41 protein-coding genes, 1 tRNA gene and 1 CRISPR repeat array (2 of these 43 running past the window's edge) are annotated in these 57,671 nt (G+C 70.8%); of the genes, 25 read left to right on the forward strand and 17 right to left on the reverse strand.

Annotated elements, in window-relative coordinates; translation table 11 throughout:
- A protein-coding gene (locus tag ACSRUE_RS45400; protein WP_441288998.1) for a hypothetical protein crosses the window boundary here: on the forward strand, window positions 1-322 show its 3' portion. It extends 317 nt beyond the left edge of the window; only the last 322 of its 639 coding nucleotides appear in the window; its start codon lies off the left edge, out of view; it ends in the stop codon at window positions 320-322.
- A gap of 100 nt (window positions 323-422) precedes the next feature.
- Here the strand turns inward: ACSRUE_RS45400 and ACSRUE_RS45405 are convergent, their stop codons facing one another.
- The 4 genes from ACSRUE_RS45405 to ACSRUE_RS45420 form a co-directional block, all read right to left on the reverse strand.
- Window positions 423-2,303 (reverse strand): protein kinase domain-containing protein, encoded by a 1,881-nt coding sequence (locus tag ACSRUE_RS45405; protein WP_441288999.1) that lies wholly within the window; start codon window positions 2,301-2,303, stop codon window positions 423-425.
- 97 nt (window positions 2,304-2,400) lie between these two features.
- Window positions 2,401-4,374, reverse strand: a complete 1,974-nt coding sequence (locus ACSRUE_RS45410; protein ID WP_441289000.1) for a globin family protein — start codon at window positions 4,372-4,374, stop codon at window positions 2,401-2,403.
- 784 nt (window positions 4,375-5,158) lie between these two features.
- Window positions 5,159-5,235, reverse strand: a tRNA-Met gene (locus ACSRUE_RS45415).
- Window positions 5,236-5,399: 164 nt separating this feature from the next.
- Entirely contained in the window at window positions 5,400-7,751 is a 2,352-nt protein-coding gene (locus tag ACSRUE_RS45420) for an ATP-binding domain-containing protein (protein ID WP_441289001.1), read from the reverse strand.
- 337 nt (window positions 7,752-8,088) lie between these two features.
- Between ACSRUE_RS45420 and ACSRUE_RS45425 the strand changes: the two genes are divergently transcribed.
- Together ACSRUE_RS45425 and ACSRUE_RS45430 are read left to right on the forward strand one after the other, a co-directional pair.
- On the forward strand, window positions 8,089-8,589 hold the full coding sequence (locus tag ACSRUE_RS45425) for a hypothetical protein (protein WP_437761734.1): 501 nt from the start codon (window positions 8,089-8,091) through the stop codon (window positions 8,587-8,589).
- Window positions 8,590-8,779: 190 nt separating this feature from the next.
- Window positions 8,780-9,874: a GHMP family kinase ATP-binding protein gene (locus ACSRUE_RS45430; protein WP_441289002.1), complete on the forward strand. Its 1,095-nt coding sequence runs from the start codon at window positions 8,780-8,782 to the stop codon at window positions 9,872-9,874.
- A gap of 181 nt (window positions 9,875-10,055) precedes the next feature.
- On the opposite strand, the gene ACSRUE_RS45435 is transcribed toward ACSRUE_RS45430, so the two are convergent.
- Both ACSRUE_RS45435 and ACSRUE_RS45440 read right to left on the reverse strand, forming a co-directional pair.
- Entirely contained in the window at window positions 10,056-11,198 is a 1,143-nt protein-coding gene (locus tag ACSRUE_RS45435) for a D-alanine--D-alanine ligase family protein (RefSeq protein WP_441289003.1), read from the reverse strand.
- Between the two features lie 80 nt (window positions 11,199-11,278).
- A complete protein-coding gene (locus ACSRUE_RS45440) occupies window positions 11,279-11,611 on the reverse strand; it encodes a hypothetical protein (RefSeq protein ID WP_441289004.1) in 333 nt (110 codons plus the stop codon).
- Window positions 11,612-11,894: 283 nt separating this feature from the next.
- Between ACSRUE_RS45440 and ACSRUE_RS45445 the strand changes: the two genes are divergently transcribed.
- Window positions 11,895-12,158, forward strand: coding sequence for a hypothetical protein (locus ACSRUE_RS45445; RefSeq protein ID WP_437761738.1), 264 nt, complete (start codon window positions 11,895-11,897; stop codon window positions 12,156-12,158).
- A 199-nt stretch (window positions 12,159-12,357) separates the two neighbouring features.
- Here ACSRUE_RS45445 and ACSRUE_RS45450 read toward each other — a convergent pair whose 3' ends face one another.
- The 4 genes from ACSRUE_RS45450 to ACSRUE_RS45465 form a co-directional block, all read right to left on the reverse strand.
- Complete coding sequence (locus tag ACSRUE_RS45450) at window positions 12,358-12,948, reverse strand: hypothetical protein (RefSeq protein ID WP_441289005.1); 591 nt, start codon at window positions 12,946-12,948, stop codon at window positions 12,358-12,360.
- Window positions 12,949-13,346: 398 nt separating this feature from the next.
- Complete coding sequence (locus ACSRUE_RS45455) at window positions 13,347-14,294, reverse strand: hypothetical protein (protein ID WP_441289006.1); 948 nt, start codon at window positions 14,292-14,294, stop codon at window positions 13,347-13,349.
- Between the two features lie 486 nt (window positions 14,295-14,780).
- Window positions 14,781-15,032, reverse strand: coding sequence for a hypothetical protein (locus tag ACSRUE_RS45460; RefSeq protein ID WP_441289007.1), 252 nt, complete (start codon window positions 15,030-15,032; stop codon window positions 14,781-14,783).
- Complete coding sequence (locus ACSRUE_RS45465; protein WP_441289008.1) at window positions 15,017-15,157, reverse strand: hypothetical protein; 141 nt, start codon at window positions 15,155-15,157, stop codon at window positions 15,017-15,019. Before ACSRUE_RS45465 ends, ACSRUE_RS45460 begins: the two co-directional genes overlap by 16 nt.
- A gap of 318 nt (window positions 15,158-15,475) precedes the next feature.
- Here ACSRUE_RS45465 and cas3 point away from each other — a divergent pair, with 318 nt between their 5' ends.
- The 9 genes from cas3 (at window position 15,476) to cas2e (ending at window position 24,660) form a co-directional block, all read left to right on the forward strand.
- The gene (cas3, locus tag ACSRUE_RS45470) at window positions 15,476-18,259 is read left to right on the forward strand and encodes a CRISPR-associated helicase Cas3' (protein ID WP_441289009.1); all 2,784 of its coding nucleotides are present in this window, start codon (window positions 15,476-15,478) and stop codon (window positions 18,257-18,259) included.
- 11 nt (window positions 18,260-18,270) lie between these two features.
- The gene (casA, locus tag ACSRUE_RS45475; protein ID WP_441289010.1) at window positions 18,271-19,872 is read left to right on the forward strand and encodes a type I-E CRISPR-associated protein Cse1/CasA; all 1,602 of its coding nucleotides are present in this window, start codon (window positions 18,271-18,273) and stop codon (window positions 19,870-19,872) included.
- The gene (gene casB / locus ACSRUE_RS45480; RefSeq protein ID WP_441289011.1) at window positions 19,869-20,429 is read left to right on the forward strand and encodes a type I-E CRISPR-associated protein Cse2/CasB; all 561 of its coding nucleotides are present in this window, start codon (window positions 19,869-19,871) and stop codon (window positions 20,427-20,429) included. Before casA ends, casB begins: the two co-directional genes overlap by 4 nt.
- Window positions 20,426-21,673, forward strand: a complete 1,248-nt coding sequence (gene cas7e / locus ACSRUE_RS45485) for a type I-E CRISPR-associated protein Cas7/Cse4/CasC (RefSeq protein WP_441289012.1) — start codon at window positions 20,426-20,428, stop codon at window positions 21,671-21,673. Before casB ends, cas7e begins: the two co-directional genes overlap by 4 nt.
- Entirely contained in the window at window positions 21,670-22,401 is a 732-nt protein-coding gene (gene cas5e / locus ACSRUE_RS45490; protein WP_441289013.1) for a type I-E CRISPR-associated protein Cas5/CasD, read from the forward strand. Before cas7e ends, cas5e begins: the two co-directional genes overlap by 4 nt.
- Window positions 22,402-22,419: 18 nt before the next feature.
- The gene (gene cas6e, locus ACSRUE_RS45495; protein WP_441289014.1) at window positions 22,420-23,172 is read left to right on the forward strand and encodes a type I-E CRISPR-associated protein Cas6/Cse3/CasE; all 753 of its coding nucleotides are present in this window, start codon (window positions 22,420-22,422) and stop codon (window positions 23,170-23,172) included.
- A gap of 224 nt (window positions 23,173-23,396) precedes the next feature.
- Window positions 23,397-23,900: a CRISPR-associated endonuclease Cas1 gene (locus tag ACSRUE_RS45500; RefSeq protein ID WP_441289015.1), complete on the forward strand. Its 504-nt coding sequence runs from the start codon at window positions 23,397-23,399 to the stop codon at window positions 23,898-23,900.
- The gene (gene cas1, locus ACSRUE_RS45505; protein WP_441289016.1) at window positions 23,789-24,391 is read left to right on the forward strand and encodes a CRISPR-associated endonuclease Cas1; all 603 of its coding nucleotides are present in this window, start codon (window positions 23,789-23,791) and stop codon (window positions 24,389-24,391) included. Before ACSRUE_RS45500 ends, cas1 begins: the two co-directional genes overlap by 112 nt.
- A 56-nt stretch (window positions 24,392-24,447) precedes the next feature.
- Complete coding sequence (gene cas2e / locus ACSRUE_RS45510) at window positions 24,448-24,660, forward strand: type I-E CRISPR-associated endoribonuclease Cas2e (RefSeq protein WP_441293198.1); 213 nt, start codon at window positions 24,448-24,450, stop codon at window positions 24,658-24,660.
- A gap of 19 nt (window positions 24,661-24,679) precedes the next feature.
- Window positions 24,680-30,358: a CRISPR direct-repeat array (repeat unit 29 nt; unit sequence GTCGTCCCCGCGCACGCGGGGGTGAACCG).
- Window positions 30,359-30,629: 271 nt separating this feature from the next.
- On the opposite strand, the gene ACSRUE_RS45515 is transcribed toward cas2e, so the two are convergent.
- The gene (locus tag ACSRUE_RS45515) at window positions 30,630-30,965 is read right to left on the reverse strand and encodes a ClpX C4-type zinc finger protein (protein ID WP_441289017.1); all 336 of its coding nucleotides are present in this window, start codon (window positions 30,963-30,965) and stop codon (window positions 30,630-30,632) included.
- Between the two features lie 1,165 nt (window positions 30,966-32,130).
- Here ACSRUE_RS45515 and ACSRUE_RS45520 point away from each other — a divergent pair.
- The 3 genes from ACSRUE_RS45520 to ACSRUE_RS45530 all read left to right on the forward strand — a co-directional run bounded on the left by ACSRUE_RS45520 (window position 32,131) and on the right by ACSRUE_RS45530 (window position 34,674).
- Window positions 32,131-32,388, forward strand: a complete 258-nt coding sequence (locus tag ACSRUE_RS45520; protein ID WP_441289018.1) for a peptidoglycan-binding domain-containing protein — start codon at window positions 32,131-32,133, stop codon at window positions 32,386-32,388.
- Between the two features lie 102 nt (window positions 32,389-32,490).
- Window positions 32,491-33,987, forward strand: a complete 1,497-nt coding sequence (locus ACSRUE_RS45525; protein WP_441289019.1) for a hypothetical protein — start codon at window positions 32,491-32,493, stop codon at window positions 33,985-33,987.
- Window positions 33,988-34,338: 351 nt separating this feature from the next.
- Entirely contained in the window at window positions 34,339-34,674 is a 336-nt protein-coding gene (locus ACSRUE_RS45530) for a hypothetical protein (protein ID WP_441289020.1), read from the forward strand.
- Between the two features lie 131 nt (window positions 34,675-34,805).
- Here the strand turns inward: ACSRUE_RS45530 and ACSRUE_RS45535 are convergent, their stop codons facing one another.
- Window positions 34,806-35,819, reverse strand: a complete 1,014-nt coding sequence (locus ACSRUE_RS45535; RefSeq protein ID WP_441289021.1) for a hypothetical protein — start codon at window positions 35,817-35,819, stop codon at window positions 34,806-34,808.
- 209 nt (window positions 35,820-36,028) lie between these two features.
- On the opposite strand from ACSRUE_RS45535, the gene ACSRUE_RS45540 reads away from it, so the two are divergent.
- The 6 genes from ACSRUE_RS45540 to ACSRUE_RS45565 all read left to right on the forward strand — a co-directional run bounded on the left by ACSRUE_RS45540 (window position 36,029) and on the right by ACSRUE_RS45565 (window position 42,468).
- Window positions 36,029-36,574: an RNA polymerase sigma factor gene (locus ACSRUE_RS45540; RefSeq protein ID WP_441289022.1), complete on the forward strand. Its 546-nt coding sequence runs from the start codon at window positions 36,029-36,031 to the stop codon at window positions 36,572-36,574.
- Window positions 36,574-37,332: a tetratricopeptide repeat protein gene (locus ACSRUE_RS45545; RefSeq protein ID WP_441289023.1), complete on the forward strand. Its 759-nt coding sequence runs from the start codon at window positions 36,574-36,576 to the stop codon at window positions 37,330-37,332. Before ACSRUE_RS45540 ends, ACSRUE_RS45545 begins: the two co-directional genes overlap by 1 nt.
- The gene (locus ACSRUE_RS45550) at window positions 37,329-38,036 is read left to right on the forward strand and encodes a hypothetical protein (protein WP_441289024.1); all 708 of its coding nucleotides are present in this window, start codon (window positions 37,329-37,331) and stop codon (window positions 38,034-38,036) included. Before ACSRUE_RS45545 ends, ACSRUE_RS45550 begins: the two co-directional genes overlap by 4 nt.
- 161 nt (window positions 38,037-38,197) lie before the next feature.
- A complete protein-coding gene (locus ACSRUE_RS45555; RefSeq protein ID WP_441289025.1) occupies window positions 38,198-39,940 on the forward strand; it encodes a DUF1592 domain-containing protein in 1,743 nt (580 codons plus the stop codon).
- On the forward strand, window positions 39,937-41,328 hold the full coding sequence (locus ACSRUE_RS45560) for a DUF1552 domain-containing protein (RefSeq protein WP_441289026.1): 1,392 nt from the start codon (window positions 39,937-39,939) through the stop codon (window positions 41,326-41,328). Before ACSRUE_RS45555 ends, ACSRUE_RS45560 begins: the two co-directional genes overlap by 4 nt.
- A 141-nt stretch (window positions 41,329-41,469) precedes the next feature.
- The gene (locus ACSRUE_RS45565; RefSeq protein WP_441289027.1) at window positions 41,470-42,468 is read left to right on the forward strand and encodes an AraC family transcriptional regulator ligand-binding domain-containing protein; all 999 of its coding nucleotides are present in this window, start codon (window positions 41,470-41,472) and stop codon (window positions 42,466-42,468) included.
- A gap of 95 nt (window positions 42,469-42,563) precedes the next feature.
- Here ACSRUE_RS45565 and ACSRUE_RS45570 read toward each other — a convergent pair whose 3' ends face one another.
- Window positions 42,564-44,255, reverse strand: a complete 1,692-nt coding sequence (locus ACSRUE_RS45570; RefSeq protein ID WP_441289028.1) for a VWA domain-containing protein — start codon at window positions 44,253-44,255, stop codon at window positions 42,564-42,566.
- A 210-nt stretch (window positions 44,256-44,465) separates the two neighbouring features.
- Window positions 44,466-50,105, reverse strand: coding sequence for a DNRLRE domain-containing protein (locus ACSRUE_RS45575; RefSeq protein WP_441289029.1), 5,640 nt, complete (start codon window positions 50,103-50,105; stop codon window positions 44,466-44,468).
- A 298-nt stretch (window positions 50,106-50,403) separates the two neighbouring features.
- Between ACSRUE_RS45575 and ACSRUE_RS45580 the strand changes: the two genes are divergently transcribed.
- Entirely contained in the window at window positions 50,404-52,869 is a 2,466-nt protein-coding gene (locus tag ACSRUE_RS45580) for a membrane dipeptidase (protein ID WP_441289030.1), read from the forward strand.
- 475 nt (window positions 52,870-53,344) lie between these two features.
- Window positions 53,345-54,697: a glycosyltransferase gene (locus ACSRUE_RS45585; RefSeq protein ID WP_441289031.1), complete on the forward strand. Its 1,353-nt coding sequence runs from the start codon at window positions 53,345-53,347 to the stop codon at window positions 54,695-54,697.
- Between the two features lie 79 nt (window positions 54,698-54,776).
- Here ACSRUE_RS45585 and ACSRUE_RS45590 read toward each other — a convergent pair whose 3' ends face one another.
- From ACSRUE_RS45590 to ACSRUE_RS45600, 3 genes are read right to left on the reverse strand one after another with little or no spacing between them, the layout of a single operon-like run.
- Window positions 54,777-55,355, reverse strand: coding sequence for a manganese efflux pump MntP (locus tag ACSRUE_RS45590; RefSeq protein ID WP_441289032.1), 579 nt, complete (start codon window positions 55,353-55,355; stop codon window positions 54,777-54,779).
- Complete coding sequence (gene dmeF, locus ACSRUE_RS45595) at window positions 55,352-56,371, reverse strand: CDF family Co(II)/Ni(II) efflux transporter DmeF (protein WP_437761754.1); 1,020 nt, start codon at window positions 56,369-56,371, stop codon at window positions 55,352-55,354. The genes ACSRUE_RS45590 and dmeF overlap by 4 nt, the downstream gene beginning before the upstream one ends.
- Before the next feature lie 11 nt (window positions 56,372-56,382).
- Complete coding sequence (locus tag ACSRUE_RS45600; RefSeq protein ID WP_437943808.1) at window positions 56,383-56,661, reverse strand: metal/formaldehyde-sensitive transcriptional repressor; 279 nt, start codon at window positions 56,659-56,661, stop codon at window positions 56,383-56,385.
- Window positions 56,662-57,003: 342 nt separating this feature from the next.
- Here ACSRUE_RS45600 and ACSRUE_RS45605 point away from each other — a divergent pair, with 342 nt between their 5' ends.
- On the forward strand, window positions 57,004-57,671 hold the 5' portion of the coding sequence (locus ACSRUE_RS45605) for a hypothetical protein (RefSeq protein ID WP_441289033.1). The gene runs 514 nt beyond the window's last position; the window shows 668 of its 1,182 coding nt (coding positions 1-668); it begins with the start codon at window positions 57,004-57,006; its stop codon lies off the right edge, out of view.

The raw sequence follows: 57,671 nt of genomic DNA on the forward strand, positions 1-57,671 counted from the left end.
CGAGGATCTCGTCGGGGATCGAGAGAAATGCTTCCGCGCTGGACTCGCGCTGATCAAGGGATCCTTCGGGGCGTGCCGCAAGCAGGAGCCGCGCGACCGGCTCAGCGCATACACGCGCGGCAGGTGCGTCGACAACGACAAGCATTCGAGGGCGCGCATCGGGCGCGCGCTGAACGTGCCGCGCGCGCCGATAACGGACGCGGCGGTGCTCGCCGCAATGCCCGGGCGCGCCCCCCTCCCCGCGGCGCCGCCGAGCGCGCCGTCCGCGACAGGGGCGGCCAGAACGGTCGCACCAGCCGGAACCGCCGGAAACGACAGCTAACGCGGCGAGGAATGAGGGGGACTGGCCAGCGCGCGAGCGCGTCGCGATCGCCCCGCGCGCGACCGCTCCCGCCGCGCCGGGCGACCCGCTGGAGGCGCGCTCAGCCCCGGATCAGGTTCGTGGCCGCCTCGGCGGTGAGGTAGCTCTTGCTCTTCATTCCCAGGCGGATCGACGACAGGCTCACGTCCGTCTCGCCCTGGAGCGCGGCGATCGTCAGCGCGTTGTGACAGTAGATGTTGATGAGCTTCGGGCTACCACCGCTCCTCGCGTGCAGCAGCTGCTGCGACGCGAGGTCCAGCCGGAGCCCCCGCCTGCTCCCTCCGACCGAGCACATCCTGAAATCGATGTATTCGATCATCTCCTGCAGGGTCATGCCGGGCAAGAGGAGCGACTGAGCGCCGGAGTAGAGCTCGCGCGGCACGCCGTTCGAGGCGAGGGTCGCGGGGAGATCGGGGGCGCCCACCAGGATCATCGAGAGCCTGCCCGCCGGGGCGCAGCGCAGGATGTCATGGAGCTCCATCAGGAGATCGTGATCCTCCGGATCGACGCCGTCGACGACCAGCACCGCTATCGCGTCCGACCCGGCGCGGAGGAGCGCTTGCCCGAGGAACGCGTCGACGAGGAACTGCTGGCTCAGCGTCGGTGTGATGGCCGTCGCCCCCACCTGCCTGCACAGCGACACGAGCGGCCGCGTCCCGAAGAGCAGCTGCGGCTCGACCGAGAAGACCTGGATCCGCGGGACCTTGTTCTTGATCATCTCACAGACGAAGGTCCGGCCGCTCCCCGGCTCGCCCACGAGGATCGCCGGGCGCTGCCCGGCGACGATCTGCGACGCCAGCGTCCTCAAGATCCAGGCATAAGGGCCTGCGTCCCAGAAGAAGCTCGGCTGCCGGATGTCGCTGAACGGATAGCCGGTCAGCCCGAAATGATCCCGGTAGCTGTACTGGCCGGTGAAGTGCCCGACGGCGGTCGAGCTGCTCACCAGGATCGTGCCCGTCGGCGTCGCGAGCGGGCCCCTCGGCGGCGCCGGGAGCTCGCTTATCCTCGTATCGGCGAGATCCATGGGCGCGCCGAGCAGCGCGCTCTTCGCCTCCGGCGCCTCTCGCGACCTGACGCTGCTGCGCCGGAGCATCAGCATGTCCTCGAGGAACGCCACGATGTGCCCGGCCGACGGCCGCTCCTGCGGCCTCTTCGCCATGCAGCGGCGCAAGAGCTCCGCGAGGAGCGGGTCGATGTCCGGCATCGCCAGCTTCGGATCCGGGACGGGCGCGTGGCAGTGCGCCTGGAAGCAGCCAGCGAGATCCCGCGCCGAGAAGGGCGTCCTGCCCACGAGCAGGTGGTAGAACGTGCAGCCGAGGCTGTAGATGTCCGACGGAGGCGCGATGTCCTGCCCGGTCCATTGCTCCGGGCTCATGTAGAAAGGCGTGCCCTCCAGCGTGCGGGCGGCGCTGCTCCCGAGCGGACCGCTCTCCGGATGGGACGCGAGGCCGAAGTCGGCGATCTTGAGCGTCCCCGACGCATTGAGGAGGAGGTTGGCGGGCTTGACGTCGCGGTGGGAGATGCCGTACGACGCCGCGAGCTCGAGCGCCGCCGCGGCCTCGCGCATCTTCTCGATCCCGAACTGCTCCGGCAGGCGGCCGCCGTGCTGCTTGGCCGCCTGCGCCATGGTGAGGCCGTGGACGTACTCCATGGCGATGTAGCGGACGTCCTCGTCCTCGCCGACCTGGAAGATCTGCACCACGTTCGGGTGCAGGAGGCGCGCCGCCGCGCGCGCCTCGCGCAGGAAGCGGTCGCGCCGCTCGGGATCGGTGTCCGCGCTCCCCTTCGCGATCAGCTTCACCGCGACGTCGCGCTGGAGCACGCTGTCCCTGGCCAGGTACACGGCGCCCATCGCGCCGATGCCGAGCAGCTGGATCAGCTGGAACGGTCCCAGCCACTGTCCCGCCAGGTGAGTCAGCGTACTCGCAGGCTCCGCGATCATCGGACTCTCATTCCCATCTTGCCATCAAACCCGTGCGCTCGCCGGGCGAATGCGTCGGCTTCCAGTCCACGACCCGCTCACGACCCGCACGAGGAGCTCACAGCTGCCCCGCGCCGGGCCCCGCGTCGCTCCGCGCCCGACCCCGCCCCAGGATGTGTCCCATCGTGAACGCGGAGAGGACGAGGACCGTGACGATGATCGGCACGGCGTAGGTCGCGAGGGACGCGATGTTGGGCGCGCCGGCCGCGGCGCCCGCGCCGGCCGCAGCCTTGTCGGCGCCGCCCACCGTCATCAGGATGGCCGTGGCCATCGAGGCGGCGATCGAGAGCAGGGCGATCGCGAGCCCCGCGGCGAGGCCGCTCGGGCCAGTCGGCTCCAGCACGACGGGCGCCGCGGCCGCCGGCGACGCAATCCCCGGCGAGGCGACCGGGACCGTCACCAGCGGACCGTCCAGCTTGACGTGGACGTTGACGACCATGTCCTGGCCCGCCCACGGGATGACGAGCCCCTGCGGGCTCGCGCTCGCGACGGCAGGGGGCGCTGCGGATGCCGGGCGCGCCGCCGCCCGGGACTCTTCGTGGTGGATACCGCTGGTCATCATGGCCTCATGGGCAGGGTTGGTCTGGTAGTGCAGCGTGTCGGCGTCCTCGTCGAGCGGGCCCGGGCGCCTCTTCGCCGGCATCACCTCCGTGACGCTCGACGGCGCCGGCGCGCGCTGCTCCGAGAGGGGCGGCCGCTGCGCGGGCGCCCGCTCCCGCGCGGGCGCGGCGTCGGCCTTGCGACCGCCCCCGCTCGCGACGTGATCTGCGGCCGCCTTCTTCATGACGTCCGAGATCACGCCGTAGACCTCTTTCCACGCGGACTCGACGTCGCGCGTGAAGCCGTCGCCCAGCCCTTCGCGCAGCGTCCAGAGCAGCGCCTCGCCCACCACGTCGTAATGCCGATCGACGACCATGTAGCCGTGGTGCCGCACGCCGAGCGCCTGGAGCACCGGCACGAGCCTGCCCAGGTTGTTCAGCCCATCGACGGCCACGGCGAGCGTCTGCATGAGCTTCTTCTTCTGCTCGGCGATGTCGTTCTTGAAGAGCGGCCGCACCGACGGTTCGAGCTCGAAGAGGCGGTCGTAGAAGAGCGCGGCCGCGGCGTCCGAGATGGGCATCACCTTCGCCCACGATCGCTGCACGAGCTCGATGGTGCGCAGGCTGATCGGCGCGCCCGCGGGCGCCGCGGCGGGCGCGGGCGGCGGGTCGCCCTGCCAGGGCGGCACGACCCCGACGAGCGTCCGCGAGGCCTTGGTCGACGAGGGCGGCGGCACCGACTTCGGCAGCTGCACCGACGGTTCCCCGGGCGCCACGCGCTGCGCCGGTTGCTGGGCGCCGATCCGCGGGGCCTCCCTCCCGGCCGGCGCCGGCGAGGGGTGCGCCTGCGCGCCGCCCACGGCCGCGTGGGCCGCGGCGGCCTTCTTCATGACGTCCGAGACCACGCCGTAGACCTCTTTCCACGCGGACTCGACGTCGGCCGAGAAGGAGTCGCCGAGCCCCTCGCGCAGCGTCCAGAGCAGCGCCTCGCCCACCACGTCGTAATGCCGATCGACGACCATATAGCCCTGGTGCCGGACGCCGAGGCCCTGGAGCACCGGCACGAGCTTGGGCAGGTTGTTCAGCCCATCGACGGCCACGGAGAGCGTCTGCATGAGCTTCTTCTTCTGCTCGGCGATATCGTTCTTGAACATCGGCCGCACCGACGGTTCGAGCGTGAACAGCCGCTCATAGAACAGCGCCGCCGCGGCGTCCGAGATGGGCATCACCTTCGCCCAGGACCACTGCACGAGCTCGATGGTGCGCTGGCTCAGGAGCTCCGGCGGCTGCGCGCTGCGCGCCTTGTTGAGGAACTCGGGCGCGCCGTAGGCCCCCGGCCCTCGCTGGGTGGCAGGCCCCGCAGAGGGCAACGCACGCGCCGCGGGCGCGGGCGCGGGCGCGCCCGTGCTGCGTTGCGGCTTGGCCGCATCCCCCGGCGTCGCGGCGCCGCGCGTGTTGGTCGAGGGTGCGAAGGGATCGTTCGGTTTGGCCATCGTGGTTGTCCGCTGGAGGTTACCGGGAATGCGCCGGTGAGGTGCGCGCCGTGGCGCGCGTGTTCAGAGCACAGGAGCCGCCTCTATCGCCATCCTACATCACGGGGCCGGCGCCTGCCTACGGCGCGGCGAGAGGGCTGCGCCGCCGGCGCGAGGGGCCCGTGGAAGCGCGCGCCATGCCCACCAACGCCCCACCAACGCCCCACCAACGCCCCACCAACGCCCCGCCAACGCTCGACCAAGGCGCAACGAACGCACGACGAACGCGCGCAGATCGCGGCGGCCTCGCCGGGGGCGCGGCGGCGCGACGAGCGGACCGAGGCCACGGATGTGGCGCTGGCGAACCGCACCTGTACCGGCCCCGTAGCGCTGCGCACTTCCCGAGCGACACCGTCGACGGACAGGGCATCGGAGCGGCGGCGCGCCGGAGCCGCAGAGAGCGATGGAGTTCGCGCCATCGACGCTCGATGTTCCAGAAGGGGTGAGCGTCTTATCGCCCTTGGGCTCGAGCCGCTCCGTGCCGCCGCGCTCCGGTGGAACGACTGGGCCCCAGGGCGCGCGACGCCGCCGGGACGACCAGGATCTCTCCCGAGAGGCTCACACCAGGCGAGCAGGCAAAGCGAGCGACGAGCAGCGCTCGCCTGAAGGGGCCGGACGGCGGGCTCGCTCAGGCCGCCTCTCCGGCCTCACGCTCGGCGTCTGCGGGCAGACCCTGAAAACGAAAAACGCGAGGTGGCCTTTCCGACCAATCCTCGCGTCCTCTTGCTTCTTGCTACTTGGGTCGTGGTTGCGCGGGCGGGATTTGAACCCACGACCTTCGGGTTATGAGCCCGACGAGCTACCAGGCTGCTCCACCGCGCGAGAGGGAATCTACTCACGGCCTCGCTCCGGTCAAGGATTCTCTCACGGCCCGGTGTCGATTGTGTCCATCTCCCCCTCGGAGGCTTTCCGATGCCTTCCGAGACCTTCCGAGAGCGGCGGCGCAGCTCGGCTGCGCTCGAGCGGTCCCTTCGTCCCCCTGCCCCTCAGCCCAGCCAGTCCGGCACGAGCGGCGACGGCGCCGCCGTCGAGATCACCCAGAGCTGGTGCGCCGCGCGGGTCGCCCCGATGTGGAGCAGGTGCCGCGACTCGTCGTCCGCCGGGTAGGTCGACGCGTTCACGTCGACCAGCACCACGTAGTCGTACTCGAGGCCCTTCACCTGCCGGACCTCGGTCACCTCGACGCCGGGGCGGAACGCGAACTCGTAGGCGCGCACGCGCCGGAGGTTCGGGATCTCCGCCATCCTGAGGGCGTCGTAGTAGACGTCCGCCTGCTCGGGGTGGCGCGCCAGGATCGCCAGCGTGGCGCGGGGCTCGCGCGCGAACAGCGGGCGGATCGCGTCGGCCAGGAACGCGACGGCCGCGCCGGCGCTCGGGAAATGGTGGTGCTCGACCGGCGCCCCGCTGCGCGGGGCGAGGGGCGGCGTCGGATCCGCCAGCGGGCCCAGCACCGCGCGGGCGAACGCGAGCACCTCGCGCGTCGAGCGGTACGCGATGCGCAGCGGCTCGACGTCGACCCGCGACAGGCCGAGGTCGTCGAGCGTCGTCCGCCAGTCGCGGAAGCCGGAGTCCATGAAGAGCCGCTGCGCCGTGTCGCCCGCCAGCGTCACGCTGCGCGGCTCGGCCACGACGCCGAGCAGCACGGCGAGGTCGATCGGCGCGAGATCCTGCGCCTCGTCCACGAAGAGGTGCTCGTAGACGAGCACGTTCTTCCCCTTGCGGAGCTCGCCCCGGAGCAGCTGGTATGCCCGCAGGAGGAGCGCGTCGTCCTCGGGGTCGAGCACCGCGCGGTCGTCGCTCGAGATCTCGCGCCCGTCCCCGCCCCGGTCGTCGTCGTCGTCCGCGGGCTCGTCGGCCATCGCCGCCTTGCGCTCGGCGCGGTCGCCGGGGTCGAGGTCGAGCACGGCGGGGCAGCGGTCCGCGCACCAGCGCCACGCGCGCTTCACCTGTTCCGGGCCGAACTCGGGGTCGCCCGCCGCCTCGAAGGCGGCCATCACCCGGTCGAGATCGGTGAGCACGTCCGCCCAGAAGGCGAGGGTGCCGCGCGAGTCGCGCCGCGCCCGCGCGTCGTCCTTGAGCTCCGCCGCGCGCTGCTCGAGGAGGTGGAGCATCGCCGGGTGGGTCTTGTAGCGGGTCACGACGGAGGGCGTGTTCTCCTCGATCGGCGCCTCGAGCCACGGGAACGCGCGCTTCCGGGCCGCGCGCGCCCACTCGGAGAACGTCTCGACCGCGATGCCGCCCAGGCCGAGCGCGGGGAGCGCCTCGCTGATGTACGCGCGGAGCGCGGGGCTGCCGACGATGACGAGCATCTTGTCGGCGGTGAAGCGGCGGCCTCCGTTGTAGGAGAGGAAGGCGAGCCGGTGGACGCCGATCGTCGTCTTGCCGCTGCCGGCGCCGCCCTGGATGACCACGATGCCGGCGTCCGGCTTCGAGATGAGCTCGAACTGCCGCGGGTCGAGGAGCGCCGCGATCTCCGGGAGGTGCCGGTCCTCGCGGGCGTGGAACGCCGCCCCCGTCCCGAGCCCGCCGCGCGCGCCGCCCGCCGCCGCGCGCGCGATGTCGCGCATGTCCTCGGGGCGCACCGCGCTGCCCTGCCCGCCGGAGAGCTCGGTCGCCCGCGTCGCGATCTCCCGGAAGCCGCCCGAGGGCCCGCGCACGAGCGTCCCCTGCGGCGCCGAGATGCGGTAGAGCTCGCCGTCGTCGATGGTCACGGTGCGCCGCACGAGCACGGTGCCCTCGACGTCGCGCTCGCCGAAGGTCTCCTCGTAGTCCGCGCCCTCCTCGTAGCGGTAGTAGATCTGGCTGACCGGGGCGTGGCGCCAGTCGACGATCCGCACGCCCGCGCTCGCGTCGACGAGCGTCGTGCGCCCGATGAGGACGTCGCGCTCGGGGCGGCCCTTCTCCTGGAGGCGCAGGTGGCCGAAGTAGGGCGACTTCGGATCGACGGGCTCGACGACGTTCTCGTTCCGCCGCGCGGCGATCCCTTGCAGGCGCTCCATCTGCTGCACCAGCGCCGGCACGTCCTCCAGCCGCGCCGCCGCGATCTGATCGCGCAGCGAGAGGAGCTGCTCCTCGTAGTTCTCGGCAGGCGGCGGGCGCGACGGCTTGGTCGCGGCGGCGGCGAGGTACGCGGTGACGCGGGCGAGCAGCGCCTCCTCCTCGCGGACGATCGCCGCGCCGCGCTCGCTCAGCCCGGCGCCGGGCGCGCCGTCGCTGGACGTGGGCGACGTGGGCGGCGCGGGCGGCGCGGGCCGGGCGGACGTCGTGATGGTGGCCGAGGACGGCGCGGTGGACTGCTCTCGGGTGGGCGTGGGGCTCGTAGGACGATTCGCGGTCACGGGGATGCCGATGCGAGGGTGGATGAGGTGACAGGCTGAGCCGGAGCGTCAGCACGCCAGACATCCGTCGCGGCCCGTTGACGCAGGAGGGTCGGACCTATTGACCGATCCGGCACAGCTCCGCAACCGCCGCGTGGGGCCCACCACGCTATCCGCGTTTCGGCGCGTTTCGACGGGCCGGCGCGCGCCTCGACGGGGCGGTTCGCGCCTCGGTGTGCCGCCGCGCGCCACGCGAGCGCCCTCGGTGCGTAACGTGCCCCGCGTCCGAGGGCGGATCCGCCGCGGGCGGTGGCGTTCGGGATTGAGGTCACGTGGGCGGACGCCGTACAAGGCAGCGATGCAAAACTGCGCGACCCGGTCCGACCGGCTCCTCGAGTTGATCCTCTTCTCGCTGCGCGATCGCGGGGCGCTCTGCGCGCTGGTCCTCGCCGCCTACCGGGTCGAGCTGACCAGCCTGCTCGACCGCGTCTCCTCGGGCTCGATCGGGGACGACGATCGGGAGGTCGCGCCGCACGCCCGGGGGGATCGCGCTTCCGGATCCCCGGCGCGCGCCCGCGCCGAGGGGCGCCGTGCGGAGGCCCGGATCAGCGAGGAGGACGCGTTCCTCATCTACGATCTCGCCGGGTGCATCGCCGAGGCGGCGGGCGCGGCCCGCCTCCCGGTCGTCCGCCGCGACGCGCTCGCCCTCCGGGAGAAGGCGGCCGAGGTGCACGCCGGCGGCGAGCGCGCTGAGCGGGACATGTTTGCGGCCGGGCTCAGGGTGATCGACCGGATCCTCGACGCGGCCCGCGCGCAGCCCTCGCCTCGGAGCGAGCCCGCGAGCAAGGACCTGAACTGAGCGGCACCGGGCGGAACTGAGCGGAACTGAGCGGCACCGGGCGGGACCGGGCGGGACCGAGCGAAAGCGTGCACGCCGGGCGCTCCATCGATGGCCTGCTCCCTGCACCGGGTGCCGCCGCGGGGCGCTCCGCCTCGGTCCCTGGGGCGGGCTCGCGTCCCGGCGGGTCGCGCTCGCGCCGAAGGACAGCATGAGCATCCCCTGCGCCGGCTCCCTCTCCGCGCCGCGAACGCTGCGAAGCCCGCTGTGGCGCGCGGCCTCGAGCGCGCCGATGCGCGTCTCCTTCGCCGGGGGTGGCAGCGACCTGCCCGGCATCGCCCGGCAGGACGGCGGGCGCGTCGTGGGCGCCGCGATCGATCTGCGCGTGCGCGTCATCGTGGAGCCGTTCGATCGAGGCTGGGTGCGGCTCGAGCTCGCCTCGCGCGGCGAGGGGCGGGCGGAGCCGCGCCCGACCGAGGGCGCCGGCGGCGCCGGAGGGGCGCGCGTCCTCCTGCGCCGCCGCGCGGATCCTCCGCGCGACGATCTCGCGTTCCGCCTGATCGAGGCGACGCTCTCCGCGGCGGGCGTGGGCGACGGGGTCGCCCTGCGGGTCGAGAGCGAGACGTCGCCCGGGGCCGGCCTGGGCGGCAGCGCGTCGGTGGCGGTGGCGGCGCTGTTCGCGCTGCGCGCCTCGCTGGGAGAGGCCGTGGCGCCGGAGGATCTGGCGCGCGAGGCGGTCGCGATCGAGCGCGAGCGCCTGTGCAACGCGTGCGGCGCGCAGGATCAGGTGTTCGCGGCGTTCGGGGGGCTGCTCGATCTCGCCTTCGACGCCGGCGGCTGCTCCGGGGTGCGGCCGCTCGCGATCGGCTGCCCGGACCTCGTGCCCGCGCTCTCGGCGGGGCTGCTGCTCGTGGACACGGAGGTGCGGCGCGTGTCGGGCGAGGTGCTGGATCGGATGGACGCCGGCTCGGCGTGCGAGGCGAAGGGCGAGCTCGTGGCGGCGGCCGGCGAGGTCGCGCGCGGCTTCGAGCTCGGCTCGCTCTCGCTGGTGCTCTCGGGCATGCGCCGGGGCGCGGCCGCGAAGGTGCGCCTCTCGAGGGCGGCGAGCGCGCTCGCGCTCTCGCTGGAGCGGCGGCTCGACGGCCTCGGGGTCGAGGTCCTCCGGGTGTGCGGCGCAGGCGGCGGCGGGCACATCCTCGTGTGGGCGCCCGCCGAGCGCCACGCGCGCATCCTCGAGGCGCTCGGCCCGTGCCTCGTGCGGCGGCCCGCGCTCGGCGCCCCCGGCGTGCGGCTCGACGGGGGCTGACGCGCGCCGCGCGGCGCTAGAACACCCATCATGTTGAAACCCGGAGAATTTTCACAGGGAGACGGGGAGGCGGGGAGGAAGAAAAAAAATGAATTTCTCCCTCTTGCCGTCTCTCGCTCCCCGCCTCCCCGTCTCCCTCTGAAATTCCTGATTTTCTCGTGGTTTCAACCCGTTTGTCGCTCTAGGCGCTCGTCCTGAGGCGGGCCTTGCGCGCGCCGCGGTCGAGCGCGAGCCCGATGAGGCGCTCGATCAACTCGCGCGCGGGGATTCCGCTCGCCTCCCAGAGCTTCGGGTACATCGAGATCGCCGTGAAGCCGGGGATGGTGTTGATCTCGTTCACGTAGAGCGCGCGATCGGGCGAGAGGAAGAGGTCGACGCGGGCCATCCCCGACGCCTCCAGCGCGCGGAACGCGCGGAGCGCGACCAGCTGCACGGCGTTCGCCTCGGCCGGGGAGAGGTCGGCCGGGATCCGGATCGTGGCCCCGTCGGCGTCGATGTACTTCGCGGCGTAGGAGTAGAAGCCGTCGGCGTGCCCGACCACGATCTCGCCGGGCACGGAGGCGATGGGGTCGTCGTCGCCGAGCACGGCGCACTCGATCTCGCGCACGCCCTCGACGCCCTGCTCGCAGACGATCTTCAGATCGAACTCGAAGGCGTGCTCGACGGCCGCCTCGATCTCGGAGCGCGCCTTGACGCGCCGGACCCCGACGGAGGACCCGAGGTTCGCGGGCTTGACGAAGATCGACCCGAAGCCGGCGCTGCCGGGGGCGGAGAGGGCGGCGATCTGCTCGATGCACGCGCCGCGATCGCGGTCCCAGGCGGCCCGGCGGAGGGTGACGTGGGGCACGATGGGGATCTCCGCCTCGCGGAGCAGGCGCTTCATGACGTCCTTGTCCATCCCCACGGCGGAGCCGAGCACGCCGGAGCCGACGTACGGGACGCCGGCGAGCTCGAGGAGGCCCTGGACGCAGCCGTCTTCCCCGGTGGGCCCGTGCAGGACGGGGAAGACGACGTCGATCGGGGAGCGGGCGCCGCCCGGCACGGTCAGCGTGGCCTCGCCGGCGGGTCCGGGGTGGGCGTCGAGGGCGATCTCCGGCCTCGCCTCGTTCAGCCGGGCGAGGCGGGGGTCGCGCGCCGCGCCGAGGAGTAGCGCCTCTTCCTGGAGCAGCCAGCGGCCGGACTTGTCGATGCCGATGAGCACCGGCTCGAAGCGGTCGCGGTCGAGCGCCTCGACGACGAAGCGGGCGGACAGGAGGGAGATCTCGTGCTCGGCCGAGCGGCCGCCGAAGAGGACGGCGACGCGCACCTTGGCGGGGTTCCGCATGGCGGCACCCTAGCCGCGATCGCGCGCGGGGGTGAAGAAGCCGGCGACTCGAGCGACTCGAGCGACTCGAAGAATGACGGCTACTCGGAGAGGACGCGGAACGACGTGCGGACCGTCGCCATCGCCACGCGCGCGACGTGGCCGTCGGCGAGCTCGACGTCGACGGCGGTGAGCTGGCCCTGGCGCTCGATCAGCCTGGCCACGCTCACCCTGGAGCCCCGGGCGACCTCGGCGCGGGCGACCTTGACGTCCGCGAGCGCCTCCAGCTGAGCGCCGACGGCGATGCCGTTCGCCACCTTTGCCGGCGTCTCCTCGCTCGCGCCCGCCGCTCCGGCGGGGACGACCACGGCCAGCGCCGCGACGACCGCAACGATGAGGCCGCCCGTCGTGCTCCTTCGACTGCAGGTGAGCATCGGGCCCGATTCTACGCGGAAGGAGAGCGATGTCACCTGCGTTGTCACCGGATCGGGTGGTCCGTCCAGAAAGCCATCCGCGACGACATCGAGCGCGCCTGTCGGCACGGAACGCAGGGGTGCATCGTCCACCTGGGGCTGCCCCCTCGGGTGGGCACCCGGACGGGGAGCTCCGCGCGCGCCGGCCGCGGCCGCCCCGGCGAGCTCCGCGACGCGACATCGAGCTCGGCAAAAAGGGTCCCAATCTGCGGACCTCGCTCGTGTCCGAACAAGGCGAGGAGGCATGATGAAGCCGCGATCGCTTATCTCAGTCACAGCCGCGCTGCTGTTTCTCGGCGTCTCGATCCCCGAAGCCGCTGCGGAGGACAGGACACCGACCAAGCAAGAGAATTACAGTTATACGTTCACCGACGATCTGCTGGATGCCTCGAACAGCTCCGCGACCGGCGCCATGCTTCAGGTCCGACAGCCCGGGCGTCGCGACAGGCTGCTCCGGCCGAGACTTCACTTCATTCCGGAGATGCTCAAGTCGGTCGAAACGATGTGATGGGGCGCGGGCAGTGGTCGAATTGCCCGGAGAGAGAGCTCACTGGGAGGCGGGAAGGCGAGAATATCATTAATCTTTTCTTCCCGCCGCCCGCCTTCATGTTCAAGAACGACAACGACCACATTGCCGGGCTCGTGGAGCCTGTGCGCCCGGTCCGTTCCTGGGGCCGTGTCAGCACGCTCCGCTGCCCTCGTCGAGGCTACGCGTCTCCGGAGCTCGGCAGCTCGGCCGGCGTCGGCGTGCGGCTCCGCCTCGCGGCGGCCGCGGCGGCGACGTTCTTCCGCATGAAGTCGACGACCGGCGCGAGCACGTCCATGACCTTCCGGTCGGTCTGCGCGTGCGTCTTGGCGATCCGGTAGGCGGCATAGAGCGACTCGCGGAACTTGATGGCGGTATAGAGCGTCGAGTCGCCGAGCTCGCCGCCCACCGAAGAGAGGCTCGCCGCGACGTCGCTGAAGAGCAGGTGCTTCTCGATCCGCTCGCGGAGCAGCGCCGTCTCGAAGCGGTTCGGGTCCATGCCTTCGTCCTGATCGGCCAGCGACTCGAACAGGGCCGGCTTCATGTCGACCACGTCGAGCACCTTGTGCAGCATCGCGTGCTCGCCGTCACGCAGCCTCGGCGCGGTCTTCCGCTGCTCCTTGGTGAGCGTCACGAGGCCGGGGAAGAGCTCGTCGAGCTTCTCGACGAACTCGGTGGCGAGGGCCTTGGCCTTCCCGGCCCGCACTCGAAACTCGTCGAGCGGCATGTCTTCCCACGTGGTCCACTTCGAATCCTTCTTTCGCGGTGCCATGGGTTCCTCCGTCGGATGATGGGGACAAGCTGGTGGCTTAGTCGCCAGCTGCGAGGTTCGCAAGGCGGGGGACCTGGGGAGCACGATCTCGGCAAAGGCACGGTGTGCGGGCGCGAGACTTTCCCTGGAGCGCGAGCGGGGCCTGCGAGGCGCTCGCCTTGGTCACCCCCACACGCGCCCGGCTCCGACACGCGCGCAGCAGGACCCGCCCGCGATGCGCCCCCCCTCGTGGACCCAGGATCGACAGATCCTCACCGCCGCCGCCAGGCCCGGCCAACCCGGCGGCCAGGGCGCCGGAGGGGGCGGCCGGGTCACCGGCATCGGTGGCCGATGGCGCTAGAACCGGTGGCCGGATCAGGTCGGAACGGGCGGCCGGATCGCGCCGGAATACGTAGTCATCACAAGCGAGCCAGCCGTCCATCTTCGAGCAGCACCCAGGGAGCTGAAGTCGAGTACGCCTCGACCCCAGCCAGGGGCAAACCAGGTGCGTCGGCGAGGACATCGATGCCTTCGCGGAGCTTCAACCCACGTTCGGTAAGCCGATACACTCGCGAGAGCATCGGGTGCGAGTCGGATGACTCTGGGCCTGGCGCACGTTCCACAGCCGCGCCAGCGTCGTGGTCTGCCCAATGCTCTAGCCGGCGTGGCAGGAACAGGTCGCCCGTGCAGGAGAGCGTCCGCCACAAGTCCATTCCAGCCCGCAGGTCGCGCCCAAGCACCGCGAGAGGAGTCTGCCACTCCGCAGACAGGATGGTCAGGAGCAGCTCGTCGAATCGACTGAGACGCAGCGCTCCTTCCGCAGTCCTTCTCGGAAAAAAGGACGAGAGGAGCTCCCACAAGGGCGCGAGCTCTGGAAACCCTTCGACGCCACGTGCGCAATTCCGAGCGAACGGCCTCGGGTCTGCTGCCGTGTACTGGCTCCAGAGGCGGACGGCACGCCGGTAGCGTCCGGGCGGCCAGGGACGCGCTTCACCGAGCCGCTCCGGGATCGTACCCAGCGCGGAGGCGGAGCACCACGTCGGCACGGCAGAGTCGTTGGTGTCCAGCCCTAGGAATGGAGGATCCAGATCGACGATGACGATGTCCTTGCGAGGGATGGCGCGCGTGCGCAGCCTGCTGCAGACTCTCCAGAGCGCGACGCGCTCGCGCAGATTGGTGGACGAAACCCATACAAAAACCACAGGACCTATCTTGCGATCAGCACCGATAGGGTCGTTAAAATCACCCCACCACGCCTGACGCGCAAGAACATGCTCAGACGCACCCACGCGAGACGGTCCAACAAGAACACAGTCGGAGTCGACGACAACGTTGGCGGCACCGAGCGGCGCGATGCGATCCGCCACGCGAGACTCGAAAACCACATGTGTTGCGCTAGCGATATCCACAGCGAAGACACTCACTAGATTCGTACGACTCGCCGCGAAGGCAATAGTCAAGACAGTCGCGACAGAACGTATGACCGCTTGTCGTTATGCGCGTACAAGGCCGTCCTTTGACCTGGCAAGCTTCAAAGTATTCGCTGCACCTGGTGACCGGGGCGCACCCTGCCATCTGCTCAGAGGCACCGCTACCCACGTCGTCACCGTTTCGGTATGCATCTCCTGTAGCCGCTGACGGGATGATGATACCGCCACCTGCGCCGTCCGTTCCCTGGCCCCTGAGATAGCACTCACCCATGTCGAAGTTGCACGCCGTGAGACCGGAAACCAGAACAGCGGCCGCCTTCGTTTTCGACCTGCGTCGCATGCCCCCATCCTCCAGGTCATTCCGGATACACGCGCGGAGATGCGGGCGCAACGGGGATTCGCATCACGGCTCATGTCCTTGCGCTACCGTTCATCAGGCCCCCGCTCCGCGGCCGAGCCCGAGCAGAGCGCAGCGGGCTGCGATTCGTCGCGGACGAACTCAGCGCGGACGCGGAGATCGATGCGCACATCGGCAAACTCGGCGCGGTCATGGCCCACATGCTCGACGAACGCCTCTACACGGGATGCATGAAGCGCGAGTTCGTCGAACTCCTGCTCGGGCTGGATATCGGACTGCGCTATTCGGTCGCAGAAGAGTGTCACGAACGTGCGCACGGTCGCGACGCGTCGCCCGCGAACCGCTCGATCGCTGCCAAGAACGGCTCGATGGCTGCCACGAACCGCTCGATGGCTGCCAAGAACGGCTCGATGGCCGCCACGAACCGCTCGATCGCTGCCACGAGCCGCTCGATGGTCGCCGTGAGCCGTTCCCCTGCCCCGTCTCACCTCGACCCCTCCGGGCGCCGCTCCCGCACGACCGCTGCCAAGCGCCGTGCGCGTGGAGCAGGCCTGGTAGGAGCCACCGTGCGCATCGTAGGAGTGCGAACGCCAGGGCGACGGTGTCCGCCCGCGTGGGGGTGGCAGGCCAGTCGACAGCGGCGGGATGTCAGGCGAGCTCCGCGATGCGCTACCCGACGGGTCGAACAGGCGTGAGATGCGCATTGATTCGTATTGCACGCCTTGTCGATCCATGATGAAAACATTCCAAGGACGCCATCATGATGCGCGCTCATCCCCCTGCCGAGAACGCCCCCCACGCATCGTTCGACCCCCGCGTCTGGCAGCTCTGGGGAAAAGCCGACCCCTCCCGCGCCCGCGAGGGAAGCTCGGATTGGCACCCGCTCCTGTGCCATGTGCTCGACGTCATCGCATGCGCCGAGCGCCTGCTGCTCCACGTGCGCCCCGACCGGCTCGACGCGCTGACCGCAGCCCTCGCGCTGCCACGAGAGGCGGCGCTGCCATGGGTCCTGTTCTTCGTGGCGCTCCACGATCTCGGCAAGGCCACGCCGCCATTCCAATTCAAGGTATCCGCCCGCGTCCAAGCGCTCCTCGCCCTGGGACTCGATTTCCCTGACCGCGACGAGCCCCACGGTAGCCTGTCTACCGTCCTGACGACCAAGGCGCTCACCGAGCACGGCCTGCCTCCCCGGCTCGCTCGCTGGGTCGCACGCTCGGTCGGCGCTCATCACGGAGAGTTCGCCTCGCTCGGGAAGCTGGGCGAGCTGGAGCAGGAAAAGGGCGTTCTGCTCCCGGGTTACGCAGGCAACGAGCCGCTCTGGGCGCTGCTCCGCTCCCACTTGGTCGAGGCGCTCGCAGGCGTGTGCGGTATCAGCCCGTCGACGTCGCGCCCCTCCCTCCCCCAGGGAGCCGCGAACCGACACGCCTTCGCCGCCGATCTGGCCGGGTTGACCACCGTGGCGGACTGGCTCGGCTCGAACGCGGACGTGTTCGCCTACGTGGAGCCGCCTGCGTCCCCCGCCGATTACCTGGCGCTCGCCCGGGAACGCGCCGTCCGCGCGGTCGACGCGGCCGGCTGGCGCCTCCCACCACGCCCTCCCCGCCGGACCTTCCGCGAGCTCTTCGACAAGGACCCATGGCCGCTGCACGAGGCCGTCGAAGAGCTCCTCCCCGCGCTCCTCGGCCCATCGCTCGTCGTCGTCGAGGCCCCGATGGGCGAGGGCAAGACCGAGGCAGCGCTCACGATCTTCGACGCCCTCGCGGCGCGCAGCGCGAGCGGCCTCTACTTCGCCCTTCCGACCCAGGCCACGAGCAACCAGATCTTCGGCCGGGTCGAGCGCTTCCTCCGCGCCACGTTCCCCGGCGAGACACACGGCCTGCACCTCGTCCACGGCGACGCAGGCCTCTCCGAGCGCTACGACGCGCTCAAGGCGCGCGCCTTCGCCATGCGCTCCGTCGATGGGGCCGCCCGGGGAGAGGGCGGCCCCGTCGCCGATGCGTGGTTCGCCCGCAGCAAGCGGGCGCTCCTCGCCCCCCTCGCGGTCGGCACCGTGGACCAGGCGCTCCTCGGCGTCCTCGGCGTCCGCCACGGCTTCCTTCGCCTGCACGGCCTCGCCGGCAAGGTCGTCGTCGTCGACGAGGTCCACGCCTACGACACGTACACGTCCGAGCTGCTCGACCGGCTGCTCTCGTGGCTCGGCGCGCTCGGCGCCACCGTCGTCCTCCTCTCCGCCACCCTCCCCGCGGCGCGCCGGGATGCGCTCGTGCGCGCCTTCGGCGCCGCGCCGTGCCCCCCCGCGGCCTACCCGCGCATCACCATCGCCACCGCGGGCGCCTCCTCCAGCAGCACCTCGTTCCCGGCCCGCCGGGCGCCCGTCCCGGTCTCACTCGTCTGGCAGCCCGCACCGACGCTCCCGGAGCGCCTCGCCCAGGCGCTCTCCGGTGGCGGGTGCGCCGTCTGGATCGTGAACACCGTTCGCCGCGCCCAGCAGACGTACCTCGCCCTGCGCGCCCTCCGCGACCGCGGACTCCTCCCGGCGGACCTCGATCTCGGCCTCCTCCACGCGCGGTTCCCCTTCGATGCCCGCGCGGCGCGCGAGCGGAGCGCCGAGGCGTCCTTCGGCCCCGGCGAGGAGAAGCGCCCGCGCGCGGCGATCCTCGTCGGCACGCAGGTCCTCGAGCAGAGCCTCGACCTCGATTTCGATCTCATGATCACCGAGCTCGCCCCGGTCGACCTCGTGCTCCAGCGCGCCGGCCGCCTCCACCGGCACACGCGCGAGCGACCGCGGCCCCCAGCCGTCCAGCGCCCCACCCTGTGGCTCGTCCGCCCCGAGGACGACGAGCGCCCCGAAGGGCCGGCATTCGGCGCGAGCGCTCTCATCTATGCCCCGTCGGTCCTGCTGCGGAGCTGGCTCGCCCTACGCGATCGCACGGAGGTCGTGCTGCCCACCGACATCGAGCCGCTCATCGAGTCCGTGTATGGAGGCGCGGCGCCGGCGGCCCCGGCCGAGCTGGCCGCGCGCCTCGCCCAGCTGGATCGCGCGAGCAAAGCGCAGGAACGCACCGAAAAAAACAAGGCCCTCATGATCGAGCTCGCCGCGCCGGACGCGGACGATCCGTTCCGCGACCTCGCGCAGATGTTCGAGGACGAAGATCCGAGGATCCACCGATCCCTGCGCGCGAAGACCCGGCTCGGCGAGCCCAGCGTCGAGGTCGTGCCGGTGCTCGACCGCGGCGGGCGGGTCATCCTCGCCGGCGACCCCTACGTGGCGATCGACCTCGATACGAAGAATCCGCCGCCACACCGCACCATCGTGGCTGCCGCGCGGCAGGCCGTCGGCATCGCCGACGGCCGCGTGGTCGCCGCCCTCCTCGATGAGCGCGTGCCCCCGAGCTTCGAGGCCAGCGGGCACCTCCGCTTCCATCGCGTCCTCCGCCTCGACGGCGCTGGCCGCACGACGATGGCCGGCGTCTCCCTGGCGCTGGATCCCGAGCTCGGGCTCGTCGTCGGCTCGCTCGATCTCCCCGACAACGAAGCGCCCTAGGAGACCTCCGTATGCCGCCGCCCGAACGCCCCCGCTTCGATCTGAGCCGAGAGCCCTGGATCCCTTGCGAGACGCTCGCCGGAGCGCGCGTCGAGCTCGGGTTCGAGGAGGTCCTCGTGCGCGCCCACGAGCTCGCCTGCGTCCACGACGAGTCACCGCTCGCGACGGCCGTGATCCATCGGCTCCTGCTCGCGATCGTCCACCGCGCCGTCGATGGTCCGCGCTCGACCGAGGCCTGGGAGGCCCTCTGGAACCAGGCGCATTTCGACCCCGCCCGCCTGCGCGCGTACCTCGACCGCTTCCGTCACCGCTTCGACCTGTTCGACGCCGAGCGGCCGTTCCTGCAGGTGCCGCGGCTCGCGGAGGTGCTCTTCGCCGAGCGGCAGGGAAAGCAGGCCGAGAGGACGCCCGTGCGCCGCCTCGCGCTGGAGCGGTCCGGCTACTCGGGCGCGGCGCAGCTGCTGGAGCACGGCGGGGACGACGCGGGGCTGACCCCCGCCGAGGCCGCCCGCGCGATGCTGGGGTTCCTGGGGTTCGGGCCGGGGGGCCGCATCCTGAACGACTCGGGCTATCCGAGGGCGTGCCCGCTGCGCGCAGGCGCGGTCGTGCTGGCCCGGGGGACGACGCTCCACCGCACCCTCCTGCTCAACCTGCTCATCCTCGCGCAAGACCGGCCGCTCCCGGGTGCAGGCGGCCCCGATGACGTGCCGGCGTGGGAGCAGGACATGGCGGCCTCGCGCACGGTGCGCGCGGTGCGGGGCTGGCTTGATGCCCTCACGTGGCAGGCGCGGCGCGTGGAGCTGATCCCGCACGCGACGGCAGCTGGACCCGTCGTACGCGACGTGGTCACGGGCGCGGGCGTCGAGCCCGAGGGCGACTGGATCGAGCCGATGCAGGCGCTCCTGGTCCGCGACGTGAAGCGCGGCGCTGAGCCGCTCCGGTTCGACCCCGACCGGAGCCTGTGGCGCGACGCTACCGCCCTCTTCGAGGCGACGGATGCCCGTAAGGAGCACCGTCGCCCCGCGGTCTGCACGCAGATCGCATGGCTCGTGGAGAACGACATCCTGGAGCGGGCCGCCGGGCTCACGCTCGATCTGTACGGCCTGTCGAGCAGCCAGGCGGCGATCGAGCTCTGGCGCGCAGAGCGCGTGCCGCTGCCGGTCCGGCTCCTCACCGACGCCGGGCGGGTCAATGTCCTCGGGGAAGCCCTTCGCGCGGCCCACGAGGCGGGGAGCGCGCTGCGGAGCGGCGCCTGGCGGGCGGCCAGCGCGGCGCTCGCGTCGGGCGAGCGGAGCCCGGACAAGAAGGACGTCGGGGCGCTCGTGGAGCGCCTCGCGACGGAGCCCCGCTACTGGAGCACGCTGGGCGCCTGGTTCGACGAGCTGGTCCGGCGGCTCGGAGCGGACGAGGACACGGAGGCGGCCCTGCGCTGGTGGAAGGCCGCCGCGCGCAAAGCGACGTGGAGCGCCCTCGACGGCGGGACGCGCCAGCTCGGCGCGAACGCCCGCGCTCTCCGAGCCCGCGCCCTCGCCGAGCGCACGCTCGCGTACGAGCTCGCCAAGCGGTTTCCCGAGACCCCCTCCGCGCCGACCGAGGAAGGAGCCACCGCATGACCGATGTCGCCAAGACCAAGGACGATCACGTCGCCCGCTTCATCTCGCACCTCCGCAAGCTCGCCGAGGACGAGGACCGAGGGGCGCTCGCTGCCCTCCGCAAGAGCCTCCAGGACCGCACGGGGATGGCCGCCGCGGCGTGCCCTCATGTGGCCCCCTGGCTGCCGCACAGCGAGGACTTCTACCGCGATCGCGCCTTCTTCCTGGTCGGCGCGCTGTTCGCGCTCCACCCCGATCCCGGCGGCGAGGGCACGAGCCTGGGGCGCGCCTTCCGCGCGATCAACGCCGATCAGGAGGGCCCCGGGGCCGGCGACAACGAGAGCCTGCGCCAGCGGTTCGTGGCGCTCCTCGACGCGGACGCCGAGGACCTGCCGAACCACCTCCGGCACGCCGTCTCGCTCGCGCGAAGCAAGGGGAAGCCCCTCGACTGGGATCGCCTGCTCCGCGACGTGCTCGCGTGGCGCGGCGAGTCACGCCACGTCCAGCGCCGGCTGGCGCGCGAGTTCTGGAATACACGTCACGACGCCCTCGACTCCGAAGGAGAGACCTCTCGATGAAGCTCGAACTCCATATCTTGCAGAACTTCGCCCCGTCGAATTTGAACCGCGACGACACCGGCTCTCCCAAGGACTGCGAGCTCGGCGGCGTGCGCCGCGCGCGCATCTCGAGCCAGTGCTACAAGCGCGCGATCCGCCAGGCGTTCGAGGCGCACGAGCTCCTCGACGCGGCAGAGCGGGCGACGCGCACGAAGCGCCTCGTCGAAGCCGTCGCGGAGCACGTGGAGGCGGCGAAGAAGATCGACCCGGAGAGCGCGAAGCGCGCGGTCGTGCGCGCGCTCGCGGGCGGCGGGCTGAAGGCGGAGGAGGGCGACACCTGGAAGACACAGTATCTGCTGTTCCTGCCCACGCGCACCATCGAGCGCCTCGGCGCGCTGATCGCCGAGAACCTGGCGGTTCTGGCTTCGCCGCCGGCGGAGGCGACCGCAGAGCCGGCGGGGGACAAGGCCGGTAAGGGCAAGGGGGGCAAGTCCAAGAAGCAGGAGAAGTCGGAGGCGAAGGACCAGGTCCCCGCTGCGCTTCGGGAGCAGATCGAGGCGCTGCTCTCGGACGGGTCGCGCACGCCCGAGCTGGGGCTCTTCGGGCGGATGATAGCGGACCAGCCCGGGTGGAACGTCGACGCGGCGTGCCAGGTGGCTCACGCGATCTCAACCCACCGGGTCTCGATGGAGTTCGACTTCTACACGGCCATCGACGACCGGAGGCGCGACGACAGCTCGGGCAGCGACATGATGGGGACGATCCCGTTCAACTCGGCCTGCTTCTATCGCTACCTGGTCATCGACGTGGACGACCTCGTCCGGAACCTGGGCGGGGACGAGGCCGCCCGGGCGCAGGCGAGGAAGACGCTGGCGGCGCTGCTGCGCGCGGCGGTCCTGGCGATCCCGAGCGGCAAGCAGAACTCGATGGCGGCGCACAACCCGCCGTCGTTCCTCCTGACGGACGTGCGGGAGCGCGGGGCGCCGCGCTCGCTGGCGAACGCCTTCGTCGAGCCGGTGCGCCCGAGGAGCAACGAGCACAACGATCTCGTGGAAGGATCGGTGTTGAAGCTGGGTGAACTGCTCGCCGCGCTCGACGGTGTCTATGGGACTGACGGGCGGAAGGATCTCTCGTTCTGCGTGGTCGATCCGAGCCAGACGCTCGCGAAGGCTTTTGGCCAGAAGGTGACGTCGGCCCACCACCGCGCGTCGCTCCAGGCGCTGATCGACGCCGCGACCGCGGCGGCGTTCGGGGGCGGGGCGTGAAGAGCGTCCTGCTGCGCCTCGAAGGTCCGCTCCAGTCGTGGGGTACCCAGAGCCGGTTCCCGCACCGCGACACGGAGCGCGAGCCGTCGAAGAGCGGCGTGCTGGGCCTGGTCGGGGCGGCGCTCGGCATGCCGCGGGACGACGACGCGCGCCTCGCCGAGCTCGCCGCGGCGACGATGGGCGTGCGCGTCGATCGCGAGGGCGGGACGCTCGTCGACTACCACACCGCGGGCGCGGGGCGCTTCGACGGGAAGGAGCATCGCGTCTGCGGCACGAGCAACCCCATCATCACGCGGCGCGCTTACCTGAGCGACGCGAGCTTCCTCGTGGCGCTCGGTTACGAGGACGACGCGCTCGCCACGGCGATCGATGACGCCCTCGAATCGCCGCGGTGGCCGCTCTTCCTCGGGCGCCGCGCGTGCCCGCCGTCCCTCCCCGTGCGCGCGGGCCTCGTCGCGGCGGAGCCCGAGGCCGCGCTCCGCGCCGCGCCCTGGCCGAGCCCGGCGGCGCCCATGGAGCGGGTTCGCCTCGTCGTGGAGTGCGATCCGGACAAGGGGCACCCCCGGCAGGACCAGCCGCTGTCGTTCCGCCTCCACGCGCGGCACTTCGCGCGCCGCTTCGTCTGCACGACGTGGATCGAGCCCGGAGAGCTCGCGTTGTCGCCCGAGGACACGCTGCAGACCTCGCTGGTGGCGCGGCGCCCCGAGCTGCGGACTCCCGCCCTCTGACTTGCAAAGGAGCCTCCGATGTACCTGTCCCGAGCCTTGCTGAACCCCATTTCGCGCGCCGTGCGCGCCGATATCGCCGATATCGAGGGTCTCCACCGCACGATCATGCGCGCGTTCCCCGACGGCGCCGGGCCCCATCCGCGCCGGGCGCACGGCGTCCTCTTTCGCGTGGACGAGGCGGTCCAGCGCGGCCGGTTCGTCCTCCTGGTTCAGAGCGCGACGCGACCGGACTTCACGCGGCTGCCCAAGGACTACTTCCTGGATATCCAGGAGGATCTGGGCTTTACCGAGCCGAGCCCCATCGAGAACCCGGCGGTCCGGGAGGTCGGGGGCGAGCGGGCGCGCATCGGCACGGGGGAGTGCTTCCGCTTCCGGCTGCGCGCGAATCCGACGCGTCGAATCGACACGAAGAGCGGCGAGGACGGCAAGCGCCGCAACGGCAGGCGCGTGGAGCTGCGCGACAACGCGTCGCGGCTCGACTGGCTGCGGCGCAAGGCGATGGCGGCCGGGTTCGAGCTCTGCGGCGCGGAGGACGGCGCCGGGGCGGGCGATGTATCGGTCGACGTGTCGGTGATGGAGGAGCGGAAGCTCACCAATCGCAAGGCGCGCGCAAGCGACAAGCGGCAGGGGCTCACGCTGGCGCCGGTGCTGTTCGAGGGCCGGTTGCGCGTGACCGACGCGGATCGGTTTCGCGAGGCGCTGGCGGCGGGTATCGGGCCGGCGAAGGCGTATGGGTTCGGGCTGCTGTCGATCGCGCGAGAGCAGAACTGAGCGGGGCGGCGGGCCGGCGGGCGATTGGCAGGTACGGCGCGGCGAGTGCGAAAGAAGGAAAAAAAAAGAACATCGATCGCAAGAAAATCAGAACCGCCGTCGCGATGCGTCCTTTCGGGCGTCGATGTCCTCCGAGGGCCGTCCAGGGCTGCCGTCGCGTGCAGGAATGACGTAGGAGCTCAGGTCATGAGTCGAGGGGGAGCCTGCTCCGCGATCTGCAGCAGTTGCCGCGCTTCAGCGATGGCTGGACGTTTCTCTACACGGACAAGGTCCGTATCGAGCGAGACGACAGCGCGATCGTCTTGATCGACGCCGAGGGGCAGGTGCCTGTTCCTGTGGCGGCGCTTTCGGTGCTGATGCTGGGTCCCGGGGTGTCCATCACGCACGCGGCGATGCTCGCGCTGGCGGAGGCGGGCTGTTCGGTGGTGTGGTGCGGCGAGGACGGGACGCGGTTCTATGCGTCGGGGGTGGGCGAGACGCGGCGTGCGTCGAACCTGATGGCGCAGGCGGAGGCGTGGGCGAGCGCGAAGCGCCGGGTGGAGGTGGTCGCCCGGATGTACCGGATGCGGTTCGCGGAGCGGCTCGATCCGGATCTGACGCTGGAGCAGTTCCGGGGATGGAGGGCGTGCGCGTGCGGGAGGCGTACGCGAAGGCAAGCCGGGCGACGGGGCTGCCCTGGAGCGGCCGTGCGTACAAGCGGGGCGACTGGGGCGCGGCGGATCCGGTAAACCGGGCGCTGTCGACGGCGAACGCGTGCCTGTACGGGCTGTGTCACGCGGCGATCGTGTCGACGGGCTTCTCGCCAGCGCTGGGGTTCGTGCACACGGGCAAGATGCTGAGCTTCGTGTACGACGTCGCCGATCTGTACAAGGTGGAGGTGACAGTGCCGATCGCGTTCAGGGCGGCGGCGATGGGCACGGCGTCGCTGGAGTCGAACGTGCGGCGCCTGTGCCGGAGCGCGTTCTACGACGAGCGGCTGATCCAGCGGATCGTGCCGGACATGCAGCGGGTGCTGGGGCTGAAGGCGGACGCAACGCTGCTGGTGACGCACGCGCCGGACGGGGATGCGCCCGGGGCGCTGTGGGATCCGGTGAAGGGGAGCGTGGCCGGGGGGAAGAACTTCGCGGAGCTCGACGGCGGGAGCGAGGGGAGCACGGGGGAGGGCGACGGTGCGCCGCCGGAGGCGGAGCCGGAGCCGGAGGGAGGTGTGCCATTCTGACGGTGCTGGTGGTGGAGCGGGCATCGCCGTCGCTGCGGGGGCACATCACACGCTGGATGCTGGAGGTGCGGGCGGGGGTATTCGTGGGGACGCTCTCGACACGGGTGCGCGAGCTCTTGTGGCAGGCGGTGTGCGCGCGTAACGCTGGGGGAGGTTGTGTGCTGGTCCACGCGGCACAGAATGAGCAAGGATTTGCCATGCTGACGCACGGGGACACCAGCCGCACGGTCATTGACATCGAGGGACTTACGCTGGTCCGGAAGGCGTAAGTATGCGAAAAGAGTAAGTGTCGTCCCCGCGCACGCGGGGGTGAACCGAGAGCGCCGAAGGTCGACATCAAGGCGCCCGCGTCGTCCCCGCGCACGCGGGGGTGAACCGGCGTGCGCATCGTGCGTTCGTCCGGAGACGACCGTCGTCCCCGCGCACGCGGGGGTGAACCGGCCGCGGCGGGGCTCGGGAGCGCCGCGTCGCAGTCGTCCCCGCGCACGCGGGGGTGAACCGCTCCAGCAGCAGGTGGTGGGCGTCACCGGCACCGTCGTCCCCGCGCACGCGGGGGTGAACCGTCGTCGCCACGGAAGACGCAGCGGGCCGATGCGTCGTCCCCGCGCACGCGGGGGTGAACCGGGGTCAGCCGGACGGGTGGGCGTTGTATACACGTCGTCCCCGCGCACGCGGGGGTGAACCGCGCGTCGCCCGGGTCCGGACGGTCGAGGGGTCGTCGTCCCCGCGCACGCGGGGGTGAACCGATGCTGTGCGAGAGGAGGTCGGTGCGGAGGGAGTCGTCCCCGCGCACGCGGGGGTGAACCGTGGATGCGCGAGCGGTTCTGCGCCGGCTTGGGGGTCGTCCCCGCGCACGCGGGGGTGAACCGCGCTCCGACCACGAGACGACGGGGCCGCCGGCGTCGTCCCCGCGCACGCGGGGGTGAACCGGAACGGCGGGCGGAGGCGCGCCGGGAGTTCGCGTCGTCCCCGCGCACGCGGGGGTGAACCGTATCAAACATTGTCAAATCATCCGGTAAAGCAGAGTCGTCCCCGCGCACGCGGGGGTGAACCGCTGACCGAGATCAGCCGCATGCCGAAGCCGCCGTCGTCCCCGCGCACGCGGGGGTGAACCGATCGTCGACGATCGGCCGAGAGCGACACGTCGCGTCGTCCCCGCGCACGCGGGGGTGAACCGCCAGAGAACGTCATCCGGGAGGGCGCCCGGCCGTCGTCCCCGCGCACGCGGGGGTGAACCGCGTCGGTCGAACCTGGAGGCGCAGAAGCAGGCGTCGTCCCCGCGCACGCGGGGGTGAACCGACGGGGCCGCTCGTCGGGCGCCCGGCGGCCATGTCGTCCCCGCGCACGCGGGGGTGAACCAGCCTTGCGACGGGACGACGGCCGCCAACGTCGAGTCGTCCCCGCGCACGCGGGGGTGAACCGCTGGTCGCGAACGCGTACGGTCAACGGAAGGCGTCGTCCCCGCGCACGCGGGGGTGAACCGCGCCGCCTTGGTGAACTCTTCGGTCCCGCGGCCGTCGTCCCCGCGCACGCGGGGGTGAACCGAGGCGCTCGCCGCGAAGGAGCGAGAGCTCGCCGTCGTCCCCGCGCACGCGGGGGTGAACCGCAGGGGCCGCCGACGTCGGCGGCGGTCAGCGCGTCGTCCCCGCGCACGCGGGGGTGAACCGTCGCCGACGAGCTCGAGCATGAGGCTCACAGGGTCGTCCCCGCGCACGCGGGGGTGAACCGGAGGCTGTCAAGCTCGCCCTGAACCTGACTCAGTCGTCCCCGCGCACGCGGGGGTGAACCGTACCCCCCCATCGAGCTCGAGCGGCCCCTCGAGTCGTCCCCGCGCACGCGGGGGTGAACCGCCGGCGAGCTCTCGGGTCGGGAGGGCCTCGACGTCGTCCCCGCGCACGCGGGGGTGAACCGCGCAACGGGTTCGCGCTCTGCCGGTCGTTCCAGGTCGTCCCCGCGCACGCGGGGGTGAACCGCGCGCCGAGGTGGCGGTGTCCGAGTGCCGCGGCGTCGTCCCCGCGCACGCGGGGGTGAACCGCAGAGCCTCGCGCTCGGGGCCGTGGCCGCAGCGGTCGTCCCCGCGCACGCGGGGGTGAACCCCGCGCCGGGCCCTCCGGGCGCACGCCGCGCGGGTCGTCCCCGCGCACGCGGGGGTGAACCGCGCGTCGAGGGCAGCGAGAACGCGCGCGAGTACGTCGTCCCCGCGCACGCGGGGGTGAACCGGCCGGGAGCGGCGGCGCGCTGGTGAGCACCTCGGTCGTCCCCGCGCACGCGGGGGTGAACCGCCTCTCAGTGAGGCGATTCAACAGGCCGCGAGCGTCGTCCCCGCGCACGCGGGGGTGAACCGGAGAGCACGCGGCCGATGGCCGCGATGCGCTTGTCGTCCCCGCGCACGCGGGGGTGAACCGAACTGCCGCGAGCGGGACGCCCGTCGCCCTCCCGTCGTCCCCGCGCACGCGGGGGTGAACCGGAGCATCCGAACATCGCGAACCCGGTCAACGGGTCGTCCCCGCGCACGCGGGGGTGAACCGGCCCCCACGGCCTGTGCCAGGCGACCGGCTGTGTCGTCCCCGCGCACGCGGGGGTGAACCGACCTTCAGTTCGCGGCCGAGCACCTCCAGCGCGGTCGTCCCCGCGCACGCGGGGGTGAACCGGCCGTGGTGACCGGCGAGATGCCGCGCGACGCGTCGTCCCCGCGCACGCGGGGGTGAACCGTGACCGAGTACCACGAGGCAGGCTGGACCGAGGTCGTCCCCGCGCACGCGGGGGTGAACCGTGACCGAGTACCACGAGGCAGGCTGGACCGAGGTCGTCCCCGCGCACGCGGGGGTGAACCGAAGCCCGACCTCCCGGAGCTGCGCCCGAGCTCGTCGTCCCCGCGCACGCGGGGGTGAACCGGGGGAGCACGTGCGTTATTTCTCAGCGCACGAGTCGTCCCCGCGCACGCGGGGGTGAACCGGGCGCACCGGAGGTCGCCTGCGCGACCGAGTACGTCGTCCCCGCGCACGCGGGGGTGAACCGAGCGCGAACGTGAACTCCCAGGGAAGCGCCTCCGTCGTCCCCGCGCACGCGGGGGTGAACCGTCGTCGAAGCCCCCGCGCGTCGTGCCCGTCACGTCGTCCCCGCGCACGCGGGGGTGAACCGAGGTCGTAGATCAGGAACTCCTTGCCGTCCTGCGTCGTCCCCGCGCACGCGGGGGTGAACCGGGCGCGGTGCCCCATGGCTGATTTCCTGTGGCAGTCGTCCCCGCGCACGCGGGGGTGAACCGACGGGCAAGGACTTCCTCGCCGGCGGGATCGCGTCGTCCCCGCGCACGCGGGGGTGAACCGAAGACGACGTTGTTGCTGCGGCGGCTCTTGCCGTCGTCCCCGCGCACGCGGGGGTGAACCGGCCCTCGTCGAGCTCGCGCGGAGCCTCGACGGCGTCGTCCCCGCGCACGCGGGGGTGAACCGCAGGCCAAGCGCCTGATCTGGCGCGCGATGATGTCGTCCCCGCGCACGCGGGGGTGAACCGGCCAAGAGCTCACAGAAGCTCGACGAAAAGGAGGTCGTCCCCGCGCACGCGGGGGTGAACCGCGCGAGTTCAATGACTACGTGGCATTCGTCGGGTCGTCCCCGCGCACGCGGGGGTGAACCGCCGGAGCCCGGGGCGCGGACGTCGCCGTCCGCGTCGTCCCCGCGCACGCGGGGGTGAACCGGCGGCGGGCGTAGCTGATCCCCCGCTCGGCCTGTCGTCCCCGCGCACGCGGGGGTGAACCGGTGTGGGCGCCCGGAGAGGCGGGACCGCTGCCGTCGTCCCCGCGCACGCGGGGGTGAACCGATCGGCTTCGCCGGGTCGCCGTTGTCTTCCTTCGTCGTCCCCGCGCACGCGGGGGTGAACCGAAGGCGAGCGCGAAGAAGTCCTCCCGGCTGAGCGTCGTCCCCGCGCACGCGGGGGTGAACCGTGGATAATCGAGCTAGGGGAGCTTTCGGCATTCGTCGTCCCCGCGCACGCGGGGGTGAACCAGAGGATGGTCTCGCGCGAGAACGTCCGCACGAGTCGTCCCCGCGCACGCGGGGGTGAACCGGTGGACGCGCACACCATCCACAGCATGAGCACGTCGTCCCCGCGCACGCGGGGGTGAACCGCCATCGCGCGCGGTCGCGTCATCGCCGCCGAAGTCGTCCCCGCGCACGCGGGGGTGAACCGGTCGCTTCCAGGTTCGGGAGCAAGCCTGGGATCGTCGTCCCCGCGCACGCGGGGGTGAACCGCCCCCCGGCGTCCCCGCTTCCTGCTCCCCCACGAGTCGTCCCCGCGCACGCGGGGGTGAACCGAGGAGTACGGGGGCAGGCTCGTCGCCAAGCTCGTCGTCCCCGCGCACGCGGGGGTGAACCGGGATCGAGCCTCCTCGTCGAGGGGCGCCTGCAGTCGTCCCCGCGCACGCGGGGGTGAACCGAAGGAGGCGCGACGACGGGCGGCGTCGAGTTCGTCGTCCCCGCGCACGCGGGGGTGAACCGTTCACGAACCTCCACACCACAACGCCGCTCACGAGTCGTCCCCGCGCACGCGGGGGTGAACCGAGCTCCATCCCGATCATGTCGCCGGGCGCATAGTCGTCCCCGCGCACGCGGGGGTGAACCGCTGGAAGCAACTGCCCGAGCTATCATTACGAAGGTCGTCCCCGCGCACGCGGGGTTGAACCGCGGAGCACGCCGGGGCTTTCGCGCTCGAGTTCGTCGTCCCCGCGCACGCGGGGGTGAACCGTCGCAGCCCCACCTGACGTGGGCGCACGTGAACGTCGTCCCCGCGCACGCGGGGGTGAACCGATGCCGAGGTCGCGCCCGAGGTGCGGCAGAGCGTCGTCCCCGCGCACGCGGGGGTGAACCGCAGGCAGCCGCATGCCGCGAGGGCGGCGGCAGCGTCGTCCCCGCGCACGCGGGGGTGAACCGCGCAAGGTCCTCCTCGACGGCGGCGAGCGCGCGTCGTCCCCGCGCACGCGGGGGTGAACCGGAACGCGTCGTCGGCGCTCTCGTTGCGGAACTTGTCGTCCCCGCGCACGCGGGGGTGAACCGCAGGAGTTCGGTGGCGCCGACGGCGAGAAGGCGTCGTCCCCGCGCACGCGGGGGTGAACCGCAGGAAGCGCACTGGGCACGCGCGTCCGCCGAGGTCGTCCCCGCGCACGCGGGGGTGAACCGCAATTCGCCGTCGCGGACGGCGCAACGTTCGTGTCGTCCCCGCGCACGCGGGGGTGAACCGAGAGCCTGAGCAACCTGTTCGCCGGAGTGAACGTCGTCCCCGCGCACGCGGGGGTGAACCGCATCGCGGGAAGGGCGCTTGGTTCTGCGACTACGTCGTCCCCGCGCACGCGGGGGTGAACCGTTCTACATCCTGCACAGCCAGGGCACACCGAAGGTCGTCCCCGCGCACGCGGGGGTGAACCGCAAGGGTACCAGGACGAGCGAGCGCGGCCGAAGTCGTCCCCGCGCACGCGGGGGTGAACCGATCGAGCCCACGCCGGACGCCGGCGCGGCCGCGTCGTCCCCGCGCACGCGGGGGTGAACCGGCAGCGAGGATTGCTGGCGCTGCGCCGAGTGCGTCGTCCCCGCGCACGCGGGGGTGAACCGTGGCGCGAACACGCGCGCCACCCCGCGCGAAAGTCGTCCCCGCGCACGCGGGGGTGAACCGAGGTCGGTACCTTCGGTGAAGAGGGTGAATTCGTCGTCCCCGCGCACGCGGGGGTGAACCGCCATCGGCGCCCGGTATCCGCTCCCGCCCCGCGTCGTCCCCGCGCACGCGGGGGTGAACCGGTCACCAACGCAAACGACGGGTCACCACGGGAGTCGTCCCCGCGCACGCGGGGGTGAACCGGCGACGGCGAGATCTCCGTGGGCGCCTTCGACGTCGTCCCCGCGCACGCGGGGGTGAACCGGAGGCGCCCGTCTACGGCGACCGCGTGCGGCTGTCGTCCCCGCGCACGCGGGGGTGACCCGCGCACGCGGGGGTGAACCGGCCACAACGTCGCGCGGCTCGCTGAACGCCCCCGTCGCTTCGGCGGCGCCTTTGGACTGATCCACTTCGCGGCGCCGCACTGATCCACCCATCGCGCCGTGCGGCGGCGCTCAAGTGGAGCTCGACCGCGACATCGCGATCAGGTGCGATGACCTTTGTGCGGCTCAAGGCGCGCGATACGCCGAGGCGGCACGAGGTCGCGGACGAGACGGCGCCGCCCTCCGCCTCGGCGTCTCTCGCGAGCGAGATAGGTCTACTCGGTCTCGCTCGAGGACAGCTTTATTCCTAGCACTCCACAGGCCAGGCGAGTACATGCGGCGCAGATATTGGCTTCTGGCCCGGCCACAAGCTTCGATTCTGTATCTCCGCAGAACGAGCATGACCTCGGCGCCCCAGCTTCTCCTTCGACCTCCGCAATCTCGTCGCCGAGTGTCATGCCGTGGACTTTCTGAACTACTTCGCATTTTTGAGACATCTTTGATACAGTATCAGGGCGGCCGCAATGCATGGCAATTGGAGATTCCGCGGAGACGCTTTGCACGTTTTTACGTTGTGCTCCAATGCCTTGCGACACTGCTTTTTCGTCCATTCCGGCGATATCGGCGCGTCGCTTGCTCCGTTCTCGTCGACTGAACTCGACTCTTCCGCGATCTTTGCGCTCGCCGGAAAAGTGTAGTTATTAACACCGATCGCGTCAACGTGATGCGCGGCATAGGTCGACGTATCGGCCATCGATTTTGCACTTATTCCCATCATGCCCAGGAATCCGATCGCAAGGCACCGGCGTTTCGACAAAAATCCTTTTGTTCCAACAGTACATCTCCATACACGACATCGTTTCCTCATGTGCGCAGTTGACTGTGATGCGAGCGACCGGATTCAGCGATTGTGATCGCGATGTAGTCGGGCCTCGGGAGGTGCACGTCGGCGAACTCAGGAAGAGCGCCGTAGCCCTCTGTGCCAACGTCGGGCGAGCGAGGCGAGGTGACTCACCCTGCGTCGTCCCCGCGCACGTGGGGTGAACCGAGGCGCTCGATCTGGCGAAGTCCCTGCGCCAGGTCGTCCCCGCGCACGCGGGGGTGAACCGGGGTCACGGAGATCCGAGAGGTCTACGGCTTCGTCGTCCCCGCGCACGCGGGGGTGAACCGCTCGAGGTGGACGGCCGCGAGATCGCGACGGTGGTCGTCCCCGCGCACGCGGGGGTGAACCGAACGACGAGCTCCAGATGACGATCGGCGACACGTCGTCCCCGCGCACGCGGGGGTGAACCCGATGAGCGGAATGTGTCCAGCCGCTGACGACTTCTCACAGCTCGACCTGGTAGACGCCTCCGACGCCGGTCGACCCGGGGCGCCGCGCGCCACGAACGCGACGCTGGCAGCACCGCGATGTCTGATAGATTGCGCCCGTGATCAGCGACTCCATCGAGCTCCACGCCGGGCCGTTCACTCCTCCGGACCTGCGCGTCATCTCGTTTCGCGGGCGTGAGGCGCTCTCCGAGCTGTTCTCGTTTCAGCTCATGGTGCAGCCGGTCCCCGAGCTCGAGGGCCGCGACGCCGAGCTGCTTGGCCGCCTCGCCTCTTTCATCATGCGCGATGGCCGCGGCGCCGAACGCCGCATCGAGGCGCTCGTCGACCAGGTGCGCACAGACGCCACGTTCACCCCGCGAACCGGTCCCACCTGGCACATCAAGACGCCGCAGTCGTTCCTGAAGCTGGACGAGGACGCGAGCCTGCAGGGCAACGGGCGAGCTCGTGGTGTGGATCAAGGAGCCCGACAAGGAGCCGTCGCTGAAGTGGCGGCTCAAGCTCGGCGACCTGCCGCCCATGGACACGCCGCACGGGATCCGGCTGCGGCTGAAGAACCTCGGCTACTACCGGATCACCGAGGGACAGACCGAGGGAGCGGAGGTCGCTGCGATCAAGGCGTTCCAGCGCGATCAGGGCCTTGAGCCCACCGGCGTCCTCGACGGCGAGACGCGCGGCCGGCTCGAGGCGGCGCACGGGCATTGACCGGACCGATGACTTGATGCTGCGGCATGAATCCACGAAGAAGGAACTGAACCCATGCGTCCGCCGAGATCCGAGAACGGTGCTTGTCTAGCCGCTGTCATCGTGGCATGTGCCCTGATTTCCTGCCGGCCAGGTGGCGCTGCGCCAGGTCCCCCCGCGCTCGGCGGAGACGTCGCGCAGCGTGCACCGGGCGCCGCGGGGCCATCTTCCCCGCGACCAGAGAGTTCGTTTGACAAGGTCGCTGATCTGCCCGGCCGTACCGCCCGTCTGTGGCCCCTGGAAGGCGGACAGATCCTGCTGGAGCGCAACGGCACCTCCTTTGCATTGATCGATGGCGATCATGTAGGCGCGACGGCAGAGATAGTCGAAGGTCTGCCCATGGATTCCTCCGTACCAGAGGGAGAGGTGAGAACCCTCGTCGGGCGCTGGCCCGATGCGGTGTGGATGGTCTTGCGCACCGCGGACAACTCGAGCCGGACCTATCCCTTCTACCATGAGAGCGTGTTCTGCCTCGGAGGTACTCGCTGGAAGATGGTCCACCGGGTACCAGAAGGCGACTACTCCGATGACCGTTACCAGGGCCTGTGGGATCAAGGCCGAGGGTGCCTGGTCGGCTTGCTCGTGGACAAGGAGGACGCCACCGACGCCTGGACGGCACACGAGGAGGTGCTCGATTGCCCTGGACAACCCGTGCCGCGTCCTCCGTACAAGGCAACGAACGATAAGAAGTACGGGATAACCGCGGCGCGGGGCTGGCACTCGGGAGACGTGCTGGCGATCGAGGCGCACGCTGCAATGAAGGAAGGCGAACCAGTTCCGGTCCGGCTCGTCCTGTCCCGACCGGGGCCTCCGAACAGGACCGAGATTCTCCTCCCGCTGCCGCCCGAGATCCAGCGCGACAAGCGGAAGTTCTACCCATGGGACATCCGCCTGCTCGGAGAGAGTCCGACCGACGTTTACGTCGTCGGCAATCATGAGCTCGGTATGGAGGCGCCTTATGGGATCTATGGGCCTTACCCAGCGGAGGATAAGCCGCCGCCCATGCTCTTCCATTTCGACGGGACCGCTGTTGCGGAGATGCCTGCTCCGCCGACAAGGCGGATCTTAAATGCCGCTCGCGGGCAGGACGGCACGTTGGTGATCCTCGGCCTGGCGCGAGACGCTTCCCGAGGAGGGAAGGCTGTGGAGGTCTGGGCTCTCCCGCGAGGCGGCGCCTGGATGCAGGTACCGATGCCCGTCGATCCAGAGGCGAAGGCCGCGTACGTGCCGGAAAGCGTCGCGGTGCGGTCGCTGTCCGAGATCTGGGTCGTAGGCGTTCACGAGAAGAATGAAAAGGATCGTCGGCTCGCCCTCTTCCGCTCCCACCGCCTGACCGAGAGCGCGCCGGGCTCGAGCCCGACGCGCGGTGCCGGTAGCCAGCTCCGCAGAACATTCGGTCGCCCAATGCATGATTCACGTGCCGGCGATCCTTGCAAGCCGCCCCCTGGCTCCTGGTACACTGCACCACTGACCAGCAATCTCTTCGATCTGGCACCGGACGGGCGACGGCGGAAGCGAGCAGGGACATGGCAGCACGAAGCGTACTGTGCACTCTGGTGAACTATACGGGCGAGCCGCTCACGTTCGTAGCCTCCGCGCGCTGCGGAGTCGCTCACCGGCACGGCGCCCCTGCCCGACATTCCACGGCGAGCAGCGCCGCCATTCCCGCAGTCCACCGTGTCGGCGGCAGCGAAGCCCCCGCCACCCGTGGTCGCAGAGACCGGGCCGCTCGTGGACGTCCCCCGCGGCCCAGCTTTGCCGTTCGCGCCCGGGGCATCGGCGGCTCCTCGGCCACCCACGCCGACAGCCCAGCCGCAGCGGCCGCGGGCGCCCGGTCAGCTCGGAGAGACGTCGCTGAGCCTCGAGATCCCCCGTGAGCTGTTGAGGCAAACCGCGAGCGCGCAGGAGGCGGTGACCGGAGCCACCTCCCAGAGCTCCACGACACCGCCGTCTCCCTCGCCGTCGAGCAAAGCTGGCACGAGCGGTCCAGCGCCCCTCGCCGAGCCGCTCGACATCGTCCTGCCGCTCGCCCAGTACGCCGCGCTCTGTGCCGAGCTGGCCTTGTTCCCTGACGCGGCCGAGGAAATCTTCCGGCGATACGGGCTGAGCTCCGCCGAGAAGCGGTCAGCGGTCGATACAGCCTGGAAGGAGCGGCTCCGCGAGCACCCGACGGAGTACGCACGATGGCAGGAGATGTTCCGCCAGTGCCATGCGCACTTCGCGAAGCACGGTAGGCCTGCGGGGTAATCCACCTCGATCTCGCCATCGGGCTCGCAGGGGACGACTCCGTCGCGTGGAGCCGGCGCGGAGAGCCGAACGGAGCGACAGGGCGATGGATTCCCGGCTCCATCATGCCCCATGATGGACGCGGGGATCCCTCAGGGCGCGTACGGCACCCAGCTCCCGACGCCACGGAGCGACACCAGCGCGCCGACCGGAGGCGAGCTGTACGCGACGCCGACGCCATCCACCGAGAAATCGCTGCGCCGGAGCGGCAGCAGCGCGGCGGCGCCGACGTCGAGGCCGAGCGGACCTGCCAGGCTCGCCAGCGACAGCTCGAGCGGCACCGCCAGCCACATCTTCTCGGCAACGTCGTTCCGTGTGTAGCCGCTCGCCGCCACCTCCAGCCGGCCGGCGTGGAGGCCGGTACACACATCGAAGCGCAGCGCCTCCGAGCCCGTGACTGCCAGGCAGGCGCGCACGACGCCGCCGAGCATCGTTTCGCGGAGCTCGCCCGGTCCGTGCTTCAACGTCTGAGGGACGAGCCAGAGCGCGCCGATCGCCGCCCGGAATCGCGCGCCGCCAATGCCGGCCTCCGCCGAGAGCGCGGGGGCGAAGGGGCGCACCACGCCGAACAAGCCGGTGGCGCCGACCGCCAGCGTGAGCCGCGTGGCGCCACGCGCCAAGCGTGGAGCCTCCTCCGGCGCGCCGCCGCCGGGTTCCGCAGGCTCGGGCCGCGCGAGCGCCGTCTCCGCCGGAGCTTTGCGCGAGGGCGCCGGCGCTTCAGGGGCAGGCGCCGCCGCTTCGGGGGCAGACGCCGGCTCGGCTCCCACCTCGGCCTCGGGAGCTTGCGCCGATGGCTCCCGCGCGTCGGAGTCGAGCAGCAGCGCGAGCGTCACCGCCGCCGCCTGCTCGAGCCCGGCGCAGCTGCGGCTGCGATCGCGCAGCTCGCGCGCGCCGCTCCCGCTGCGGATGGACGCGCGGAAGCCGTCGGTATCCCGGGTGAAGTCGACGAGGTAGGAGCCGCTCGCACCCGTCTCCGGCCGGCCGCGCAGCTGCTCGACGCGCTCGATGAGGCGCGCCGCGTCCGGGCAGCTCTCGGCGCCAGCGCCGCGCGTCACGCTCAGGTACGGCTCGGTCTGCGCCGTGGCGGTCCCCGAAGCCGCCAGCATCGCACCAAGAACCACGGAAAGAGCGCGACGCCTCCGCATCGGGACGACGCGAGGGTAGCCGCCGCGCGGAGCACGCGCATTTATTTGTGATCGTCCCGGGCCGGCGTCCCCACTAGGAGGCCGAGTGGTATCGTCCCTTCACAATTCCGCGCTCGAGCTGGCGGCGTCTGCTCGTCTCGCTCGCTGACAGGTCACCGGGACGTCACGGCATGAGCACACCGGACCCCGAGTTTCGAGCCCTCTACGACGCGCACTTCAACTTCGTCTGGTGCTCGCTCAGGCGCCTCGGGGTGCGCGAGGCGGACGTGCTCGACCTGGCGCAGAAGGTGTTCTTGACCGCGCATGTCAAGCTCCCCGAGTTCGAGGGTCGATCGCTCCTCACGACATGGCTCTTCGGCATCTGCCAGCGGGTGGCGAGCGACTACCGGCGCTCCGCGCGGTTCCGGCGCGAGGTCACGACGGACGCCGCGGAGATGGACCTCTACGGAGGCGCGTCCGAGGAGCTCGCGCAGAACGCGGAGTCGCGGCAGCGCGCGCAGGTGGCAGAAGCCATCTTGAACAAGCTGCCGGAGCCGCAGCGCCTCGTGTTCGTCCTGTTCGAGCTCGAGGAGAAGTCGGGGCAGGAGATCGCGGACCTGCTGGGCATTTCCGTGGGCACCGTGCGCTCGCGCCTCCGCCTGGCGCGCGAAACCTTCTCGCGAGAGGTCAAGCGACTCGCGCTGGCACAGGACGCGAGCCGAAAGGAGGCCGTGTGATGGGGGATCCTGAGCGGCTGCTGAGCGTCAAGAGCGGGGCGGACCCGCTCGAGCGGGAGCTCCTGGGAAGCGTGCGCCACGTGGGTCCGCCCGAGGGGGCGAAGGAGCGCGCATGGCGCGGCATCGCGGGCCAGCTGGCGGCGGGGACGGCCGTCGGCGCCACGGCCGGCTCGAGCGCCGCCGCTGCCACGAAGGCTGGCGTCGGCTCGCTGTTGCCGTCGGCGCTCTCGGTCAAGGCAGCGGCGGTGCTCGTGGGCGGCGGCCTGGTGCTCGGCGGAGGGTACTGGGCCCTCTCCTCCCCGGACGAGCCCCCTGCCCCGCCCCGCGCGGCGGCCCCGGAGCGCGCGCCCGCGGAGGTGCCGCAGGAGGTGCCGCAGGCCCCTGTGGCGCCTCTGGAGGAGCCCAAGGCGCTTCCGGAGCCGCCGCGCGATGGTCCCACCGCGGCAGAGCCGACCCGGAGGCCGAGCGGGCCGAAGCCGACGGAGACCGATCTTCTGCGCGCGGAGAGCGCGCTGCTCACGGAAGCGCGCGCCAAGCTGCGCTCCGGAGACGTGGCGGGAGCCACGGCGCTCCTCGAGCGCCTGCGCGCGCAGTTCCCGAACGGCGTGCTCCGGCAGGAGCGCGAGGTGCTCGCCATCGACGTGCTGGCCGCGCGCGGCAACGCGCAGGAGGCGAAGCGGCGCGCTCAGGCCTTCGTCAAGCAGTATCCCCAAAGCCCCCACAGCGCGAAGCTCAGGCGGTTCCTGGATCAGCCGTGAAGCGCCGGTCGGCCGCTCGCATCGTGGCGTTCGGCTGCCTTGCGGCGTCCGGGTGTGATGCGGAGATCACCTCGGTCGGCGCCTGGGCGCCTGTCGTGTCCGGATCGTCGTATATCGAGGCGGAGCTCGGAGAGCTGAGCGACGGCTTCACCGTGGGTGAAGACAGCCGCGCTTCCGGGGGCCGCTTCATCGCGCCCCCTGCCGGAATGCCCTCGGACGAGGCGCCGGGGCTCGAGCGGGCTCGCTACCGCTTCGAGGCGCCGAGCGGGGCAGAATACGTGATCTGGGGGCGGATCCACGCTCCGAGCGCCCTCAACAACCGCTTCTGGTTCCAGGTGGACAGCGGCCCCTGGTACCTCTGGCGCATCAGCGTCGGCGACATCTGGTTCTGGGACGATCTCCACGACGACACGCGCTATGGCGAGCCGCTCCGCTTCCCCCTCTCGGCCGGAGCGCACGAGCTCGTCCTCGCGAACGCCGTCGAGGGCGTCGAGCTGGATCGGCTGTACTTCACGCCGGACGGCGACGAGCCTCCGGGCAACGACACGCCCTGCGATCCGCCGCATTCGATCGAGGTCGAAGGGGAATGCCTCCCGAGCTGCGGGGCTTTGAAGGGAACCGCGTGCGGCGACGTCCCGTGCGCAGGGCGCGAATTGCTCGAAGTCTACGATTGCGCGGTGTGCTGCCGCATCGAAGGACCGTGAACCGGCGGCGCTCCCGCCATCGGGTCGGAGCTCGGCGACCGTAGACCCACCTCTTCGTACCCATCGAAACGTCTCCACGCTTCGACGACGAAAAAGGTGATCGCGCCCGAGCGGGTCTCCCACCGAGGCGGAGTAGCCAGCAGCGTCGAGCGGAGCCCTGAATGACTACATCATCGATTGAACAATTCAAGTCCCACGGAAGCGTGGGCGTGCTCGCCGCGGCGCTCGCGCTGTCGGCGTGCATCGGCAACCTGGGCAGCGAAGACGGCGCGTCGCCTGCGGAGGGCACGAGCGGCACGAACGGCAGCTCGAGCAGCAGCGGCGGCTCGGGGTCGGCGGGCCCCGGCGAGCCATTGAGGTGCGACGCGAGCACCATCGATCCTGGACCTTCGCCGATGCGGCTGCTCTCGCGGGCGCAGTACCTGAACACCGTGCGCGACCTCGTCGGCGACGTGCCCGGCCTGGATGCAGCGCTCGGCCCCGCCATCGAGGCGTCGGCGTTCGGCCTCTTGCAGCCGGACGTGACGCAGGTCGAGCTCGAGCATTTCCAGGCCGCGGCGGACGTCATCGCCGCGGCCGTCGCCGGCGATCCGGCGGCGCTCGACAGGATCGCGCCTTGCGAGGCCGGCGCCGAGCCGAGCGAGTGCGCGCGCCGGATGGTCGTGGGCTTCGGCGCCCGCGCCTACCGCGCTCCGATCACGGACGCGGCGGACATCGAGCGACACCTGCAGCTCTTCGACGTGGGCGCGGAGACGAGCTACGAACACGGGGTCGAGCTCCTGCTCCGCGGCATGCTTCAGTCGCCGCGCTTCCTGTACCGCGTCGAGATCGGCACCTCGGAGAAGGTGAGCGATCGCGCCGTGAAGCTGTCCCCCTACGAGGTGGCCGCCCGCCTCTCGTACATGCTCTGGGGCACCCTGCCGGACGCCAGGCTGAACGAGGCCATCGAGGACGGCAGCCTGACCACGAAGGAGGGCGTCGCGGCGCAGCTCGGCTGGATGCTCGAGGACGAGCGCGGCGAGAAGCTGGTCCATCGCTTCCTCGGCAGCTGGACGCACATGAACGGCCTGAACAGCGTGGTGAAGGACGCGGACGCCTTCCCCGAGTGGCAATCACGATCGTTCCGCGAGTCGCTGCGCGGGCAGGCCGACGCCTTCTTCGACCACGTGCTCGACGACGAGGGAGGCAAGCTGAGCGCGCTCCTCACCTCGACGACGGTCTTCTACAACAAAGATCTCGGCGGGTACTACGGCGTCACCGGCGACGACTCCTTCCAGGCGCTGAAGCGCACGGACGGCGCCACCTCGGGTATCCTGACGCTCCCGGCGCTGCTCGCCGTCCAGGCGAAGCCCAGAGAGAGCTCGCCGATCTACCGAGGGAAGTTCGTGCGCGAGGCGCTGCTCTGCCAGCAGCTGCCCGCCCCGCCGGCCAACATCCCCAAGCCGCCCGAGGTCGACCCGAGTAGCTCGACCCGAGAGCGGCTGTCGCAGCACGAGGTGGACCCGAGCTGCGTCGGCTGCCACCAGCTGCTCGATCCGATCGGCTTCGGCTTCGAGCACTACGACGCGCTCGGCCGCTACCGCGAGCTCGACGGCGGCGAACCCGTCGACGCGAGCGGCAAGATCATCGCCACCCGCGACATGAACGGCGAGTTCGAGGGCGTGGCGGAGCTCGGCGAGCGGCTCGCGGGCAGCGCCGAGGTGGAAGAGTGCGTGGCGCGCCAGTGGTTCCGCTTCGCGATCGCCCGCTTCGAACAGGACATGGATGGTTGCTCGATGGAGAGCTTGCTCGAGACCTTCAAGGCCGCCGGCCAGGATCTGAACGCGCTCCCCCGCGCCGTCGTGGAGACGGACGCCTTCCTTTACCGCCGCGCGATCGACGCGCACACGAAGGAGATGCCATGAACCGAAGAGGCCCTATCGACCTCCGCACCCAGATCAGCCGCCGCAAGCTGCTGGGCGGGCTCGGCGCCCTGACCGTCGCGCTCACGAGCCCCGTCTGGCGGAGCGCCACGGTGTTTGGTCAGGACGCGAAGCAGCCGGGCGCCAGGCGCTTCATCGGCATCTTCTCGGCGAACGGCACGGTGCCGTCGGCGTTCTTCCCGCCGGGGGACGCGCACGAGGCGCCGCTCACGCTCGGCCCTATCCTGGCGCCGCTCGAGGAGCACAAGCAGAGGATGCTTGTGCTCAAGGGCGTGCACATGAACTCGACGGTCGAGGACGAGCTCGGCGTCCCGAGCGAGAACAAGCCCGGCGGCCCGCACATGAAGGGCCCCGGCGCGATGCTCACGGGGGGCTCCCTGCTCGCCGGCAGCTTCACGGGCGCGGGCGGCCCCGCCGGCTGGGCGGATCGCATCTCCGTCGACCAGCACATCGCGGGTCGCATCGGCGGTAACAGCCAGTTCCCGTCGCTCGAGTTCGGGGTGCGCATCGAAGGGCAGGAGCCGCTCCGCGTCATCTCGTACCGCGGTCCGAACCAGCCGAACACGGCCGTCGACGATCCCTTCCAGATGTACGCGCGCATCTTCGCCAACGCGGATCTCTCCGAAACGGAGCTGCAGCGGCTGATCGCCGAGCGCCAGAGCGTGCTGGACTTCCTCAAGGACGATATCGGCCGCCTGAAGGCGCGCGTCAGCTCCGAGGACAAGGCGCGGCTCGAGGCGCACCTCGGCGGCATCCGCAACATCGAGCAGCGGCTGCAGAGCTCGGCGGTCTCGTGCACGCCGCTCATGATGCCGGAGAAGTTCGACACGCGAGCGATGGAGAACTATCCGAAGGTCGGCCGGCTGCAGACCGACCTGATGCTGCTCGCGCACATCTGCGGCATGACCCGCGTCTCCACGTTCATGTGGGCCAACGCCGATAGCTGGCAGTACTATCCCTGGATCGGGGTGAACGAGGAGCACCACGAGCTCTCCCACGCCGGCGACAACGACGCGGTCGCGAACGAGAAGCTCGTGAAGATCAACGTCTGGCACAGCGAGCAGGTGAAATACGTGCTGGATCAGCTGGCGCTCGCGAAGGAAGTGGACGGCAGCTCGGTGCTGGACAGCACCCTGCTGCTCTGGGGCAACGAGCTCGGCGTCGGCAACACGCACACGTACAAGGATATCCCCTGGGTGCTCGCGGGCGGCGCTGGCGGCTACTTCAAGATGGGCCGCACCATGAAGTACGCCGATCTGCCGCACAACAACCTGCTCGTGTCGGTATGCAACGCCATGGGCCTCGACGACGTGACCACCTTCGGCATTCCCGGCGTGTGCACCGGGCCGCTGCCGGGCCTCCTGGCCTGAGCCCCCATTTCGCCTCGCATCCCCGGGTGGCCCGCGCACGCCGCGCAGGACGCCGGACGGGCAGGCGCCCGGCGCCAGGATCCGGGTTGCCCCGGGCGGCTTCGGCGACTACGCTCCGACACATTTGGCTTGTGAGGAACCGTGGTCCCTGCGCCAGCTCAGTCCGCGTTCTCTGATTTCGTCCTGCTCCTTCTCTCCGCAGCGCCCAAGCTCGGGCTGCCGATCGACGCGGTCCTGCGCGACGCCGCGCTCCCGCCGGAGGCGCTCCGCCAGCGCGGGTTGCCGATCTCCCTGAGCGCGGCGCGGCAGATATGGTCCTCCGCCGAGAAGATGAGCGGCAATCCGCTGCTCGGGCTGCACGCCGCGCAGGGGCTCGAGGTCGGCTCGCTCGACCTCCTGGACTACCTGACACGGAGCAGCAGCAGCTTTGGAACAGCGCTGGAACGCGTCATCCGCTTCGCTCCGCTGGTCGCCAATGGGGGCGTCCTTAGCCTTCAGGTGACCGGTCGCCGCGCGCATTTCCGCCACCTCTCGCCGGACGGCGTGCCCGCCGTCGCGGATCTCATCGTCAGCTTGATGGTGCTCCGGGCGCGGGCGTTCTCGGGCGAGCACATCCGCCCGCTGGCGGTGCGCTTCCGGCACCGCCGCGAGCGCGTCGCTGGCGAGTACGAGCGCGTCTTCGACGCGCGGGTCGAGTTCGATGCCCCCTATGACGAGCTGGTCTTCGATCGGGATCTCCTGGAGCTGCCCTTCCATTCCGCCGAGCCGCGCCTCTGTGAAATCCTCGAGGACTGCGCGGCGGCGCGCCTTCAGGCGCTCGGCAAGCCCAGCGGGGCGCCGGCGGCCGCCGCCGGCGTCCCGTCGAGCTTCGTCGATGATGTCCGACAGGCCCTCCAGACCTGCATCGCCCAGGGCAACCCGAACATCGATCGCATTGCGGAGCACCTCGGCGTGAGCTCGCGGACGCTCCAGCGGCTGCTGCGAGAGCAGGGCACGTCCCACCGCGCCCTGTTGATGCAAGCGCGAACCGAGCTGGCGGATCGGTACCTGGCCTCGTCCAACCCCACGAGGCGCGCGCTCGCGGCCGGGCTCGGCTACGCGAGCGCGCGCTCGGTGTCCCGCGCGCTGCGCCGCCGGTGAGCCAAGCTCACCGGCGGTCCCGACGGACAGGTACGCCACGCACGCGCGGTCCATGCCGACTCAGCCGCACATCGCGCCGAGACCGCCCTGCAGCATCACGGATACCATTGAATCTGAAGCTGCCTGTTGCTCGTCGTGCTCACCTGATAGACGACGTCGTTCGCCGTGCCCGGGAACGGGATCGTGGTCGTCGCGGACCAGCTGTTCGCCGGGGCGCTCTGGGGCGCCCCGCCGTTGGCCGACACGCTGACGCCGTTCAGCGGGACGCCGTCCGCCGGGCTCATCTGCAGCGTCAGGGTCGCCGGCGTCCAGGCGGTCGGGAGGCTCGCCCGATCGATCTGGAAGCAGGACGTCCCGTTGACCGACGCGACGATCGCCGTGCTCATCGGCCCGAGGCTCTGGCAGGGGGGCGCGGGGTTCTTGTAGAACCCGAACGTGTGCTGCCGCGTGAACATCGGGACGGTCGCGCTGCCGGCGTGGTCCGCGAACACCGTGATGTCGTGGCTCCCCGTCTCGGCGAACTGGCCGACCTTCAACGAGTAGACGCCGTCGTTGGCCGTCGTGTCGCCGTGCGCCGCAGCGCCGTCGTCATGGAACGACAGGGGCGTGACCGCGCCGCTCGGGCCGGTCATCTCCGCGCTGACCGTGGCGCCCAGCACCGGGCTGCCCAGGTGGCTCACCTCGGCCTCCACGATGAGCGGCGCCGCCCCGACGTTCAACGTGCTCGGCGTGACCTGGAGCTCGATCGTGTCGGCCAGGGTCGATACCGCGGAGTAGACGTAGATGGGCTGATCCGAGGTGTTGACCGCGCAGAACTGCCAGAACCCCTCCTCGTACGCCTCCGTCAGGTTCAGGGAGAAGCGCTTGAAGTTCTCCGCCGAGAAGAAGGTCAGGTCGGAGCCAGACGCGGCGAAGTTCGCCTCGGTGATCTGGGACGTCTGGTCCCACGGGGGAAGCAGGTAGACCTCCGGCGCGGCCGCCCCGACGAAGATCATCGTGAAATCCACGATCTGCGCCGCCGAGACCAGCGTGTCCGCGCACGCGAACGACAGCGGCGACTGCGGCGACGGAGGCGGGATCTGCGTCAGCCCTTGGTCGATCATGCCGCCGTCCCGGCAGTCGTTCGCCATGCGGTTGAACGCGCCGATCAGCTCGAGCTGGTCGATCGCGGTGTCGCTGTCGGCGCGCAGGTAGAGCCCGGGCGAGAACCCGTAGTTCGCCGCGATGTCGCTCATCATCGCCTCGTCCGCTCCGGACCCGAGCGCGATCGAGTGGACCTCGTCCACCCGACTGAAATAGTCCCCATAGAAGTCGCTCGGGGCAGGCGGCGTGTTGTGCTGACCGTCGGACAGCAGGATGACGCACTCGCGCGCGCTCTTGGTCGGGCTCTCGGCGATCAGCATGTCGAGCGCCTCCTCCAGGCCGGCCCCGATCGAGGTCGACCCGTCCGCGACGAGCGCGTCGACCGCCGTGTCCAGGCCGGACGCCGGCAGCGCCGTCATGGGGTACGTGATCGACGAGGTGTCGGAGTAGCTCGCCACGCCGAGCAGCTCCGTGAACGACTGCGACGCTGGCACATTGCTCGATACGAGCGTGTTCCAGTAGATCTTGGCCGCCTTCTTCGCGAGCTCGAGGCGGTCGCCGTACATGCTGCCCGACCGGTCGATGATCAGCACATGGTTCGTGTCCAGCGGGGCGACCTGGGCCAGCGCCGCGGCCCCTCCCACCACGCTCGCGAGGAGACCGCCGGCGACGCCTGCGAACATTCTGAATGACCTTCTCATCATCTCCAATCCTTCTTGAGCATCGTTCAAAACCAAATGTCTAGTTTCCGCCCACCTCTGCTACACGCAGAGCAGAGCGGCGGTCTCCCGCACAGGAGACGGGCTCAGATCGGCGTTTTCGGCGCGGAAGCGCACTCCTGTGCGCTGAGCACCGAAAACGCCGAGGTGGGCCCGTATCCGAAGCGGGTGACCGTCGCTCTAGAGCGCCGGCGTTCAGGGCCTCCGGAACACCACCTCGAGCTTGGGGAGCCGCGCGGCGTTCGCGTTGTCGCTCGACATGAACGAGACCTCCCGGTAGTTCCCCACCTCGCTCTCGAGGCGCATGAGGAAGCCGTGGTTGCTCGCGGGCGCGCTCAGCATGTCCTGCACGAGCTCGGTCACGTCCACGCCCTCGTAGTCCTGGCCGAGCGACGTGCTCGGCGGCAGGAGCACCTGGTGGAGCGACGTGGTCGTGGGCTGGTTGGCCCAGGTCACTGTGTTCTCCTGCCACGCCGAGGTGACGCGCTGGAGCAGGAAGGCGTTGGAGCCGCCATACGTCGAGTGCCCCGGGAGCAGGCCGTTCCAGGTGCCCTGGCCGTAGAGGCGCGCGTCGGGATCGGCGTAGAGGGTGAGGCGCGCCCGCTCGATCGTGGAGCCCGCCGGGATCTCCGACAGATCGAAGCGGAACAGGCTCCGGTTCACGTAACTCGTATTGCTGGAGGTCCACACCCCCGCGGTCATGTTCGGGGAGCTCCCGTTGTTGGCCCCGACGCTCGCGCTCAGGTTGGTGATCGTCGCATCGATACCGTCGCTGCCGGGCTGGAGCGTCAGCCGCTCCGGCTCGTTCTCGCAGCGGCCGCCGACGACGAACACGCCGCCCACCGCGTCGCACTGCGCCTCGTAGGCCGGCGTGTGACAGGCGCCGTCGGGCTCCGTGCACGAGCCGATGGGCTCGACCCCGCAGGCGTCGACCTGCGCGCAGCTGTAGCCGCTCAGGAAGTAGCCGCCGGCCTCGCGGCAGCTCGCGCTGGAGCCGATGCCGCCCGTGCCGAGGTCGGTGCAGCCCTGGGACCGGCAGCACGCGCCCTTCGTCTCGAGGAGGCAGCTCGACGAGCAGCCGTCGCCGTTCTGCGTGTTGCCGTCGTCGCACTGCTCGGACGCCTGCTGCACGCCGTCGCCGCAGCAGCGCTCGACGGTCACGCCCGCGTTCTGCACGACGGAGCACTGGATGACGTCGTCCTCGGGGCCCTGGCACGTCCCGCTCACGCACGTCTGCCCCGGTCCCGTCGTGCAATCCGCGTCGTCGAGGCACGAGCAAGGCACGGTGTCCTCGGAGTGTTCGTCGAAGCAGGCCTCGACCTCGGCGAGCCACGCCTCGGCCAGGGCGCTCGGATACACCAGGTTGGACGCCTCGAGCCCGTTGCTCGTGTCGTAGAGCAGCGCGGTCAGATCGAACGTGGGCGTCGGGGTGTTGACGACGGCGCCGCTGAAGGCGCCCACCCGCAGCTGGTTGGCGACGGCGGAGCCCTGCGCGTCGAGGCAGCCCCAGTGCTTGAGCAGGTTGATGTGCGCTTCCTGGCACGGGAAGCTGAGGTTGCCGCGCAGGCCGCTCACCAGCCCGACGTACGTGCAGGTGCCGGTCACGAACCTCTCGGCGAGCGCGTCCTTGTCCTGCAGCCAGTCCATCATGGGCCGACCTTCGATGCAGAGGTTCTCCATCGTGGACACCCGCTCTCCCAGGTTGAAGCCGAAATTGAGGACCTCCTGCACGCCGCCCGTGACGTCCTCCGTGGTGGGGGCCATCGGGTCCTCCGCGTGGAGCCCCAGCTCGTCCTTGCACCACGCGAGGAAGTCGGCGGTCTCCGAGGGGGCCGTGAGGGAGCGGGTCACCTCTGTCGGCTGGTAGTTCGTCACCTGGCCGAGCGACGTGCTGTCCCACTGGTACGTCGCCTCGAGCCCGGGCTGGAACTTGGCCTTCGCGACCGAGCCGATATCCCAGGATCGGCGCCAGTCCCAGAGCGTGAACTTCCTCGGCTTCTTGAAGAGCTTGACCTCGAGGCCGATGTGAATGCCGGCGTTGAGCGCGGCGATGAGCTCGAGCTCGCTCATGCCGTAGGTGGCGATCGCGTGGGCGGGCGCATGGGGGTTCTTGAGCCCCCAGATCACCTGCTCGGCGTACTGGGCGCCGGCCTGCGGCGCGCACACGCCGTCGGGCGTGCAGACCTGACCGTAGCCGCAGACGGTGTCCGCGGTGGCAGCGTCGTAGTTGCAGCGGCGGGTGCACGCGCCGTCGACGCACGTGCGGCCTGGCTCGCTCGCGCAGGTCGGGTTCGGGTCCGCGCTGCACAGGCACGTGACCGGCGTACCGCCGACCGTGCACAGCTTCTTCACGGGGTCGCACGTCTCGCCGCTCGCGCAGTCGGCGTTGGACGCGCAGCCGCACGCGGACTGGAAGCCCGAGTGGAGCGGGTGGCAGCCGGGGCCCCTCCACTCGACGACATCGCTCCTGGTCTCGGTCACGCAACGGTACGCGCCGAAGTTGCCGGGGCACTCGGCCTCGGTGACGTCGTAGGTGACGGCTCCGGGGATCGCCGCGTCGCAGTTGCTCCCGATCTTGCGGACCGTCGACGGCAGCGAGTCGCTCACGTAGATGTCGCCGGAGGGCAGCACGGCCAGGCCGCCGGGCAGCTCGAGGACGGCGGACGTGGCCAGGCCGTCTTGCCACACGGTGCCAGGCCCGCCGGCGACCGTGACCGTGGCGCCGAGCGCCGGATCGAAGCGCCGGACGCGACCGGGCTTGTTGCCCTCGCCGATGAGCACGCTGCCAGAGCCGTCGATCGCGAGCGCCTGCGGCGAGGTGAGCCGAGCGGCCGTGCCAACGCCGTCCGCGGAGCCCGCGGTGCCGTTGCCTGCCACGGTGGTGACCATCGAGGTCGCGATCTCGTACCGGCGCAGCGAGTTATTGAACGCGTCGGCGATATAGAGGTTGCCGCGCCCGTCGGCGACGATGCCGGACGGCTCCGCGAACCGCGCTGTCGTCCCCACGCCGTCGACGTTCCCGGACGAGGAGGCCAGGCCGGCGACCGCGATGTTCGCGCCCGTCGCGAGGTCGATCCAGACCAGCGTGCGGTCCCCGCTGTTGGTGACGTACAGGTGGCTTCCGACCACGGCCACGTCGCGCGGCGTGCCGACCACGGTGCGGTCGGCGATCGTCGTGACCTGGCCGCTGCTCAGCGTGAGCTTGCGGATCGTGCGGCTGCCGCGATCGGCGATGTAGAGGGCGCCGTCGTGGAGCGTGATGCCCGAGATGGTGTTGAACCGCGCGGCGGTGCCCACGCCGTCGGTGGTGCCCGAGACGGTCGACCCCGCGATCGTCGTCACCGCGCCGCTCGTCAGGTCGATGCGGCGCACGGCGGTCCGGTCCGCGACGTAGAGCATGCGCGTCGACGCGTCATAGGCCATGTCGCCGGGCTGGATGAAGCGGGCCTGCGCGTAGCTGCCGTTCGTGAGGGCGCGCGACCCGGCCAGGCCGAAGGGCGACGACGCCACGGGGAGGCAGCAGACACCGTGCTTCTGGCAGCCCGAGATGTCGCGGAGATCGTCGCTGCGCACGTCGGTCACGCAGGTGCCGTCGCTGTCGCACTCGTCACAGGTCTTGTTCGCGTTCCACTTGGCGGTGAAGCCTGCCTGGAAGGCGCTCTTGAGCAGCTTGGCCTGCTTCTCCTTCATGAAGGTGGCGAGCAGCTCGTACGAGAGCTTGCCTGAATCGCACCACTCCTCGGTGATCCCCGTCCAGTCGTCGATGCAGGCGCGGCCGCCGGTGGCGAAGGTGAGGCAGCAGGAGTTGTTGGTGTCGAGCGGGGAGCAGCCGAGGTTCAGCTCGGACTCCTCGACGAGGCGGTTCGAGCAGTACGTCTGATCTTTGTAGTTGAAGACGGGCTTGCACTCGAGGGACTCGTCAGGGTTGCTGTTCACGAGCGCCTGCTCGAGCGAGGTGTTGAGGTCGACCACGCCGCCGGAGCCGCTCGGCTTGAGATCCACCGAGAAGCCGATGCTCGCCTCCACGCCGACCTTCAGCCGCTTGCCGAGCGGCACGCCGAGGAAGAGCTTCGCGCCCACCTCCGGGCGCACCGAGACCACCGTCCCCGCCTCGCCCGTCACGTCCGGCGCCTGGAACGCGTGCATGTCGCGATCGAAATCGACGTTCTCGATCTTGTGGTTCGTGTGTTTGTTGAGCGCCTCCTGCAGGCGCTTGCGCATGAAATAGGCCTCGTCGTACCACTTGACCCCGGCGCCGAGCCGGAAGTACGGGATGAGGAACGCGCCGGGGACCGGGGGGAGCGGGATCTTCGTCAGATCCTTCTCGATCGGCTTCATCTGCATATCCAGGTTGAGCGCCGCGGCCATGACGGCGGCGGAGCGCCCCTCCAGCTTCTCGGCCGGCTTCGCCGCGCTCCTGGGCCAGGTGGCCGGGCTCGGAGCGCCGCTCGGCGTGTAGTCCGCCGTGTAAGAGAAGGGCATGTATGTCCCGACGAGGAACTCCTGCGGGGACACCCGGCCGTCGTGGTCGGTGTCGAGCGATTCGACCTGATCCCCGTCCGCGAGGTAGAAGAGCCCTTTTCGCTTCGCTGCGGAGAGGCTGAGGCCGCCGCCGCCGAAGTGGCCTAATTCGTCGTCGCCGAAGGGGGCCTCGCGGTTGAACCACTTGTACCCGTCGAGCTGCATGTTGAACTCCGTCCCCGGGAGGATGCTCAGCGTCTCGTCGAACACCGTCACGGCGAAGCCGCCGGTGCGCATCTGGGCACGATGCTTCTTGCTCAGGTTACGCGACTCGTAGCGGGCGCCGATGCCCCACTTGCCGTTGCCGCTCTCGACCATCGTGGCGTACGCGCCATGGCCGGCCCAGGGGATGCACATGTGCAGATCGGGCCGCTGCTTGGAGTAGCCGCCGAGGTGGTAGCCCTCGGTGTAGAGGTCGATATAACACTGGATCTTCGCGAGCAGCTCCGTCGCGTTCTCGAGGTCGCCGCCGAGCTGCTCCAGGAAATCGGCGAAGCGCCCGTCGGCGATCTCGCCGGCCATCTTGTCGAGCCACTTGACGATCTTGCGGGCCCATTTCGCCTTGCCCTCCTGCGTCTGCTGGACGTCGTTGGAGAGCCAGACGAGCACGCCCATGCTGCAGGTGTTCGTCGGCGTCGTGGCCGGATCGCAGAAGTCGGAGCACTCCTCGTAGGTCGTCTGGCCCTTCTGGATGACGTCCGTGCACCCGGCGTCCACGCGCTGGGTGCAGATGCACCTGCCTTTGCCGGCATCCTCGACGGTCTCCGTGTCGGAGGCGTTGATGGCCTCGGCCGTCTTGTTGACGATCGACGAGAGGATCTGCATCGACTGCAGGACATGGAAGTTCGTCGTGATGTTCTGGAGATCGGCGCCCTTCGGGTTCGGATTCTCCGGCATCTTGCCGAGCAGGTTCGGGTCGCACGCCTTGGGCTTGAACTCGAAGCCTGAGCCTCCGCCGGCCCCGCTGGCGCTGCTGGCGCTGCTCGACGCGCTGCTGGCGCTGGTGGAGCTGGCGCTGCTCGACGCGCTCGCGGCGCCCGAGCCGGTCTCGAACCCCTCGAAGACGGCGTCCGGCCGATCGGGCTGCTGAGACCACCTCGGCCAGCTCGGTGCGCCGCTCTGGCAGCCCACGTCGTCCGCGGAGCAGAGCGCTTGCTGCACGCTTCCGATGGGCTCGTTCGGCTCGCTCGGCTCGTCGGCGCCGCCCGCGCAGGCCGATGCGACGATGCCCAGGCACAGGAGGAGCGGGAGGCGCCCCGCGCGCCTGGGATCCGCGAGGGCGTCTCGTGATTGGATGAGCTGACGTATCAGCATGGACCTGAGAGCTGTCATTGAATCAACCCCGACGGCCTGATCGGCCGAGATGAGCGGACGTGACGCGGTCGGCCGCCGTGCCCGCTCGCGGAGCGGCTCGCGGTCTCCCATCGTTGCGTGGATTAGCTGCCTCTGGGCCGGCGGCGAAGGCGACAAACCGCGCCATGCGCTGACAAAACCCGCCACGCGCCGCGCGGGCCCGGTTCACCGCTTGAAAATGCGGTGGGAGCTACCCCAGCTAACCAGGCGTCCCCAGCGCCTGGAACCCCCACGACCGAACCCCCGGACCGCGACATCCATGACCTGCCCCGACGATCGCCTCACGCGCGCTCTATCGACTCGACCCGGCCCGGCGCCCCGAGCGCGCCGCCGGCGCTGGCCGCGCCCCTTCGCGACCGCGGCCCTGGCCGCCCTCGCGCTCGCGACGTCCGCGTGCGACCCGGGAACGCCCTCGCCTCCCGGCGAACAGGGCGCGCCGGGCGATCTCGCGCGCTCTGCGTCGCTCGGCCTCTCCGCGAGCGCCGCGACGGAAGCCGGCGCCGCCGCGGCGCTCCCGGTCCCCGCCCCGGCGGCGCTCGGCGGAGCGCCGGTGAGCGGGTTCGCCGACCTGCACTTCCACATGATGTCGGAGGAGGCGTTCGGGGGTGGATGGCTCCACGGCAAGCACGACGGCGCCGGCGCGCTGGACGATTGCGACGGCGGCAGTCCAGGGAGCGATCACGCGCGCGTTCGACAGGGCCTCAGCGGGCTCCTGGACCACTGCCCTCAGTCGGCGATGCTCGATCTGGCCAGCGGCGGCGCGCTGTCAGCGCTGCTCGGCCTGGGCGGCGGCATCGGCGGCTCGGAGGTGATCGGCCAGACGGAGGGGACGAGCGGCGACACAGGGCTCCACCTCGGGCGAAAGCGCTTCTCCGAGGGGTGGCCGCGCTGGGACACCATCGCTCACCAGCAAGGTCACGTGAGCTGGCTGCGCGAGGCCCACGATCGCGGGCTGAGCCTCATCGTCATGTCGGCGGTGAGCTACGACTGGCTCTGCTCGATCCTGCCGGAGCAGAACCGGCAGCGGGCCTGCGACGAGATGGTGGATGTCGATCTCCAGATCCAGATGACCCACGCGCTGGCCGCGCGAAATGCCGGCTGGATGGAGGTCGCGCTCTCACCGGCGCACGCCCGGCAGATCATCGGCGCGGGCAAGCTGGCGGTGGTGCTGTCCATCGAGGCCAGCCACCTGTTCGGCCGAGACGTCGACGCGGCGAAGATGCGCGCGCAGCTCGCCAGGTACCACGCCCTCGGGGTCCGGACGCTCCAGCCGGTGCACCAGACCGACAACGCCTTTGGCGGGGCGGCGCTGCACAACCCGATCTTCCAGCTCGCGCAGTACACCGAGAACTGCTTCATCGACACCGACTGCGGCGCCACCCTCGCGGGGATCACGCTGGGCATGGATGTCGACGCGAGCTGCCGCAACGTGCGCGGGCTGACGCCCCTCGGCGAAGCGCTCGTCGGCGAGATGATGGACCGGGGGATGCTGCTCGACGTCGCGCACCTCTCGGAGCGCGGCGTGGATCGGGTGTTCGAGCTGGCGCGGGCGCGCGACTATTATCCGATCTACATCTCCCACGGTCACTTCCGGGAGATCATGGCCAGGGCGGTGGCGGAAAAAGAGAAGTCCACGCCGGCGCGGGTGATCCGGATGCTCCGGCAGACCGGCGGCATCTTCGGCCTGCGCACCGCGCACGACGAGACCCGGCAGTACAGCCGCAGCTCCGTCGAGAACAGCTGTCAGGGCTCGTCGCGCTCCTTCGCGCAGGCTTACGAGTACGGGCGGCTCGGCCTGAAGGTCCCCATGGCCTTCGGGGCAGATCTCAACGGCTTCATCCAGCAGACCCGGCCGCGCTTCGGCGAGGACGGCGCCTGCTCGGCGGCGTTCCAGGCAGAGGCCGATTGCCAGGCCTGGGAGCAGCGCGAGCAGGGGCCCGGCCCCCTGGGGACGGAGTTCGACGAGAAGGGCCTGGCCCACGAGGGGATGCTGCCCGACCTCCTGGCCGACCTGGATCGCCTGGGCGTGGACACGACCGGCCTGAGGTCCTCGACAGAGTCCTTCCTCCGCATGTGGGAGCGCGCCCAGGGGCCGCGGGCCGGGATGGCCGATCCCGCCACCGATCTCGACGAGAGCGGCATCGCGCCCTTCGCGCCCGCGGAGGAGCGGGAATCTGCCTATCCCACGAAGTGCGGCGCGGCCTACTGCCCTGGATTTCAGGTGCTGGGCGGGAGCTGCCGGTTCGACGAGGAGTGCGAGAGCGGCCAGTGCACGGCCGTCGCCTGCAACGCGATCCCGGGCCGCTGCGTCTGCAACGACGACGCCGATTGCGGCGACGGCCTCCGCTGCGCGCGGAAGACGCCTGGTGTCGGCGGCGACAACGCCTGCGAGCCGAAGAAGGCCGAGCATCAGCTGTGTACGCGCGACAGCGAGTGCGCCTCCGGCCGCTGTGGCGGGCTGATCGCCGGCGCGGGCTTCTGTTACACGCCCGGCTCGAAGACCATCGGCCAGGGCTGCCGCGTGAACGAGGAGTGCCCCAGCAACCGCTGCGGCGATCTCACCCAGACGTGCCTCTGCCGCTCCGACGCGCACTGCGCGGCGGGCCAGTTCTGCGGGTGGGGCACCAACGAGGGCGAGTGCGTGGACAAGCGCGGCCGGGGAGCGGCGTGCACGAAGGACAACCAGTGCGCATCCGGGAACTGCAGGTTCCTCTTCTGCCGCTGACACGTCACGCGTCACGCGACAATGCCTCTCCGTCGCTGAGGCGCTGGTTCCGCGGGGCAAAGCCGTATGCGGCCGCGGAAGAGACCCGACATGCGCGCCAAGGCTGGAAGTCGCGGACGGATCCCGTCCAGCCGGAGCGAGCGCACGGCGCGCGGCCCGGCCTGGACAGCAATCCTCGCGCACCGCGGTCTTACCATTCATCACCGTTTTCTATTGCCACATTTCGGGTTCGGCCTATATTCCACACCAATCAACTTTCCTACCGTCCGCCGCGCATCGGCCGCGGCGTGCTGCGGCGCTTGCGCTTCTCAAGCCCAGGACGCTCGTCCATCATCGCTTTGCTGCATCGGCCAGGGAGCGGAGCGCCGCTCCGCCGATCGGAGAAGCCAGATCACGCCTTGAGAAGCCAGGCAGCGCAGCCACGCTGGACGAGCAGCGCGCGTCGACACTGTTCCATTCGTCCGAGGGGGGAGACATGGATGTTCGTGATATTTACGGCGTGGGAGGCCGCGACCAGGGCCGGGCGGGGCTTCCATGGAAGCTCGCGATCGCGCATGTGGTGAGCAGCTTGAAGGCCGGCGACGCCGAGCGGGTGGTCGTCGATCTGGCGGCGCTCCAGCGCGCTGCGGGCCACGACGTGACCGTGATCGCCGTCGCCGATGAGCCGGACGGCCCGCTTGCGGAGCACCTGCGGCGGCGCGGCGTCGAGGTGCAGCTCCTGCCGAAGCGCCGCGGCTTTGACGTGAGCATGACCGCCCGGCTCGTCGCGCTCTTCAGGGCGAGAGGGGCCTCGCTCGTCCATGCACACAACCAGCTGCCGCTCGTCTACGCGGCGCCCGCGGGCTGGCTCCACCGCGTCCCGGTCGTCCACACGAAGCACGGCGCCTCGGAGGACCTGCAAGGCCGGCGATGGCTGCGCAGCGCCGCCGCCGCGTTCGTCGACGCCCACGTCGCGGTCTCGCGGCCGACCGCCGAGGCCCTGGTCAGCCAGGGACAGGTCAGCGCCGAGAAGCTGCACGTCATCGCCAGCGGCGTCGACCTGTCGCGGTTCGCGCCCGATCCGGTGGCCCGGGCCCGTGTCCGGGCCGAGCTCGGCATCTCGCAGCAGGCCTGGGTGCTCGGGAGCGTGGCGCGCCTCTCTGCCGTGAACAATAACGCATTGCTCCTGCGCGCGGCCGCGCAGGCGCTGCCGGAGGGCGGGCGGCTGCTCCTCGTCGGAGATGGCCCGGAGCGCGCGCGGCTCATCGCGCTCGCACACGAGCTCGGCCTGTCCGGGCGCGCGCTGTTCGTCAGCAGGCGGCACCGCATGCCCCAGATGCTCGCCGCGCTCGACGTGTTCGCCGTCTCCTCCATCTCCGAGGGCCTACCGCTCGCCGTCCTCGAGGCGATGGCGGCCGGGCTCCCCGTCGTCGCGACCGCGGTGGGCGGCGTGCCAACGGCCCTCACCGATGGGTACACGGGCTTCCTCGTGCCTTCCGGGGACGCCGAGGCGCTCGCGGCCAGGCTGACGGAGCTCCGCGACGACCCCGCGCTCGCCGCGCGCATGGGGCGATACGGCCGGAAGGTCACGCTCCAGCGCTACTCCGCTGCCCGCATGGTCGAGCGTTACATGGACCTCTACACGCTGCTGCTCGTACGGCGGCTGCACCGTGGCATGCCCGCCGTCCGGCCGAGCGACCTGCTCGCCTATGCGCGGGGCTCGTGCTTCGTGCAGCGCGCGTTCGGCGTCAGCGAGGCCGCCGAGGCGCCGGGCGGCGGCTGGGGCGCGCCGCGCAGCGACGCGGCGGCCAGCGCGCGGCCGCGCTCGCCGATCGCGCTGTCGATCTGAGCGAGCGCTGCGGCGCACCTCGAGCTCGCCTCGGCCCTGCGCACTCGGAAGCCGGCGGGCGCGGTCCGCGGGGACACGCCTACGACGTCACAAGGTGTTCGAGGAGGATCTTGAACCCGAGGCCGATGAGAACGACCCCTCCAGCCACGTCGAGACGCTTGCCGAGCATCGCCCCGAACCGCCGTCCCGCGAAGAGCCCCGCTGCGCTGAGCAGCGCCGTGACGACGCCAATCGTCACGACGGAGATCGCGAACGGGGCGTTCAGCATCGGCAGCGTGATGCCCACGGCGAGGGCGTCGATGCTCGTGGCGATCGCCAACACGAACATCGAGCTCAACGCGAAGGGATCGACCGTGGTCTCGCCCTCGCCGCCGTCGTCGCCGCCGTCGCCGCGGGCTTCCCAGAGCATCTTTCCGCCGATGAACGCGAGCAGCACGAACGCGATCCAGTGGTCCCACGCTTGCACGCGCGGGCCGATCCGCGCTCCGAGCAGCCAGCCGATGACGGGCATCAGGGCCTGAGCGCCGCCGAAGAACCCCGCGACGAGCAGGACATGGCGCGCTCGAATCGCCGGAACAGACAGCCCTCGTGCCGCCGCGACAGCGGTCGCGTCCATCGCGAGCCCGAGCGCGAGGAGCAAGATCGCGCTGAAATTCACGAGCCCCTCCGCGCGTCACCGGCAGCGAGCGGGTGAACCTCGACCGTGACGTGCTGGAGGCTCGCGATCGGGACGAGCGCGTCACGGTAGGCGGAAGGCGCCAGGGGGCTCGGCACCGCGACCGAAACGATGCAGGCGCGCGCGCCGGGACCGATGTCCCACAGGTGGAGATCGACGACGCTCGCTCCGGCGAAGGTAGACTCGATGCGATCGCGGATGCGCTGAGCAAGGGGCTCGGAAGGGACGACGTCGAGCAGCTGCCTGGCCGCCTGCCGGCAGAGTCCGTAGCTCCACTTCGCGATGACGAGCCCGCCGACGATGCCCATCGCGGCGTCGAGGAACGTCCAGCCAAGGTAGCGCCCGCCGAGGAGGGCGAGGATCGCGAGCACGCTGGTCAGCGCGTCCGCGAGGACGTGGAAGTACGCCGCACGCAGGTTGTGGTCGTGCCCGTGGTGGTCGTGGCCACGGGCGTGCTCGTCGTCGTGATCGTGATGGCCATGGTCCTGGTGATCGTGGTCGGGATGGTCGTCGTGCGCCTCGTGATGGTGCTCGTCGGCGTGGAGGAGCCGCACGCTGACGAGGTTGACCGCGAGACCAACGACGGCGACGGGAAGCGCCTCGGAGAAGGCGATCGACTCGGGATGGAGGAAGCGGCGCAGCGACTCGACGACCATGAGGAGCGCGACGAGCGCGAGCACGACCGCGCTCGTGTACCCGGCGAGGGCGTGCACCTTGCCCGTGCCGAAGGAGAACGCGCTCGACCCGGACTGCTTGCGCGCGAACCAGTACGCGAAGGCCGCCATGCCGAGCGCGCCCGCATGCGTGGCCATGTGCCACCCGTCCGCCGTGAGCGCGAGCGAGTTCGTCGCATGGCCGACCACGAGCTCCGCCGCCATCATGGCGAAGGTCAGCGCAACGACCCACCGGGTCCTGGCTTCGTGCGAAGGCGCGGCGGCGCCGTGGTCGTGGGCGTGTCGAAGCTGGGCGAGCCGATCGGATCCCGTGGAGTCGCTCATCGTTGCTTCCTTCACTTCACATAGGCGCGGACGATCTGAACCAGCTCCTCCGCGGCCTCCCGCTGGGGTGCCGTCGCACGCTCCCCGTCGATGACGTGCGTACGGATGTGAGCTTCGATGAGCTCGCCCACGAGGCCGTTCAGCGCGCCACGCGCCGAGGTCACCGTCTGCAGGACCTCCGAACAACCCGCTTCGCCCTCGAGGGCCCGCTCGACCGCCTCGAGCTGCCCGCGGATCCGCCGGACGCGCGCGATGAGCTTCTTCTTGTTCTCGACCGTGTGCACGCCCATAGAATAGGGGGGTATACTATATGGGTCAAGCGCCTCGCGCTGGCTCCTCTCGGAGGCCGGCGACGGTGGCTCGGTCAGGCGCGAATTCGCCGTCACCCGTCGGGCAGGTAGCGCCTCGGGCCGAAGCCGGGCCAGCGGCCTCCATGAATCCGCCGAGCACATCGCACACGTCACCACACCTCACCAGCATCGACACGCGGCAACGCCGCACGTTTTCGTCAATTTCAACCAAGCGTCCGGGCGCGCGCGAGCGGAAGATGGATGCTTCGAGCAGCGAGCGCCGCTCGAAGCACCACGGTGAACATCGTGGTGCTCACCTCGTTCCCATGGAGGGAAGCGCCTATGCTGGGATGGTTGGGATTTCTCGCGGGCAGCGCCTTCGGCGCGTACGACATCGCCTCGGTCGAGGTCACGCGACCGCATCCATCGCTCGAGAGGGTGGTCTACGAAGTGGACGCCGGGGACAGCCCCCTCGATCGATTCTCGATCATCCACGTGAGCAAGCGCGGGGCCGGCCGCGGCTGCAGCGAGCCCGTGATCCTCTTCAGCCCCTTCACGTTTCCGGGCGAGTTCTACGAGATCAGCGAGACCGGGAGGTACGCGAAGTCGGCCGCGGGCGAGCTCGCCATGGCCGGCCACGACGTCTGGCTCGTCGACCAGCGGAGGACGGAGCTCCCGCCCGGCGCGTGCGAGTCCGGCGCGGCCGATTGCAGCGTGATGGCCGACTGGGGCTTCGACACCCTCTCGAACGACGGGCTCTTCGCGCTCGCCCTCGTGCGCTCGCAGAACCCCGGCGCGCGGCCCGTCATCGGGGGATTCTCCGCGGGCGCCAACACGGCCATGGCGCTCGTCAATCGCGCGCCCCGCGCCTTCTCGGGCGTGTTTCTCTACGAGGGCACCTTCTACACCGAAGATCCGGAGATCGCCGCGCACAACGGCGCGATCTGCAGCAACCTCGAGGGGGCGCTCGCCGCGGGCTCGACCTACGATCCCAGCATCGCCGTCCTCGG

Source organism: Sorangium sp. KYC3313, from assembly GCF_052075895.1.
Taxonomy (GTDB): domain Bacteria; phylum Myxococcota_A; class Polyangia; order Polyangiales; family Polyangiaceae; genus Sorangium; species Sorangium cellulosum_B.

Coding starts and splice junctions, on each gene's coding strand:
- ACSRUE_RS45405 (WP_441288999.1), bottom strand. CDS start 2,303: ATGATCGCGGAGCCTGCGAGTACGCTGACTCACCTGGCGGGACAGTGG.
- ACSRUE_RS45410 (WP_441289000.1), bottom strand. CDS start 4,374: ATGGCCAAACCGAACGATCCCTTCGCACCCTCGACCAACACGCGCGGC.
- ACSRUE_RS45425 (WP_437761734.1), top strand. CDS start 8,089: ATGCAAAACTGCGCGACCCGGTCCGACCGGCTCCTCGAGTTGATCCTC.
- ACSRUE_RS45430 (WP_441289002.1), top strand. CDS start 8,780: ATGAGCATCCCCTGCGCCGGCTCCCTCTCCGCGCCGCGAACGCTGCGA.
- ACSRUE_RS45435 (WP_441289003.1), bottom strand. CDS start 11,198: ATGCGGAACCCCGCCAAGGTGCGCGTCGCCGTCCTCTTCGGCGGCCGC.
- ACSRUE_RS45440 (WP_441289004.1), bottom strand. CDS start 11,611: ATGCTCACCTGCAGTCGAAGGAGCACGACGGGCGGCCTCATCGTTGCG.
- ACSRUE_RS45445 (WP_437761738.1), top strand. CDS start 11,895: ATGATGAAGCCGCGATCGCTTATCTCAGTCACAGCCGCGCTGCTGTTT.
- ACSRUE_RS45450 (WP_441289005.1), bottom strand. CDS start 12,948: ATGGCACCGCGAAAGAAGGATTCGAAGTGGACCACGTGGGAAGACATG.
- cas3 (WP_441289009.1), top strand. CDS start 15,476: ATGATGCGCGCTCATCCCCCTGCCGAGAACGCCCCCCACGCATCGTTC.
- casA (WP_441289010.1), top strand. CDS start 18,271: ATGCCGCCGCCCGAACGCCCCCGCTTCGATCTGAGCCGAGAGCCCTGG.
- casB (WP_441289011.1), top strand. CDS start 19,869: ATGACCGATGTCGCCAAGACCAAGGACGATCACGTCGCCCGCTTCATC.
- cas7e (WP_441289012.1), top strand. CDS start 20,426: ATGAAGCTCGAACTCCATATCTTGCAGAACTTCGCCCCGTCGAATTTG.
- cas6e (WP_441289014.1), top strand. CDS start 22,420: ATGTACCTGTCCCGAGCCTTGCTGAACCCCATTTCGCGCGCCGTGCGC.
- cas1 (WP_441289016.1), top strand. CDS start 23,789: ATGGAGGGCGTGCGCGTGCGGGAGGCGTACGCGAAGGCAAGCCGGGCG.
- cas2e (WP_441293198.1), top strand. CDS start 24,448: ATGCTGGAGGTGCGGGCGGGGGTATTCGTGGGGACGCTCTCGACACGG.
- ACSRUE_RS45515 (WP_441289017.1), bottom strand. CDS start 30,965: ATGGACGAAAAAGCAGTGTCGCAAGGCATTGGAGCACAACGTAAAAAC.
- ACSRUE_RS45535 (WP_441289021.1), bottom strand. CDS start 35,819: ATGCTGGCGGCTTCGGGGACCGCCACGGCGCAGACCGAGCCGTACCTG.
- ACSRUE_RS45540 (WP_441289022.1), top strand. CDS start 36,029: ATGAGCACACCGGACCCCGAGTTTCGAGCCCTCTACGACGCGCACTTC.
- ACSRUE_RS45545 (WP_441289023.1), top strand. CDS start 36,574: ATGGGGGATCCTGAGCGGCTGCTGAGCGTCAAGAGCGGGGCGGACCCG.
- ACSRUE_RS45555 (WP_441289025.1), top strand. CDS start 38,198: ATGACTACATCATCGATTGAACAATTCAAGTCCCACGGAAGCGTGGGC.
- ACSRUE_RS45560 (WP_441289026.1), top strand. CDS start 39,937: ATGAACCGAAGAGGCCCTATCGACCTCCGCACCCAGATCAGCCGCCGC.
- ACSRUE_RS45570 (WP_441289028.1), bottom strand. CDS start 44,255: ATGATGAGAAGGTCATTCAGAATGTTCGCAGGCGTCGCCGGCGGTCTC.
- ACSRUE_RS45575 (WP_441289029.1), bottom strand. CDS start 50,105: ATGCTGATACGTCAGCTCATCCAATCACGAGACGCCCTCGCGGATCCC.
- ACSRUE_RS45580 (WP_441289030.1), top strand. CDS start 50,404: ATGACCTGCCCCGACGATCGCCTCACGCGCGCTCTATCGACTCGACCC.
- ACSRUE_RS45585 (WP_441289031.1), top strand. CDS start 53,345: ATGGATGTTCGTGATATTTACGGCGTGGGAGGCCGCGACCAGGGCCGG.
- dmeF (WP_437761754.1), bottom strand. CDS start 56,371: ATGAGCGACTCCACGGGATCCGATCGGCTCGCCCAGCTTCGACACGCC.
- ACSRUE_RS45600 (WP_437943808.1), bottom strand. CDS start 56,661: ATGGGCGTGCACACGGTCGAGAACAAGAAGAAGCTCATCGCGCGCGTC.